We start from the raw sequence: 56,607 nt of genomic DNA on the forward strand, positions 1-56,607 counted from the left end.
GCGGGCGCCTGGTGCCGGTATTGCAGCACGCGGCGCTGCCGTGGTCGCAGCCGGTGTGGGCCGTGTTCTACAAGCAGGGAGGATTGGCGCCGCGGGTGGCGGCGCTGGTGGATTTTCTGGCGCGTGAACTGGGAATGGTACTGGACGCGTGAGCCCTGGCGCGCCGCAACAGAAGCAATCGTTGCGTGAACTTCAACTCGGCGCTACGCTCATAGAGCAGCACGATAAAAATCCGACATCACATCCACCATCCTGAAAGGATAGCGCCATGAGTTCAGAGGTCAAGCCGGTCGAAGAGGGCATGCACACCATCACGCCGCATCTCGTTTGTGCCAATTGCCACGAGGCGATCGAGTTCTACAAGAAGGCTTTCGGCGCCATCGAAGTCATGCGTTCCCCAATGCCCGACGGTAAGGTCGGCCACGCCATGCTGCGCATCGGGGATTCGCAGCTATTCCTGGCCGACGAATTTCCCGATTACGGTTCCTTCGGCCCACTCAGCCTGAAAGGCTCGCCGGTGACGATCCACCTGGCGGTGCCGAACGTCGACGCGCTCTGGGCCAGCGCCACAGCCGCCGGCGCCACCGTGCGCATGGAACTGGCCGACGCGTTCTGGGGAGACCGCTACGGCCAGTTGGTGGACCCCTTCGGTCACGTCTGGTCGATGGCGACCCACATTCGCGACGTTTCTCCGGAGGAAATGGAAGAGGCGATGAAGCGCGAATGCGCGTAAGCGGATAGGTGCAAGGGCAGCCTCAGGGCACTGCCACCTGCAGGTGATCGACCAGAATCAGGCTGCCGATCACGATCAGCACGACGCCGCCGACGATCTCGGCGCGCTTGCCCACCAGCGCGCCCAGGCCCCGTCCCAGCATCACGCCGAGCGTCACCATAACGAAGGTGGCAAAGCCGATCGCGGCGGCTGTGACGAAGATGTTGGCGTCGATGAAGGCGAGGCCGGCGCCGACAATCAAAGCGTCGATACTGGTCGCCATGCCGGTCACGGCCAGGCGCATGAAGGAGTGGCTGTTCGGTTTTTCCTCGTCGAGTTCGGGCTCGCCCCAGCCCTCGCGGATCATGCGCAGGCCGAGCGCGCCCAGCAGTACGAAAGCGATCCAGTGGTCCCAGGCCTGCACATAGGGTGCCGCGGCGTTGCCGAGCGCCCAGCCGAGCAGCGGAGTGAGGCCTTCGATGACGCCGAAGATCAGGCCGGTGCGCAGCGCCTCGCGCAGCTGCGGCCGTTGCAGGGCCGCGCCCTTGCCGACGGCGGCGGCGAACGCGTCGGTGGACATGGCGAAGGCGAGGGAGGCGGTGGCGGCAAAATTCATGGGATGGCGGTATTGTAACCGAGGGCGCATTGAAAAGCTCAGCAACCGGCAGGGGTGGCCAGCCCCGGTCGAATCCGAAAAGGAGAATAATGTGGACAACCACGACGACATCGGCGCACTCGACATCGTGATCGTGCCCCCCACCCACGACCTGGGCGAGGGCTTCAAGGTACGGCGCGCATTGCCGAGCCGGCAGCGGCGCATGGTCGGACCCTTCGTGTTTCTCGACCAGATGGGCCCGCATGTGTTCGACGCCGGCCGTGGCCTCGACGTGCGGCCCCATCCGCACGTCTGCCTCGCCACCGTCACCTATCTGTTCGACGGCGAGATCCTGCACCGCGACAGCCTCGGCAGCGTGCAGGCGATCCGGCCCGGCGAAGTCAACTGGATGACGGCGGGACGCGGCATCGTCCACTCCGAGCGCACCGACAGCGTGCTGCGCCAGGGTCAATCGAACCTGTTCGGCCTGCAATGCTGGGTCGCGTTGCCTTCATACCACGAGGAAACCGATCCTGCCTTTGCCCATATCGAGGCCGGCGCCTTGCCGGTCATCGAAGGCGATGGCATCGAGGCGCGAGTGGTGGCCGGCGGCTTCTGGGGCCGGCGCGCGCCGGTCGCGACGCTGTCAAGCATGTTCTATGTCGACGTCAAGCTGAGGGCCGGCGCACGCATCGCGATGCCGCCGGAGTACCCGGAGCAGGCCATCTACATCGTCGAAGGCCGGCTCGACCTCGGCCGCGACGGCATCTTCGAGCCCGGCCAGCTGGTGGTCGTCAAGCCGGGCGCCGAGGTGGTACTCGGCGCGCCCGGACCGGGGCCGACGCGCATCATGCTGCTCGGCGGCGAACCGATGGAGGGACCGCGCTACTTGTCCTGGAATTTCGTAGCCAGCTCCGAGGAGCGCATCGAGCAGGCCAAACGCGACTGGCAGGCCGGCGCCTTTCCCGAGGTGCCGGGCGAGACCGAATTCATCCCGCTACCCGAAGCGCATGGCAAACCGGTTCGTTATCCATAAAACAGCGTCCGGTCGGCAAGCTTGTTGCAAGCGAGATATTATCCGGGCCTCTTCCAAGCCCAAAGGAGCAGCCGTGCAACAGAACCATCAACCGAACGACGACGGGGGCATGAACGTCGCCGACGTCCAGCGCATCGCCGCCTTCTCCGACGGCGCACAGGGCGGCAACCCGGCCGGGGTCTGGATCGGGGATGCCTTGCCGGATGACGCCAGCATGGCGCGCGTCGCCCGGAACATCGGCTACTCGGAAACCGCCTTCGCCGCGCCGCTGGGCGACGGCTGGCGCGTGCGCTATTTCTCGCCTGAATCGGAAGTGCCATTCTGCGGCCACGCCACCATCGCGCTTGGCGCCGCCCTGGCGGCCAGCCATGGCGACGGTGTGTACAAGCTGGCGCTGAACGAGGCCGCGATCACGGTCGAGGGCCGGCGTAGCGTCGGCGCGGATGGCCAGGGTCTGACCTCGGCCGCGCTGCAGTCGCCGCCGACCCGCAGCCGCGCGGCATCCGGCGCGGTGGTGGAGCGGGCGCTGGCGCTGTTCGGCTACCAGGGCGGGGACCTCGACCCGCGCATTCCTCCAGGCCTGGCGCACGGCGGGGCCGACCATCTGGTGCTGGCCTTGCGCAGCCGGGAACTGCTTGCCGACATGCGCTATGAACTCGACGCGGGGCGGCGCTTCATGCGCGAGCTCGGCATCGTCACCGTCGTGCTGGCCTGGGCTGAGACCGACACGCTGTTCCATACCCGTAACCCGTTTGCCTCCGGCGGCGTGCTCGAGGACCCTGCCACCGGCGCCGGCACGGCGGCGCTGGCCGGCTACCTGCGCGATATCGGCTGGCCGCACGGCGGCGCCATCGACGTCGTGCAGGGCGAGGACATGGGCATGCGCTCGCGCCTGCGAGCCGAGATCGGAGCTGAGCGTGGCGGCTCGATCCGGGTGTCGGGCACGGCGCGGACACTCCCCATGTTTATTTCTGAATCACAAGTTTTGTCAATTTAGAATTAAAGGGTAAAAGTACGCTTGCTCATCAGTTAAGAGTTTTTCCAAAGATTGATAATCATCAGGAACCAAGTTTTCTGTGTTTAAACAATCTAAGGAACCTGTCATGGACCTGAGCCAAGCAAACGTCATCCCGCACGCAAACGCTGTTGAAATTCGCCCGCTTGGTGACGCGCAAGGCGCCAACCGGATTGTCGAGTCGCTGCCATTTACCATCCGCCGCGTCCAGAACCAGGATGAGCTTCTGAAGGCCGTACATATTCGTCACGCTGCCTATGCACGCCACCTTCCGGAGTTCGCGCGCTCCCTGGCATTGCCGGAAGAGGCCGACTACGAAAGCGACACCATCGTGCTGCTTGCCGAGTCCAAGCTCGATGGCACGCCGCTCGGTACGGCCCGCATCCGCACGAATATCCACCATCCGCTGCACATCGAGGAGTCGGTGGTGCTGCCGCAATGGCTGCAAGGACGCAGCCTTGGCGAAGTCGAGCGTCTGGGTGTGAGCCAGGGGCGGATCGGCCATGTGGTCAAGGTTGCGCTGGTCAAGGCATTTTTCGAGTACTTCGAGAAGAATGGTCTTGAATACGCGGTCATTTCGGGCCGCGCTCCGGTCGACCGGCAATACGAGCAGTTGATGTTCACCGATGTGTTCGGAACAAGCGACATGTTGCCCCTGCGCCACATTGGCAATATCCCGCATCGGATCATGGCATTTGAAATCGCCACCGGCGAAGCACGCTGGCGCGCGGCGGAGCATCCACTGCTCAAGTTCTTCCGCCACACCGACCATCCGGACATCGATGTCGGCTCGACGAATGCGCCATGCATGAATGTGCTACGCGCCTCCTCGCCTGCGCCTGCGGCGTCGACCGGCGTTGCCGTGCGCGAGTTGGCCTTTGCCTGAAGTAGATATTGCATGACGGCATCACGTTAAAGCTGTATCCTTGCGATTGATCAGGCCGCGACGTAATGTCGCGGCTTCTGTCAGTCGCTACATACTGCTTATGCCAAAAACTACCGTTCACAAGCACAGTTCTTCTTCGTCGACGGCCAACGGGGTGCTCGAACGTATTCTGCAGGTGTTTGCGTATTACCTGATTCCGATCGGAATCAGCCTGTTCTCCATCGTTGCACTGCTGTTCTGGCACGACCAGTACGAGATGAGCGAGCCGGAGGCGCTGCCCTTGCGCGTCGTGCACGAAGAGGGTGCCGCACCCGTGCCTGCGGATGCCCTGGCACGACTCGCATCGCGTCCAGCTGTCACCAGCTACAACGCCAATCTCGGCAGCCACCCTGTCTGGTTCAGCTTTGCGCCCATGACCGCATCGGTCGAGCACGACGTTATTGAATTCCCCTCGCGACATGCGCTCTCGATCCGTTGTTGGGATGCAACAAGCTTGCGCCTGCTCGGAGAGGCCAGCCGCAGCCATGCCAGTGGTGCGATCACCGCCGTCAAGGCCGGTTTCGCCATGCGCACGGCTGACTTGCCGGCGCAGCTGCTGTGCAGCGGCACGTTCGCGGGCCCGGCACGTTTGAGCGCGGTGCAATGGCCTTCAGAACAGTTCGCATTGTCGGTTGCGCAGTACCACCGCAAGTCCGGTCTGCTCGACGGCGGCATGATCGTGCTCGCGCTGTTTGTCCTGCTGACTGCCCTGATCAACCGCCAGCCGTTGTATGTACTGTTTGCAGGCTGGCTGATCCTCAACCTGCGTGTCGGTGCGCTGTCGGCCGGTTGGGACATCCAGTGGCTGGGACAGACGGTGCCCGCCGGCTGGCTGTTGCTCTCGCGCTCGGTGACGCTGACGCTGTACGGCATCGCTACCCTGACCCTGTACCAGCACCTGCTGCGCGCCAACCTCGACAAATTGCGCTATCCCGCGGCGATGCGCGCCATGCAGTGGCTGTGCCTGCCCATCCTGACGGCTGCCGTAGTGTTGCCCTACCATATCTTTCTGCCGATCGTGTGGATCACCTGTGCCTGCTGCCTGACGCTTATGATGGCGGGCCTCACGCGGGTCATCATCGTGTCGCGCAATCGCGTCGCTACCTGGTTCGCTGCGTCGTTCGCACTGACCATTGTCGCCACGCTGGTCGAGATTGCTTCGGCAGCGCTCGGCATGCGCGAGGTAGTCGGCGTCATCAACAGCGTCACGGCGGCCCTTGCGTCGAGCCTGCTTGCCGCGCTGGCGGTGGCTGAACAGATGCGCGCCGAGACGCAGCAGCGCGAAGAAGCCCAACGCAAGTTCGAGCGCGCCTACGAAGCCATGCCGGTCGGCCTGTTTACGCTCGACCTGGACGGCGCCTTCCTCTCGGCCAATCCGGCGCTGTGCGGCATGTTGGAGTGCGAGGTGATGGAAAGCAGCCGCACGCTGTGGCAGCAGTTTTTCAGTGATGCCTCCTGGCTTCACTTGCGCGAGCAGGTGCACCTGCGCACGACCATCGAACTGGAGGTCGGTAACCGTCGCGGCGAGCGCCGCTTCCTGGTGCGCGCGACGCTGGCGCACGGACGCATTGAAGGCGTACTCGAAGACATCACCGAAAAGACAAAGGCGACCGAGCAGCTGCGCTTCATGGCCAACAACGATCCCTTGACCAAGGTCTTCAACCGGCGCGGCATCGAGAAGATGTTCGAGGGCGCGGCCACCTCACTGGCCGCCGGCAAGCCGATGGCGATCGCGTATATCGACCTCGACCGCTTCAAGCTGATCAACGACCTGTTCGGCCACGGCGCCGGCGACGAGGTGCTCAAGCAGGTGTGCGAGCGCATGGCGATGATACTGGCCAGCGGCCAGCAGATCGGACGCGTCGGCGGCGACGAATTCGTGATCGTCATGCCGGACACGCCCGTGTCACTGGCTTCCCTGATTTGCCGCGGCATCATCGAGCGCATCGGCGGCACGCCATACCGGGTCGGCGACAAGGCCTTCCACGTGCGTGGCTCGATCGGCCTGATCGAAGTGTCGGCCGGCATGCCGATGACCGATGCCATCTCGGCGGCCGACCGCGCCTGCCGTTCGGCCAAGGAAGCCAGCGACGGGCTGGTCGTGTACGAGCGCAATGCGGCCGCCTTCCATGAGCGCGAGGCCGAGCTGAACCTGGTGGCCAGGCTGCAGGGTCCGAATGCGACCGAGGGCCTGTTCCTCGAGATGCAGCCGATCATGTCGCTGAGGAACCCGCACGATTCCCTGAATTTCGAAGTACTGCTGCGCATGCGCGGGGCGGACGGCCGCATCATGCCGGCCGGACCGCTGATCGGCGCGGCCGAGAAGTGCGGGCGGGCCAGCGTCATCGACCGCTGGGTGCTGTCCACGACGCTTGGCTGGATTTCGGAGAACATCGGGCGCCTGCCGAACACGCGTTTCGTGTGCATGAACCTGTCGGGCGCTTCGCTCAACGACGAGCGCTTCCTGCAGGACTCGCTGGACATCCTGGCGCGCCACGTGCACGTGACCAGCCGCCTGTGCATGGAGATTACTGAAAGCGTTGCCTTGCACGACCTCGACAACACGCGCCGCTTTATCGACCAGGTACGCAACTTCGGCGTGAAGGTGGCGCTCGACGACTTCGGCGCCGGTTACACCTCGTTCTCCTACCTGAAGGAATTGCCGGCCGACGTGCTGAAAATCGACGGCAACTTTATCGTCAACATCAATGAGCACCCGGCCAACGTGGCCATCGTCGAAGCCATTGTCAGCCTGGCGGTCAATCTGGGCATGAAGACGATCGCCGAATGGGCGGAGGATGCCGCGACCGTGCAGACGCTGTCCGAGATCGGCGTCGACTATGTGCAGGGCTGGGCCGTGGCACGCTCGCAGCCGCCGGAGCGCATGCTGACGGCGGCTTCGTCGGCGAGCTTCATTTCGGATCCGGCATTGCTGGAACTGCTGCCGAACCTGAGCAAGGGTGTGGCGCTGGATTTACGCGGGATACTGAAGCTGCATTGAATCAGGCAGCTTACTGAATCGATGCCAGCGTCGGGCGCGACGGCCGGACGGCATCGCTCAGCAGCAATTGCGCACGCGCCGCCTTCAGGGTGGCGACATCGCGCGCCAGCGCGCGGTCGCGGTTCGGCATGCGCCCACGCCAGCTTTGCTGGTGTACCAGGGCCGGCAGCGCTTCATGGCGCTGCACGGTCACCGGCTGGGTTTCGCTGCCGGCAACAGACGTGTCGGACGCGCTTTCCTGCTTCGCCGCACTCACCAGGCGCGTGGCGCGTGCGCCGCTTTCGCAGGGCTGGTCAGTGAGCGTGACATGGCCGGCGCCATCGACGCATTTGAGAATGTCGGAACCCGCCAGGGCGACGGGGCCTGCGACAATTGCCGCAATTACAAAACTTAGCTGAGAGGCCAGGTGCTTCATGGCTACCTCCATCAATACAATGGAGCCATTGTCCCGGTCGGGGCCGTCTCCGTATGTTCGGTGGCCCACGGAGCACGATTATTATCAAAAAAACCACGGATGAGCTGACGCATCGGCTTGGCGCCGGGGTCGCCGGCACTCAGGACCTCTGGGCAACGAGCACGATCTCGACCAGGAAGCCGTAGTGCAGGGCGGGCAGCGCCGGCAAATAATGTCCGGCCGGCGCCGGCAGTTCCTTCGATCCGATCAATTCCATCAGGCCACCAGTTCGGCGAAGCGCGACAGGTCGACGTTGCCGCCGCTGATCAGGATGCCGACGCGCTTGCCCGCCGCCGAATCGCCTGCCGCTGGATCGCCGGCCGCCGGATCGCCGGCCGCCGGATACACGCCGCACAAGGCCGCCGCCGCGCCGAGGCAGCCGGTCGGCTCGACGACCATCTTCATCCGTTCGGCAAAAAACTTCATGGTCTCGACCAGCTGGGCATCGCTGACCGTGACGATGTCGTCGACGCGGCGCCGGATCACCTCGAAATTGTGTTCGCCCACGTGGGTCACCATGGCGCCGTCGGCGATCGTCTTCGGCACGCCGATATGCACGATCTCGCCGCGCCGCAGCGACTGCTGGCCGTCGTTGCCGGCTTCCGGCTCGACACCGATGACCTTGCAGTGGGGGGACAGGCCGCTGGCCGCCAGCGCGCTGCCGGCCAGCAGGCCCCCGCCGCCGAGCGGCACCAGCAATACATCCAGGCTGCCCACTTCTTCGAACAATTCTTTCGCCGCCGTGCCCTGGCCGCAGATCACGTCCGGGTGGTCGTAGGGCGGAATCAGGGTCATGCCGCGCTCCTCAGCCAGGCGGCGCGCGATGTCTTCGCGGTTTTCCGTGTAGCGGTCGTAGAACAGCACCTCGCCGCCGTACTCTTTCGTCGCCTGCACCTTCAGGGCAGGGGCGTCCCGCGGCATGATGATGGTCGCGCGAATGCCTGCCAGGCGCGCCGACAGGGCGATCGCCTGTGCGTGGTTCCCCGACGAGAAGGTCAGCACGCCGGCCGCGCGCTGGGCGTCGGTGAAACGCGCGATCGCATTGAAGGCGCCGCGAAATTTAAAGGCGCCCATGCGCTGGTAGTTCTCGCACTTGAAGAACAGTTGGGCCTTGGCGCGGGCGTTCGCGGTGCTGGAGGTCAGGACCGGCGTGCGGTGGCTTGCGCCTGCGAGGCGCGCGGCGGCCTGTTCGACGTCGCTGTAGGAGAGGAGGGCGGTATCGTTCATGGAAGTGAGGTAGAAGGTGGAATCAGGATGCCAGCGGCAGCGCCAGTTGTACCAGCAAGCCGCCGCCGTCGCGGTTACGCACCAGCAGTTCGGCGTTGTGGCGGGTGACGACGCGCTCGACGATCGCGAGACCCAGCCCCGCACCGTTGGCCTGGCCGCGCGCCGCATCCAGGCGCGTAAAGGGTTTCAGCAACTGGCCGATCTGGTCGTCGGGCACTCCCGGACCGCGGTCGCCGATGTCGACGACGGCGCGCCGGCCTTGGGGCGTGCTGCGCACATGGCAGGAGAAATCGAGTTCGGTGAATTCCGCGCCGGGCGTGCGCCCGTAGCGGCGCGCGTTTTCGACGACGTTGTTGATCACGCGGCGCAGGTCGGTCTCGTTGCCGAGCACCTGCACATCTTCCTCCAGATCGGTCGTCACGCGTATGCCGGGCACGCGCCTCGCGTGCTGGGCGCAGTCGGCGAGCAGGTGCGAGACCTGCACCGGTACGAAGCTCGATGCCTCGGTCGGCTTGGCGTAATCGAGGAACTGGCCAATGATCGCGTCCATCTGGGCAATGTCGGACTGCAGGCCTTCCCTGGCGTCGGTCGACAGGTTGGCCATTTCGAGTTCGAGCTGCATGCGCGCCAGCGGCGTGCGCAGATCGTGCGAGATGCCGGCCAGGATCACGGCGCGGTCCTTTTCGACCTGCGCCAGGTCGTCGACCATCTGGTTGAAGCTGCGGTTCGCTTCCAGGATCTCTTTCGGGCCTTTTTCAGGCAGCGGCGTCGGACGTTCGCCCTTGGCGATCGCGCGTGCCGCAGCCGTCAGGCGCGCCAGCGGCAGGTTGATCAGGCTCGAGATGAGCGCGGCGCCCACCAGCGACAGCACGCCCACGACGCCGGCCCAGCCCAGCCATTGGATGCGTGTCAGGCCGGCGATGCGTTCGCGTTCGAGCATCAGCCAGTACTGGTCGTCCTCGATATTAAAACTGATCCAGAAGCCCGCCATGCCGTTCACGCGACTTGAAAAGCGGGTCTGGGAGCCGAGCTTGTCGCGCACGGCGGCGGCGATTTCGGGCATCAGGGGATTGGCCGGTGGCGGATCGACCAGGTCGGTGTCTTCGAGGGTGAAGATGCGCACACCTTCGTTCGACACCAGTTCGAACATCAGTTCGCGCCGCAGTTCCGGCGCCGAGTGGGTCAGCGCCGCTTTCGTCAGCGTCACCACCGACACCACGAGTTCCGCCGTCTGCCTTACCTGGGGACCGCGCTGGAACACGTTGAGCATGCCGATCCAGGAACCCATCGACAGCGCCGTGAGCAGCGACAGCAGGAAGAAGGTGCGCCAGAACAGGCCGCTCTTCATCCAGCCCATGCGCCCGGACTTTGGCGCCGAAAGTAATGCGAACGACACTAGCGCGGCTGTCCTTCAGGGATGAAGACATAGCCCAGGCCCCAGACAGTCTGGATGTAGAGCGGGCTCGATGGATCTGGTTCGATCAGTTTGCGCAGGCGCGAGATCTGGACGTCGAGCGAGCGGTCGAACACTTCGTATTCGCGGCCACGGGCGAGCTCCATCAGCTTTTCGCGCGACAGCGGCTGGCGTGCGTGGCGCGCGAAGACTTTCAGTACCGAGAACTCGCCGGTGGTCAAGGGCACCGTCTCGCCGCTTTTCTTCAGCGTGCGCGTGCCGAGATCGAGCACGAACTGGCCGAATTCGAAGGTCTGCGGGGTTTCCGACGGCGCGCCCGGGATTTCGTCCGGACCCTTGCGGCGCAGGACCGCGCCGATGCGGGCTACCAGTTCGCGCGGATTGAAAGGCTTGGGCAGGTAATCGTCGGCGCCCATTTCGAGTCCGACGATGCGGTCGACGTCTTCGCCTTTGGCGGTGAGCATGATGATCGGTGTCTGGTCGCCGGCGCCGCGCAGGCGGCGGCAGATCGAGAGGCCGTCTTCGCCAGGGAGCATCAGGTCGAGGACCAGCAAGTCGTAGCGCTCGCGCAGCCACAGCTTGTTCATCGCCGGCGCGCTTTCGGCCGTGACGACCTGGAAGCCCTGCTCGGTGAGATAGCGGCGCAGCAGGTCGCGCAGCCGCACGTCGTCGTCGACGACCATGATCTTGGCACTGTGGGCGCCGGTAGCGCCGACATTATTCGAGGTGGAAGCAGAATTCATATGCACTTAGTTTGTCAGATTCATATCGCTATGGTAACTTCTCTTCGCCTGTCATTCAGCATTACAGACAGGTCATTACATTGTGTTACAAACTTTACCCAATTAGGCTTATACCCCCAGGTAGTTCCACATACACTGGGGACCAATGAAGCACAGCTTATCCGTTTATCCTGCACCACGGAAGAGGAACACCATGACAAACGCGCTCGATAGAACCAATGCAGCAGCCCTGGCCAAGGGCCGGCTCGCCCGCCTGGCGCGCCATGGTGTGGTCGTGTGCCTGCTGGCCTGTGCCGGCGTCCAGGCAGCCCAGGCACAATACCATGGCCGCCGCGACGATGCCCAATTGCCGCCGCCACCGTCGGCGCGTGCCGAACGCATGCCGGCACCGAACCCCCAGATCGAACAGCCGCGCGAACAGCGCATGTATGAACAGCAGCGTGAGCAGGGGCGTGCCTACGAGGAGCAGCGCCGCCAGGCTGCCCAGATGCAGGGCGACGGGCAGCGCGAAGGCGGACGCCGCGGTGGCCGCCTGACGCCCGACGAGCGGCGCGACCTGCGCCGCCAGATCAACGAAGCCGGGGCGGACATTTATCCGAACGCGCAGCGCCGCTAAGGCGCGGCTGTTCAACATCGATACGAAGCCGGGCGCGTCCCGGCTTTTTCTTTGGCGCTCCTTGGCACCGTCCTACAAGGTTTGACGCAGGGCAGTATTGACCGGAATCTGAATAATTGTTGTTAACGATTATTTATTTATTCGTGACAACATGATACGCTGGCAGGCTACGAACCTTGACGCGTCGTCTAGGCTTCCGGTCAACTTACCTGGAGTACGACCGTGTCCGATACTGCTGTTGCCATTCCTCCCGCGCCCGCTGCCCGGTTCGACTCGACCGGCCCGGAGCATTGCATACAGCGCCTTCCCGGCGGCATCTATGCCGACCCGGCCGTGCTCGGCACGACCGTGCTGGCCGCCATCGACAGCATTTTCCGCTCCGGCAGCATCCTGTGCGGCGTCGACTATCCGGTCCTGATCAAAGCGCTCTACGATAGCGGACCGGCGCTGCCACAGGGGCCCGATGGCCGGCCCCTGGTGCGCCTGGCGAGGGACATCCTTCCCTTCGACACCGAGCGCCGCAGCCTGTACCGTTCGGTGCGCATCGCCGGCGGCCAGGCCGAGTACTGCTTCGAGCCGGTGTTCCTGCCCGGTCCCGGGGGAGAAGGCGATGTCCCGACTTGTCTCGACCTCGACGAATTCGTGGCCGACATGTGGCTCAAGGGCATCCGCTTCGGTATCGACGTGGCGGCCGTGCGTGCGGGCATCGGCAATCCGAATCTCGGGCGCAGCGTCGTGGCGCGCCGGCTCGACCCGGTTGCGGGCATCGATGCCACCGTGGTCGAGGTGTCCGACGACATCCACCGCAGCGACGCGCCGCGCCAGCTGTCGAACGGCAAGCTAGACCTGATGTGCTTCCAGAACCGTTTTCCGCAGGTGCAGGGCGGGACAAAGCTGCTGCAAAAGCTGCCGAGCCGGGTCGGACAGCCCGGCTTCGAACTGTCGGGCATCCGCATCGAGCCGGCCGCCCCGGCCGACCTCGATTTTTCGACCTATGCGGGCGAAGGCACCAGCCTCGAGAAGAGCGCCGCCGGCGACTATCTGATTGCCGCGCGCGCCGGCTTCCTGAATGTCGACCCGAAGACGCGCAGAATCGCGGTCGGCGACAAGATCATCAGCCATGACGGCGTCAGCGCCAGGACCACCGGCAACCTGCAGCTGACCGGCGACTACGAGGAATTCGGCGACGTCCAGGAAAAGCGCGTCATCGAAGGCAACGGCATCACCGTGCATGGCAATGTGTATGGCGACATCCTCTCGCGCGGCGGCATGGTGCGCCTGAGCGCCACCCTGGTCGGCGGCAGCGTCCACAACAAACGCGGCGACATCCAGGTCGACGGCGTGAGCGCGAATGCGATCATCCAGGCCATGGCCGGCGCCGTGACGCTGGGGCGCGCCGAGAACTGCGTCGTCTCCGGCACGCGCGTGCGTATCGAGCAGGCGCTCAACTGCGAGATCATCGCCGACGAGGTCTCGATCGGCAGCGCCGAAGGCTGCGCGGTCGCCGCACGCCGCATCGCGATCGACAGCAGCGCCCCCTGGCACGGCAGCGAGATGCTGGTGTATGCCCTGGTGGCCGACTGCGGCCGCATCGACGAAGTATTGCAGCAGATCGGCGCGCGCCTGGCGCAGTTCGACGCCGCCATCAGCGGCCACAAGACCGAGCTGGCCCACCTGTGCGCCCAGCCTGCGGTGCGCAAGTACCTCGAGATCGCCGGCCGCGTGCGCAGCGGCGAGACGCTCCTCACCCCAATCCAGGCCGGGCAGTTCAAGCAGATGGGGCAGGCGGTAGCGGGTGAGCTCACCAGGATCGGCGACGTCTCGAATGCGCGCAAGGCCGCCGAGGGCGGGAAGGCCGAGGGGCAGGCGCTGCTGGCGCGATTTACCGCCCAGCGCGGCGAGCGCGTGGCCGGCTGCGAGGTGACGCTGCACCAGATCAAGGGCGACACCCAGGTATGCCTGCTGCCTTTCGATCCTGACGGCGCCTGTTTCTACGACCTTCCTGCGCGCGAGATCAAGACGCGCCTGCGCGGCAATCACGGCACGCCGCTGCACGCCGCCGCGTCGGGCAGCTACGCTTGGCTGAGGAGTGCCGACGCCACGCATGCCTGATCCGATAATAGTGGTGTAAGGAAATATTGACTGCACTCAACGAACGCGGGAGGGCAAAGCCCTAGCATGGTGGCTGTTACCGAAAGGATCCCTCATGCACCAGGATACAACGTCAATCCGCCCGGCGGGCAACCAGTTCCTGAGCTTCAAGCTCGGCGGCCTCGAATACGGGCTCGACTTCAGCAAGGTACAGGAGCTGCGCATCCTCAAGTCGCTCGAGCGCTTCGCCGCTGACGGCGCCATCGTCGAAGGCGTCGCCGTCTCGCGCGGCGTGATCATGCCGATCGTCGACATGCGCGCCGCCTTCTGCGGCCATCCGGTGGCCACTACCCCGACCACCGACGTCATCATCCTCAAGCTCTCGACCTGCGTGATGGGGATGGTGGTCGACGGCGTCACCGACGTGGTGACCCTGACGCCGGAGCAGATTTCGCCGATTCCCGGGGCCGATGGCGGCGCCATCGATTACCTGCTCGGGCTCGGCGTGACCGAGGGACGCAGGTTGATCCTGGTCGATATCGACCGCTTGATGTCGATCGATAAGAAGACGAGCGCACGCCAGGTGGCGTGAACCGCGTCGATGCTTTGGGTGGGCGCGGGCGCCCCACCCAAGCACAGCTTTTAAGCCGCCAGGCCTTCGAGCTGTTCCTGTAACTCCAGCCACTCATTTTCCAGCGTCGCCAGATCCCGCACGCAGAAGGCCTGGTCCGCGACCAGGGTCTTCAACGACTCCTTCTTGTCCGCGTCATAGGCCGACGGATCAAGCAGGCGCGCGTCGATGTCGGCCTTCTTTGCACTCAGCTTCGCCATCTGCTCGTCGACGCGCTTGAGGCGGTTCTCGAGCGGCTTCTTGAGGGCGGCAAGGCGCTGGCGCTCTTCGGCGCCGAGGCGTTTCTGCTCCTTGCGCTCGCCGACCGGCAGCGGGGGCGCAGCAAGGACCACCGGTGCCGCCACTGGGACAGCCGCTTTCGGCACCGGCAGCACGTCGGTGCCTTTACCCAACTTGGTCTTGAACAGCCAATCCTTGTAGTCGTCCAGGTCGCCATCGAAGGGCTGGAGGCGGCCGTTGGCGACGATGATGAATTCGTCGGTCGTCGCGCGCAGCAGGTGGCGATCGTGGGAAACGACGACCAGCGTGCCTTCGAACTGTGCCAGTGCCATGGTGAGCGCCTCGCGCGTCTCCAGATCCAGGTGGTTCGTCGGTTCATCGAGCAGCAGCAAATTAGGACGCTGCCAGACGATCAGGGCCAGCGCCAGGCGCGCCTTTTCGCCGCCGGAGAACGGGCGGATCGGGCTGGTGACCATCGTGCCCGGGAAGTTGAAGCTGCCGAGGAAGTTGCGCAGTTCCTGCTCGCGCACGGTCGGTGCAATCTTCGCCAGGTGCCACAGCGGCGACTCGTCGTGGCGCAGCATCTCGACCTGGTGCTGGGCGAAGTAGCCGATCGACAGGCCCTTGCCGAGCGTGGCGTCGCCCGTGAGCGGCGCCAGTTCGCCCGCGATGGTCTTGATCAGGGTCGATTTGCCGGCGCCGTTCACACCGAGCAAGCCAATCCGTTGGCCGATCTGCAGCGAAAAATTGATGTCGTTGACAATGGTCTTGGCGCCGACCTTGTCGCCATGGCCGTCCAGCAAGGGATAACCGGCGTCCACGTTTTCCATCACCAGGAGCGGGTTCGGGGCCGAGAGCGGCTCGCGGAACTCGAACGAGAATTCGGCGGCCGCGCGCAGCGGCGCGAGTTCTTCCATCTTCGCCAGCGCCTTCATGCGGCTCTGGGCCTGGCGCGCCTTGCTGGCTTTCGCCTTGAAGCGGTCGATGAAGGACTCGAGGTGGGCCCGGGCGCGCTGCTGCTTTTCCATCGCGCTGGCGGCCAGGATCATGGCGGCGGCGCGCTGGCGCTCGAAGGACGAGTAGTTGCCCGAGTAGCGCTTGAGTTTGCGCTCGTCGATGTGCACCACCACGTTGACGATCTCGTCGAGAAAGTCGCGATCGTGCGAGATGATGACCAGGGTGCCCGGATAGCGTTTCAGCCAATCCTCGAGCCAGATGATCGCATCGAGGTCCAGGTGGTTCGTCGGTTCATCGAGCAGCAGCAGGTCGGAGGGGCACATCAGCGCCTGCGCCAGGTTCAGGCGCATGCGCCAGCCACCCGAGAAGCTGGCGACTGGCTGCTGCATCTGGTCGAGCGTGAAGCCCAGGCCCAGCAGCAGCTGTTCGCCGCGTGACTGCACCGTATAGGCGTCGGCGTCCATCAGCGCGCCGTGCACATTGCCCATCTCGATGCCGTTTTCGTTCGTGTACTCGGCCGCTTCCAGCACGTCGAGTTCGGCCTGCAGGCGGCGCAGCGTGACGTCGCCGTCGATCGCGTACTCGAGGGCGGGACGGTCGAGCGCAGGGGTCTCCTGCGCCACATAGGCCATGCGCCATTTGGCGGGGAAGTCGATCTCGCCCTGGTCTGCGTGCAATTCATTGCGCAGCATGGCGAACAGGCTGGATTTGCCGGCGCCGTTGGCGCCAATGAGGCCGATCTTGTCGCCGGGGTTCAGGGTCAGGTCGGCGTTTTCCAGCAGCGGCTTTATGCCGCGCATCAGGCTGACGTTCAGGAAGCGGATCATGCGTGCGTCTTTACTTTAAATTATGCGTTCTGCAGTTGCTCGGCGGTGAGCAGGAACACCGCCTCATCGCCGGCACTCGTGGTGAGCCAGGTCAGGCCCAGGTGGCCGAAGGCGCTTTCCGCGTATTCGGCCTCGTTGCCGATTTCGACGACCAGGATGCCTTCGGGTGTCAGCCGCTCGCAAGCGCCGGCGACGATCTTGCGCACCAGGTCCATGCCGTCCGCGCCGCCATGCAGGGCGATCTGCGGCTCGCGCAGGTATTCCGGCGGCAGGCTGGCCATCGAATTCGCGTTCACATACGGGGGATTGGTGACGATCAGGTCGTACTTCTTGAACGGCACGTTCTCGTACAGGTCCGATTCGATCGGATTGACTCGGCCTTCGAGTTTATATTCGCGGATATTGCGTTCAGCAACGGCCAGCGCATCGGCCGAGATATCGACCGCGTCGACCACCGCGTTCTGGTAGACGTCGGCCATCATGATCGCCAGGCAGCCCGAACCGGTGCACAGCTCGAGCACATTCTCGACGGCGTACGGGTCGGCCACCCAGGGGCTGAAGAAATTCGGGATCAGCTCGGCGATGAAGGAACGGGGAACGAGCACCCGTTCGTCCACATAGAAGGCGTAGGTGCCGAGCCAAGCCTCGTTCGTGATGTAGGCGGCCGGGACGCGCTCGGTGGTGCGGCGCTCGATCACGGACAGCACTTGCAGCACTTCTTCCGGCAACAGCTTGGCGTCGAGGAAAGGCTCGAGGCGGTCGAGCGGAAGCTTCAAGGTGTGCAGGACCAGGTAGGCCGCCTCATCGAACGCTTCGGCGCTGCCATGGCCGAAGAACAGCTTGGCCGCATTGAAGCGGGTGACGGCGTAGCGCAGCAGGTCGCGCGGGGTGCTGAAGTGTGTCGTGGTCATGGCGTGTTCTCGCTCTCTGGTTGTGCGGTTAGCAGATTTTCCAGCGTGCGGCGGTAGATGTTCTTCAGTGGATCGATGAAGCGCAGCTCGACGTGCTCGTCGATTTTGTGGATGCTGGCGTTTGGTGGGCCGAATTCTATCACCTGAGGGCAGATGCGGGCGATGAAGCGTCCATCCGAGGTCCCGCCCGTGGTCGACAGTTCCGTCGCCACGCCGGTCTCGACCTGGATGGCGCTGCAGACCGCGTCCGACAGCGTGCCCTTCGGGGTCAGGAAGGGCAGGCCGGATAGCGTCCAGTCCAGGTCGTACTCCAGGCCATGGTGGTCGAGAATGGCGTGCACGCGCGCTTCCAGCCCCTCGGCCGTGCTCGCGGTCGAGAAGCGGAAGTTGAATTCGAGCGTCATCTGGCCAGGAATGACATTGTTGGCGCCGGCACCGGCATGGATGTTCGAGACCTGCCACGAGGTCGGCGCATAGTATTCGTTGCCCTCGTCCCAGACCTCGGCCGCCAGCTCGGCCAGCGCGGGCGCGGCCTGGTGGATCGGATTGCGCGCCAGATGCGGGTAGGCGATATGGCCCTGGATGCCCTTGATGACGAGGTGGCCCGACAGCGAGCCGCGGCGTCCGTTCTTGATCACGTCACCGAGGATGTGGGCTGACGTCGGTTCGCCCACCAGACAGTAGTCGAGCGTCACGCCGCGTTCTTCCAGCATGTCGCAGACGAGCACGGTGCCGTCCGTCGCCGGCCCTTCCTCGTCGCTCGTGATCAAGAAGGCGATCGAGCCCAGGTGGTCCGGGTGCGCCACGACGAATTCCTCACAGGCAACAACCATCGCTGCGATCGAGGTCTTCATGTCGGCCGCGCCGCGGCCATAGAGTTTACCGTCGCGCACGGTCGGTATGAACGGTTCGGAAGTCCACTGGTGCGCGGGTCCGGTCGGCACGACGTCGGTATGGCCGGCAAAGACGAAGACCGGCGACGCCGTTCCCTTGCGCGCCCACAGGTTGGTGACGCCATTCGATTCGATGGATTCGCACACGAAGCCGAGCGGCGCGAGCAATTCGGCCAGGCGTAGCTGGCAGCCCTTGTCGTGCGGCGTGATCGAGTCGAGGGCGATCAGTTCGGCCGCCAGCTCCTGGGTGCGCGAGGTCTTGATCATGCGGCCCCCATCAGGCGCGCGTAGTCGTCGGGGCTGAAGCCTACCGCCAGCGCGCCGTCGCCCTCTAACACCGGACGCTTGATCACCGAGGTGTTTTCCAGCATCAGCTCAAGTGCGGATGCCTTGTCATTGACTGCCGCCTTGCGCTCGTCCGGCAGCTTGCGCCAGGTCGTGCCTTTGCGGTTGACCAGGATTTCCCAATCCAGTTCTTCGAGCCAGCGCGCGGCCGTCTCGCGGTCCAGGCCCGCTTTTTTGAAGTCGTGGAACGTGACGTCGTGGCCGTTCTCGAGGAGCCAGTCGCGGGCTTTTTTGACGGTGTCGCAGTTGGGAATACCGTAGAGCGTCTTTTTCATGGGCGTAACTTGGGGGCAAATAAGGCGAAGCAACGAAGCTTGCCGGGAGCGCAGTGGTTCGGGGAGGGCGAGAGGATAGCATATGCCGATCCTGCCTGGAGATGTCGCACACGGCAGTTCTGGGTCGGGCCCCGTGCGAGCGGGCCGCGTTGTCCAGATCAGACTGAGCAGGGGAGGTGGTGTCGCGGGTCGGAGGCTCGCCCGCTTCAAGTGTTCAGTGTGAACTCGGTAAACGAGGCTTCCGGCGGCTCGTCATTCTTGCCCGCCCCATCGTCGGCGCCTTTTGCCGGCCCGTTGTTGAGCAGCCAGAGCAAATTTGTCGCCGAGTCGGCATTCGCCAGCGCTTCTTCCTGCGTCACGAGGCCTGCCTGCACCAGCGCCAGCAGCGCATATTCGAACGATTGCGAGCCGGGCGACATGCTCTTGTCCATCGCTTCCTTGATCTGGCTGAGTTCGCCTTTTTCGATCAGGTCGGCGATGTAGCGGGTGTTCAGCATCACCTCGACCGCCGGCTGGCGCGTGCCCCCAAGCGCGGACCTCACCAAACGCTGCGAGACGATCGCGCGCGTGGCGGAGGCAAGGTCTTGCAGCAGGGCGGGGCGGTTTTCGACAGGGTAGAAGCCGATGATGCGGTTCAGGGCGTTATAGCTGTTGTTCGCGTGCAGCGTGGCGACGACCAGGTGGCCGGATTGAGCATAAGCAAGTGCCGCGCCCATGGTGGCCTGGTCGCGGATTTCGCCGATCAGGATCACGTCCGGCGCCTGGCGCAGGCTGTTGCGCAGCGCGAGCTGGAAGTCGAGCGCATCGCTGCCGATCTCGCGCTGGTTGACGATCGATTTCTTGTTCTTGAAAAGGTATTCGATCGGGTCTTCCAGCGTCAGGATGTGGCCGGTGCGTTGTTCGTTGCGGTAGTCGAGCATCGAGGCGATCGTGGTCGACTTGCCGGAACCGGTAGCGCCCACGATCAGCAGCAGGCCGCGCTTGTCCATGACGAGTTCGGACAGTACCGGCGGCAGGCCGAGTTCGCCCAGCGGCGGAATGGTGGCCGGTACGAAGCGGAAGACGGCCGAGACGCTGCCGCGCTGGCGGAAGGCCGAGAGGCGGAAACGGCCCAGGTTGGGCACGGAAATGCCCATGTTCAGTTCGTTGGTGCGGTTCAGTTCGTCAAGCTGCTCGGGGGTGGTAATTTCCGACAGCAGGGAGTCGATGTTGTCGCGGTCGAGCTTGTGCTGGTTGATCGGGATGAGGTTCCCGTTGATCTTGATGTGGACGGGAGAATTGACCGCGAAGAACATGTCCGACGCGTTTTTTTCTTTCATGAGCTGGAACAGGCGGTCCATGGCCATTGGCGGTGTCTCCCGGGGTGGTGCTTGTCATGGTGCGGCAGACCAGGCGAAGCTCGAACGCGTGGACGGCTATGCCGTCCACGCGTTCAACCAGCCGTCGAGCAGCCTCGAAGCCGCTTAAATCCCGCGCAGCAGTTCGTTGATACCCGTCTTCGCGCGCGTCTTGGCATCGACCCGCTTGACGATCACGGCGCAGTACAGGCTGTACTTGCCGTCTGGCGAAGGCAGGCTGCCCGACACCACGACCGAACCGGACGGCACGCGGCCATAGCTCACTTCGCCGGTTTCGCGGTTGTAGATCTTGGTCGACTGGCCGATGTACACGCCCATCGAAATCACCGAGTTCTCTTCGACGATCACGCCTTCGACGATTTCCGAACGCGCGCCGATGAAGCAGTTGTCTTCGATGATGGTCGGATTGGCCTGCATCGGTTCGAGCACGCCGCCGATGCCGACGCCGCCCGACAGGTGGACGTTCTTGCCGATCTGCGCGCAGGAACCGACCGTGGCCCAGGTGTCGACCATCGTGCCTTCATCGACATAAGCGCCGATGTTCACGTAGGACGGCATCAGGACCACGTTCTTGCCGATGAAGGAGCCGCGGCGTGCCACCGCCGGCGGCACCACGCGAAAACCCCCTTTGGCAAAATCTTCGGCCGTGTAGTCGGCGAACTTGGTCGGCACTTTATCGTAGAACTGCATGCCGCCCGCCTCGATCGGAACGTTGTTCTCGAGGCGGAACGACAGCAGCACAGCCTTCTTGATCCACTGATTCACAGTCCACTCGGCGCCTTCTTTCTGCGCCACGCGCAGGGTGCCGGCGTCGAGGCCGGCCAGCACGTGGCTGACTGCCTCGCGCACTTCGGCGCTGGCGCCCGATGGGCTGATGTCCGCGCGTTGTTCCCACGCGGTGTCGATGATGTTCTGGAGTTGTTGGGTCATGGTGGTTGATCTCGTTTCAGGAAGCGGATTGCTGCGACTGGCAGAACTGGACAATGCGATTGGCTGCTTCCAGCCCTTCGTCGACGCCTGCCACCAGCGCCATGCGGATGCGGTTGGTGCCCGGGTTGGTCCCGTGCGCTTCGCGCGCGAGGTAGGATCCAGGCAGGACCGTTACATTATATTCGGCGTACAGCCGGCGTGCGAAGTCGGTGTCCGACAGCCTGGTGCGGCGCACGTCGGCCCACAGGTAGAAGCCGGCGTCCGGTAACTCGACGTCCATCACTTCGCGCAGCAGCGGCGTGATGAGCTTGAATTTTTCCTTGTACAGCGTGCGGTTGTCCTGCACATGGGTCTCGTCGCCCCAGGCCGCGATCGAGGCGGCCTGCACCACGGGCGACATCGCGCCGCCGCAGTAGGTGCGGTACAGCAGGAATTTCTTGAGCACCTGTGGGTCGCCGGCCACGAAGCCGGAACGCATGCCGGGTACGTTCGAGCGCTTCGACAGGCTCGAGAACACGACCAGGTTGGCGTAGGGCCGATCGCCCCTGCTGCGGCCAAGCTGGTGCGCCGCCTCCAGCGCGCCCAGCGGCGGGGTGGAACCAGAATAGATCTCGGAATAGCACTCGTCGGCGGCGATCACGAAGCCGTGGCGGTCGGAGAGGTCGAACAGTTCGCGCCAGTCGTCCAGCGTGAGCACGGCGCCGGTCGGGTTGCCTGGCGAGCAGACGTACAGCAGCTGCACGCGTGCCCAGACATCGTCGGGCACCGCGCTGTAGTCGGGGGCGAAGTTGCGCGCCGGGTCTGAATTGACGAAGTAGGGCGTGGCGCCGGCGAGGTAGGCCGCGCCTTCGTAGATCTGGTAGAACGGATTCGGGCACAGCACCAGGGGATCCGGACGGCCGGCGTCGATGGTCGAGTGGGCGATCGCGAACAAGGCCTCGCGCGAGCCGTTCACGGGCAATACCATCGTCGCCGCATCCAGGCTCGGTATGCCATAGCGGCGCTCGATCCAGCTTGCGATGGCCGTGCGCAGCGGCTCGCCGCCGACCGTGCTCGGATAGTTCGACAGGCCGGCCACCGCATGCATCAGGGCCTTTTCGATGAAAGGCGGCGTCGGGTGCTTCGGTTCGCCGATGCCGAGGCTGATCGGCGCCAGCTCCGCGTTCGCAGTCACACCGGCGAACAGTTCGCGCAGCTTTTCGAAGGGGTAGGGATGGAGTTTGTCGAGATGTGGATTCACGGCGGTCTTGTTGGGCGCAATGCGAAAGCGACCATTATATGCCGATAAATCGGGGCGCACGACGTGAGGCTTGCTCGCGCCATGCGCCTGGATTGACGCCCGACCATTCCTTGAACGCGTGCGTGAACGCGCTCTGCTCCTGGTAACCCAGCAGGAAGGCGATGTCCGTCAGCGACAGTCCGGGCTGGCGCAGGTAGTCGAGTGCCAGCGCGTACCGGGCGCCATCGAGCACTTGCTGGAAGCTCGCTCCCGCATCGGCCAGCTTGCGCTGCAGGGTACGTGGCGCCAGGTCCAGCTCGGCCGCGATAGTGTTCAGGCGCACGCGGTCCTGCGCCAGGTTGCGGATGACCGCCGCCCGTACCTCGGCCACGATGGACGGCGGCGTTTCGACGCGTTGGGTCAGCAAGCGCTCGGCATGCTGCTGCAAGACCGGATACAGCGTGATGTCGGCGTTCGGCAGCGGCAGCGCGAGCAGGGTCGCATTGAAGCGCGCGCTGTTGGCCGGCGCATTCAAGCGCGGCAGTACGCCGAACACGCGCGCATATTCGCTCATGTCCATGCTGCCCGCATGCGTGAACGCCAGCTCGGCCGGCGGCAGCTGGCCACCGGCCAGCCAGCGCCCGAAGGTCTGGATGCCGGCGAAGACGCTGTCGACCAGGTGGCGGCTGGCGCCCGGATAGTGGCTGATCCATTCGTATTCGGCCGCGGCGCCGTGCAGCGCCAGGCGCGAGCGTCCCAGGTCGTGCGCCAGCGCCTCATAGCGCATCGTCTGCTCGAAGGCCTGGCCGAAGTCGCGGCAGGCCAGCAATACCAGGCCGTAGATGCTGTAGGTGCCGAGTTTCACCCCCTCGCCCACGTGCAGGCCGAAGTGCTCGTCGTTCGCCAGTTCGGCGCCGGCGTCGAGCAGGCGCAGGTAGGCGCAGGCGGCCAGCGACTCGGGCAGCGGCGCGAGTGCGCCGTCCGGCAGTCCGGCGGCCTGCGTCAGCACGTCGAGCCTCACGCCGCGCGCCATGGCGGCATCGAGCAGCGGCTGCAGGTAGGAGCCGGTGACCCGGCGCCGGTCTGGCGTGATCGAGCAAGGCTGTGTCATAAAGGAGCAATACGCGGCATGCGATCTCGCTTACTCTGGCATGAATGTCAACACCCAATAGTAAGGGAAAAGCGCATGAGACGGTGGAATGGCTGGGGCGACGAGTCGATCGATGTCGCATTGAACAAGGATGCGCTGGCTTTCCTGGAAGCGCGCATCGGTCCCGGCCAGGCGCCGCCAGAGGCCACCTTCGAGCAAGCCTGTGCCGCGATCGCAGCCGGGGGCCTGTCCCCGCATCGGCTGGTCGAAACCGCAGCGCCGGTACGCGCCCTGCATGCACTGGGCCAGAGCCTGCCCGACTGGCTGCGCCTGCGCCACGGCCGCCTGGGCGCGGTGCCGGACGGCGTCGCTTTCCCCGAAAGCGCCGCCCAGGTACGCGAGCTGCTCGCCTACGCAGCCGCGCATGGCGCATGCGTGATTCCGTACGGCGGCGGCACCAGCGTCGCCGGCCACCTCACCGTGCCCGAGGGCAGGCCGACGCTGTGCGTCGACATGCGCCGCCTGCGCGCCATGACCGCACTCGACCGCGAGTCCCAACTCGCCACTTTTGGCGCCGGCGTCACCGGCCCGGATCTCGAAGCCCAGCTGCGCGCACACGGCTATACCCTCGGCCACTTCCCGCAATCCTTCGACTATTCGACCCTGGGCGGCTGGGTCGTCACGCGCTCGTCCGGTCAGCAGTCGCTGCGCTATGGCCGCATCGAGTCGATGTTCGCCGGCGGGCAGGTCGAGACGCCGGCCGGCACGCTCGCGATTCCGACCTTTCCCGCGTCTGCCGCCGGCATCGACCTGCGCGAGATGGTGCTCGGTTCGGAAGGGCGGCTCGGCATCCTGACCGAAGCCACGGTGCGCGTGACGCGCCTGCCCGAGTACGAAGCCTTCCACGCTGTCTTTTTCCCGACCTGGGAGCAGGCCTCGAGCGCCGTGCGCGAGCTGGCCCAGGCGCGCCTGCCGCTGTCGATGCTGCGCCTGTCCAATCCCATGGAAACGCAGACCATGCTGGCGCTGGCCGGCCACAAGCGCCTGGTCGGCATCCTCGAACAATGGTTGGATATGCGCGGCTGCGACGAAGGCAAGTGCATGCTGCTGGTCGGCGCGACCGGTGCGAAACGGCAGGCGCGCGCCGCCTTGCGCGATGCATTCACGATCGCCCGCGCGAGCAAGGGCGTGCACATGGGGAAGGGCCTGGGCGAACGCTGGCGCCGCAACCGTTTTCGCAATGTCTACATGCGCAATAGCGCCTGGCGCCAGGGCTATGCGATCGACACGGTGGAAACGGCCGTCGACTGGCCGGGCGTCACAAGCGCAATGCAGGCGATCGAATCGGCCGCCGCGCGTGCCTTCGGCGAACACGGGGAACGGGTGCATGCCTACACCCATCTGTCGCACCTGTATCCGCAGGGCGCCAGCGTCTACTCGACGTTCGTATACCGTTTGACGGGCGACTACGACACCGATCTCGCGCGCTGGCGCAGCCTGAAGCAGGCCGTGTCCGATGCAATCGTCGCCAGTGGCGGCACCATCAGCCACCAGCATGGTGTCGGCAGCGACCACGCACCCTGGCTGGCAGCGGAAAAAGGCGAACTCGGGCTCGATGCGATGCGCGCGCTGTTCAAGCGCTTCGATCCGGAGGGCTGCATGAACCCCGGCAAGCTGGTGCTGCCGTGAGCGCGCTCTGGCCCACTGGCTGGCGCGCCGCGCTGCCCGAACTGTGCGCGCGCGAATGGGACATCCTGGTCATCGGCGGCGGCATTACCGGCGCCGGCATCCTGCTGGAAGCCTCGCGCCGGGGCCTGCGCGCCCTGCTGGTCGAGGGGCGCGACTTCGCCTGGGGCACCTCGAGCCGTTCCTCGAAACTGGTGCACGGCGGCCTGCGCTACCTGGCGCAGGGACACCTCAAGCTCACGCGCGAAGCGGTGCGCGAACGCGAGGCCTTGCTGAGGGATGCCCCTGGCCTGGTCGAGCCGCAGGGCTTTGCCTTCGCCGATTATGGCGCCAGCGGCCGCAAGCGCCGCACGATGCTGGCCGGCCTCGCGCTGTACGACCTGTTCGCCGGACGGCGCGAAGCGCATTGGCTGGACGCCTCTGCCTTTGCCCTGCGCGCGCCGAATGCCGCGCGCGACGGCCTGGCGGGGGGCATCGTCTACACCGACGCGAAGACCGACGACGCGCGCCTGGTCCTGCGCACGATCGCGGAAGCGCGCCGCCATGGCGGGGCAGCGGTCAACTACCTGGCCGCGCAAGCCTTGCTGTTTGACGGCGACCGGATCGCGGGGGCATGCCTGCGCGATGGCGTCGCCGGCGGGCAGTTCGAGGTGCGCGCCCGGCTCGTGATCGACGCCTGCGGCGCCTGGGCCGGCATGCTCAGTGCATCCGGCCCGCCCTTGCGCCCGCTGCGCGGCAGCCACCTGATCCTGCCGGCCTGGCGCCTGCCGCTGGCGCAGGCGATCAGCCTGATGCACCCGACCGACGGCCGGCCCGTGTTCGCCTTTCCCTGGGAAGGCGCCACCCTGGTCGGGACCACCGACGTCGACCACAAGGACGGCCTGACCAAGGAAGCGGCAATCACCCGTGCGGAACTCGATTACCTGATGACGGCACTGCAGGCGCAGTTTCCGCAATTGGGTTTACAGGAAGCCGACATCCTCGCGACCTATGCCGGCGTGCGTCCGGTGGTCGACAGCGGAGGGCTTGGCGCACCCTCGAAGGCGGGACGGGAACACGCCATCGCGTCACAGCAAGGCCTGGTCAGCGTCGCCGGCGGCAAACTGACGACCTTCCGCGCGATCGCGCTCGACACGCTGCGCGAGGCGCAAGGCCAGCTGCACGGCTGGAATGACGCGCTGGCGCCATGCCGCATCTACGATCCGGCGCCGCTGCCGCAGTCTGCGCGCCGTCTGCCGGCGTCGATCCTGCGCCGCCTCGCGGGCCGCTATGGCGCGCAGGCCCAGGCGCTGCTCGACGCGGCGCGGGAGGACGAACTCGACACGATCCCCGGCACCGAAACCCTGTGGGCCGAACTGCGCTGGGCTGCGCGCGCCGAAGCGGTGCAGCAGCTGGACGACCTGCTGTTGCGCCGTACCCGCATCGGCCTGCTGCTGCGCGCAGGCGGGCAGGAACACCTGGCGCGCATCCGCGCCATCTGCCAGCCGGAACTGGGCTGGCTCGATGAACGCTGGGAGCAAGAAGCCGCCGGCTACGCGCGGCTGTGGCAGGCCCACTACAGCCTGCCCGAGGCGCAGGCATGACGCCCGAACCGCGCATTCTCGCCATCGACAACGGCACGCAAAGCGTGCGCGCGCTGCTGTTCGACCTGCGCGGCAACATCGTCGCCAAATGCCAGGTGCCGTTGCAAGCGTATTTTTCGACGCATCCCGGCTGGGCCGAGCACGAGCCCGAGGATTACTGGCAGGCCGTGTGCCGCGCTTGCCAGGGCCTGTGGAGCCAGGAAGGTGTCGATCGGAGCGCAGTACGCGCGGTGGCGGTCACGACCCAGCGCGGCACGGTGGTCAACCTGGACCGCGATGGCAAGCCGCTGCGCCCGGCGATCACCTGGCTCGACCAGCGCCGGACAAGGGTCGTGCCGCCGATCGGCGCCTTCTGGCGCACCGCCTTCAAGCTGGCGCGGGTGAACAAGACGATCGATTTCTTTCGCGGCGAGGCCGAGATCAACTGGATCCGCGCGCACCAGCCGGACGTCTGGGACGCCACCGACAAGTTCCTGCTGCTCTCCGGTTACCTGAACTGGCGCCTGTGCGGACGTTTTGTCGATTCGAGCGGCTCGCAAGTGGCCTACCTGCCGTTCGACTACAAGCGCCATACCTGGGCCTCGAAGCGCGACTGGAAATGGCAGGCGCTGGCAGTCGAGCCGCGCATGCTGCCCGCGCTCCAGCCGCCCGGCACCGAGCTGGGCGTGATCGACAGCGGGGCGGCGCAGCAGACCGGCATCCCGGCGGGTACCCCGCTGTTTGCCGCCGCCGCCGACAAGGCCTGCGAAGTGCTGGGCGCCGGTTGCCTGGAGCCGCATGTCGGGTGCCTCAGCTACGGCACCACGGCCACGATCAACACCACCAGCCGGCGCTATGTCGAGGTGACGCCCTTCGTGCCGCCATATCCGTCCGCGGTTCCCGGCGCCTACAGCACCGAAGTACAGGTGTTTCGCGGCTACTGGATGGTCAACTGGTTCAAGGAGCAGTTCGGCCACCACGAGCAGCTGCAGGCGCTGTCCGGCGACCTGGCGCCGGAGCAGCTGTTCGACCAGTTGGCCGAGTCGGTCCCCCCAGGTTCGATGGGCCTGATGCTGCAGCCCTACTGGACGCCGGGTATCCGGGTGCCGGGACGGGAGGCGAAGGGCGCGATCATCGGCTTTGGCGACGTCCACACGCGTGCCCATGTGTACCGCGCGATTCTCGAGGGCCTGGCCTATGCGCTGCGGGAGGGGAAGGAACGCATCGAACAACGCAGTGGCGTGCGCATCACCGAACTGCGGGTATCGGGCGGCGGCTCGCAAAGCGATGCGGCGATGCAGCTCACCGCCGACATCTTCGGTTTGCCCACGGTCCGCCCGCACGTCTACGAAACCTCCGGCCTGGGCGCTGCCATCGACGCCGCTGTCGGCTTGGGGCTGCACCCGGATTTCGCCAGTGCCGTGGGAGCGATGACGCGGACAGGGCGCGTGTTCGAGCCGATCGAAGGCAACCGCGCCATCTACGACCGGCTCTACAAGGGGGTGTACCGCAAGATGTACCGCCAGCTCCAGCCCTTGTACCGCGAGATCGCCGAGATTACCGGCTATCCGAACCAGTATTAGGGCATGGCAGCCGCCCGCCCGGATTACAGCATCGCCGCGATCAGTTTGCCCAGGATCGCGATGCCTTCGCGGATGCGCTCCGGCGGTACGGTCACGAACGAGAGGCGCAGCGTGTTGGTCTCGCCTTCGTTGGCATAGAAGGGCGCGCCCGGTACGAAGGCCACGCGCGAAGCGATCGCGGTGTCGAGCAGCTTCATGGCGTCGATGTTTTTGGGCAGGGTGACCCAGATGAACATGCCGCCTTCCGGCTTGGTCCAGCTCACGCTGGCCGGGAAGTGCTCCGCCATCGCGTCGAGCATGGCCCGGCACTGGTTGCCGTACAGGGTGCGAATCGTCGGGATGTGCTGGTCGAGGAAGCCGTCTTTCACCACCTCATGCACCACCATTTGCGTCAGCTGGGCGGTGTGCAGGTCGGCCGCCTGTTTGGCCAGCTCGAGGCGGCGTACCAGCGGCAGCGGGGCGCACACATAGCCGAGGCGAATGCCGGGCGTGAGCACCTTCGAGAACGAACCCATGTAGATGATGCCGTCCGGGTTCATGGCCACCATCTTCGGCATCGGTGCGCCCGAATACGACAGCGCGCCGTACGGATCGTCCTCGATCAGCGGCAGGCCGAGGCGCGCGCAGGTTTCCACCAGCTCGTGCCGGCGTGCCAGGGACAGCGAGCGGCCGGTCGGGTTCTGGAAGTTCGGCAGCGAATACAGCAGGCGCGCGCCTTTCGCGACGGCGTCGATCGAGGAGGGCACCAGGCCATCGTCGTCAGTGTCGACCGACGCGAACTGCGGGCGGTAGACCGAGAACGCCTGCAGCGCACCGAGATAGCTCGGGGTTTCGACCAGCACGCGGCTGCCTTCGTCGATCAACACTTTACCGATCAAATCGAGCGCCTGCTGCGAGCCCGACACCATCAGGATCTGCTCGGGCAGGATCCTCGTCCCCTCCGTCGATAAGGAATTGGCGATCCATTCGCGCAGCGGCGCGAAGCCATCGGTCGGGCCATATTGCAGCGCGACCTTGCCGGTTTCGCTCAGCACCTTGTCATAGGCCGCCTTCATGCGCTCGACCGGGAAGGTGGCGGGCGAGGGCAGGCCGCCGGCAAAGGAGATGATCTCGGGGCGCTGGGTGATTTTCAGGATTTCGCGGATGAACGAGCTTTGCAGCCCCTGCGCGCGCTCGGAAAACTGCCACTGGATGGGATGGGGATTCTCGATTTTCATGCTGGTCTCACAAGAAAGAACCGCCGGCTCCGTGTCTGGTGCCGGCCATGATGGGCGCGCTCGGCAAGCTGCCCGCGAAGGCCGGGCGGTTCGCCCGGCCCCATGCGCTTTTATGCCACTTCGACGATCATTTCGATTTCGACGCAGGCGCCGCGCGGGATCTGGGCCACGCCGAAGGCGCTTCTGGCGTGCTTGCCGGCGTCGCCGAAGACTTTGCCGAACAGTTCCGAGGCGCCGTTGGTGACCAGGTGCTGCTCGGTGAAGTCCGGGGTCGAGTTCACCAGGCTCATCAGCTTGACGATGCGTTTCACACGCGTCAGGTCGCCGCCGCAGGCATCCTGCAGGGTGCCCATCAGGTCGATCGCGATCGCGCGCGCGGCCGCCTGGCCGTCAGCGGTGGTCTTGTCCTTGCCCAGCTGGCCGACGTTGACCGAACCGTCCGCGTTCTTGGCAATGTGACCCGAGATGAAGACCAGGTTACCGGTCTGTACATACATGACGTAAGCGGCGGCAGGCGCAGCGGCCTGCTGCAGGGTGATGTTCAGTTCGCTGAGTTTGTCGTAGACGGACATGGGAATTCCAATGCGGTGGATGAAGCCGGTATTGTAAAGCTTGAAAGGCGCGCTGGACACCGCCCGCGTAACCGACGCGCCCCGTCGACCCGACGCGGATATTGGATTGCGTTATCAAACTGATATTTGCGGGTGTTATCATTGCGGCTTGCCGCCGCAGCGGCCAGACAGGGAGCCATGTTAATCACGCCGGTTTTTGCACTCAAATTATTCCTCGTGCCGCTGTTGATCTTGCTCGTGACCCTCGCCGGCCGGCGCTGGGGACCGGCCGTGGCGGGCTGGCTGTCCGCCTTTCCGATCGTCGCCGGTCCGATCCTGTCTGCCCTCACCCTCGAGCAGGGCGCGGCGTTTGCCGCGCGCGCGGCCGAAGGCACGCTGCTGGCAGTCGTCGCGATTCTCGTCTTCAGCCTGGCCTATGCCTGGGCTTCGTCGCGCTGTGGCATTGCCAATTCGATGGCGCGCTCGCTGCTGGCCATGTTCCCGGTGATGAGCACGGTGCTGGTCGGATTTGCGCATGTCGGCTCCGGCCGGGACAGTGCGGTGGCCCTCTTGCGTGGCATGGTCGTTGGCTATTTTGGGTTCGCCGTGTTCTGTGCCGTGCTGGCGATGCAGTTGCGGGAGGGCGCTGTCGGCACGGCCTTCGCCCTTGCCCTGTGCTGCGCGCTGGTTGTGCATCTGGTGGCGCGGCGCATGCTGGCGCCTCCTGTGCGGTTCCCCAGCGCGCACACCTCTTGAAAACCGTGACGCTATCCCAATATTGCAACAATCCGTTCAACCCGTAACATCACGAGGAACAACATGGCTGTCGCCGAAAAAGAAACCCTTGGCTTTCAAGCTGAAGTAAAGCAGCTGCTGCAATTGATGATCCACTCCTTGTATTCGAACAAGGAAATCTTCCTGCGCGAACTGATTTCGAATGCCTCCGATGCATCCGACAAGTTGCGCTTCGAAGCGATCAACAACGACGCCTTGTACGGCAATGACCATGAACTGAAAATCAAGGTCACGCTCGACAAGGATGCGAAGACGATCACGATTTCCGACAACGGCATCGGCATGAGCCGCGAGGAAGTGATCTCGCACCTGGGCACGATCGCCAAATCGGGCACCAAGGAATTCTTCTCGCGCCTGTCGGGCGACCAGCAGCAGGACGCGGCCCTGATCGGCCAGTTCGGCGTCGGTTTCTATTCGGGCTTCATCGTCGCCGACCGCATCACGGTCGAGACCCGCCGCGCCGGTGCCGACGCCGCTGAGGGCGTGCGCTGGGAATCGACCGGCGAAGGCGACTACAGCGTCGAGCCGATCGAGAAGATCGGGCGCGGCACCGACGTCATCCTGCACCTGCGCGACGGCGAGGAAGAGCTGCTCTCGAACTGGAAGATCAAATCGATCATCCGCAAGTATTCGGACCACATCTCGCTGCCGATCCTGATGCAGAAGGAAGAGTGGGACGAAGAGGCGAAGGCCACCGTCGCGCGTGACGAATTCGAGACCGTTAACCAGGCCAGCGCGCTGTGGGCCCGCAACAAGTCGGAAGTCACGAAAGAGCAGTACGACGAGTTCTACAAGCACGTCTCGCACGACTTCCAGGAGCCGCTGGCCTACACGCATAACCGCGTCGAAGGGCGCAGCGAATATACCCAGCTGCTGTACGTGCCGGGCCACGCGCCCTTCGACCTGTGGGACCGCAACAAGCGCGGCGGCATCAAGCTGTACGTCAAGCGCGTCTTCATCATGGACGATGCCGAGCAGCTGATGCCGACCTACCTGCGCTTTATTAAAGGCGTGATCGATTCGGCCGACCTGCCGCTGAACGTCTCGCGCGAGATCTTGCAGGAGTCGCGCGACGTCAAGGTGATCCGCGAAGGCTCGACCAAGCGCGTGCTGGGCATGCTGGAAGAAATGGCGAATGCCGACGAACAGGAGACGAAGGACAAGTACGTCACCTTCTGGAAGGAATTCGGCCAGGTCCTGAAGGAGGGCATCGGCGAGGACGCGACCAACAAGGACCGCGTCGCCAAGCTGCTGCGTTTTGCATCGACCCAGAACGAGCTTGACGAACAGACGGTGTCGTTCGCCGACTACATCGGGCGCATGAAGGAAGGCCAGGACAAAATTTATTACGTCACGGCCGACAACTTCAACGCCGCGAAGAACAGTCCACACCTCGAGATCTTCCGCAAGAAGGGCGTCGAAGTGCTGCTCCTGACGGATCGTGTCGACGAGTGGATGCTCTCGTTCCTGACGGAGTTCGAGGGCAAGGAGTTGACCTCGGTGGCCAAGGGCGGCCTGGATCTCGGCAAACTCGAAGACGAAGCCGAGAAAAAGGAACACGAAGAGACCGAGACCCAGTACAAGGATCTGGTCGAGCAGATGAAGGGCGCCCTGGCGGACAAGGCCAAGGACGTGCGCGTGACCCACCGCCTGACCGATTCGCCGGCCTGCCTGGTGGCCGACGAGCACGAGCTGTCGGCCAATCTGGTGCGCATGCTGAAGGCCGCCGGCCAGAGCGCACCGGAGAGCAAGCCGATCCTCGAGATCAACCCGAACCACCCGCTGGTGACGCGCCTGAAGTACGAAGACGCGACGCAAGCGCGCTTTGCCGACTGGTCGCATATCCTGTTCGACCAGGCGCTGCTGGCCGAAGGCGGCAGCCTGGCCGATCCGGCCAGTTTCGTGAAGCGCCTGAACGAGATGCTGCTGGCCGGCGCCAAGTAAGCGTCGTCGTCAACGACAAACCGGGCCTGCGGGCCCGGTTTTTTTACGTCGTTTTTTACACGCTCAACGTGTGGTGGCTGCCCGCCCTCCGAGCGGCAGTCGGGCCGCGAGTCGCACAAACACCGCCTCGAACCAATGCTTGCGATGCTCGGTCACCTGTCCGATCAGCCAGGTCGCCGCGCCGATCAGGGCTACCAGCGCCGCGACATCGGCCACATTCGACTGGCGGTGCGGATACACGGTCAGCCACACCCGCATCACCAGCGCGTGCACGAGGTAGAGCGTGAACGTGTACGAGGCCAGCCAGCGCAGCGCTCGCTCGAAGCGCAGCAGCGCCCCAAAGCCCGCGCCCTGTGCGCACAGGAAGTTGAGTACGACCAGGATGCACACGACGTAGTCGGCCAGGAAGCGGTCGGCGCTTTTCAGGGGCAGGCCGGGGAAGGGCCAGCCGGCCTGGGCCAGCGCGCGCAGCGTGGTATCGAGATCGCTCGCCTTGAATGCCGCCAGCAGGGCGAGCGACACGACCCAGCCGGCAAAGGCGAGCGGGCGCGCAATCGTGTGTGATTTTTGCCAGTGGTAGCTTGCGACCCCGGCCAGCCACACCGGCAGCAGCAGCCACAGCTTCGGGCCGACGAACAGCAGCAGCGAGCCGACGGTGAGCACGCGCTTCGGGCCGCGCAAATAGAAGGCCGCGCCGAACAGAACGTAATACCAGACCTCAAAGCCGAGCGACCAGTAGGGCGCGAGCAGCGGCGGCGGCTCGGAGATGGTCCAGAGTTCGCCCATGAACAACAGGTGCAGCGGCAGGTAGAGCCAGGGTTTTGCCAACTGATAGAAGTGTTGCAGCGTTGCATGGCCTGTGAGCACGAGGACGGCGGCGGCGGCAAAGCCCAGCAGCACCACGGGCAGGGCGACCGAATAGATGCGCGTGCAGCGCGCCACGCAATAGTCGCGCAGGCCCGTGTTCTTCCGCGCGGTCGTGTAGGCGATCACGAAACCGGACAGCACGAAGAACACGATGACCGATTCGCGCCCGAGGTCGAGCCACCAGTGGTGTGAGCTGGCCGCGATGGCGCCATACGACAGGAAATGGCTGACCACGACCAGCACCGCCGCGAGGAAGCGGCAGCAGTCGAGGTAGAGCGAGAAAGAACGGGAAAGGGAAGAAGCGGGGGCTGCCATGATCATGCCTTACGGCAAACTATAAAAAGAACAAGGGCAATTGCTATTTGCGTAGTTGTTCAAGGAATTCCAGTAGCAGGCGCTCGCCCTCGGGCCAGTCGCCGTAGCCGGAATCGGCATTCACGTGACCGGCATCGCCGATCTCGACATGGCGGCTGCCCCAGGTTTCGGCAAAGGCCCGCGCCCGTTCGCGCGTGACGTATTCGTCGTTCGTGCTTGCGAGTACCAGGCTGGGAAATGGCAGGCGTGCCATGGGTACCGGCGCGAAGCCGTTGCTGTCGATCGGGTAGGAGGGAGCGTCGACATCGCTCGGCGCCACCAGGAAGGCGCCGGCCGCGCGCAGGGGCGAGCCGGATGCTGCCCAGTGCGCCGCCAGCATGCAGCCCAGGCTGTGGGCGACCAGCACCGGCGCGCCATTGCAGGTGGCGACCGCCGCATCGAGCTCGTTCACCCATTCGTCGCGGCTCGGGTTGTTCCAGTCGCGGTGCTCGACCCGGCGCCACTCGGGATGGCGCGCCTCCCAGTGCGACTGCCAGTGCTGCGGCCCCGAATTCCACAAGCCGGATAAAATCAGTACGTCGCCATCCATGCCGCCTCCTTGTCGTTCAGGCCATTCTACGCGTAACGCTTGACGCGTCGATTACAGTGCCGTGCGTAGCGCGAACAGTTCCGGAAACAGCACCACGTCGAGCATCTTGCGCAGGTAGCTCACGCCCGCCGTGCCGCCGGATCCTGGCTTGAAGCCGATGATGCGCTCGACCGTCGTCACGTGGCGGAAGCGCCAGAAACGGAAGGCCGTCTCGAGGTCGACCAGCTTCTCGGCAAGCTCATACAAGCCCCAGTGTTGTTCAGGATCCTGGTACACGGCGAGCCAGGCCGCCTGTACCGAGTCGTCGTGGGCGGTCGGCTCGATCGGTGAGCGGGCCATGCGCTCGGGCGCGATCGGAAAACCGCGACGCGCCAGCAGCTGCACCGCTTCGTCGTAGATCGAGGGCGTCTGCAGGGCGGCGGCCAGCAGGGCATGGGCCGGCGGATTCTGTTCGTGCACGGCCAGCAGGGCCGCGTTCTTGTTTCCGAGGATGAATTCGAGCTCGCGATACTGGTGCGACTGGAAGCCCGACGAGGCGCCCAGCCAGGGCCGGATCGCCGTGTATTCGGAAGGCGTCATCGTCGCCAGTACGTCCCAGGCGTGCACCAGTTGGTCCATGATGCGGGCCACGCGCGCCAGCATCTTGAAGGCCGGATCGAGTTCGCCGGCGCGCAGCTGCACGCGCACGGCGCGCAGCTCGTGCAGCATCAGCTTGACCCAGAGTTCGCTGGTCTGGTGCTGGATGATGAACAGCATTTCGTTGTGGTTCGGCGAGAGCGGGTGCTGGGCCGACAGGATCTGGTTCAGGCCGAGGTAGTCGCCATAGCTCATCGACTCCTTGAAGTCCATCTTCGCGCCATGCCAGTCGGCCGGCTTGTCTTGCTCGTCGTTCATGTGCGCCTCAGGTGACTGCGCCGCGTTCGGCGGTCACGTCATAGTCTTCGCGATCGAGAATGTCTTTCAGGATCGCGACCGCGTCCCACACGTCGACATGGCGCGTGTACAGGGGCGTGAAGCCGAAGCGCATGATCTCCGGCTCGCGGTAGTCGCCGATCACGCCGCGCGCGATCAGGGCCGCCATCACCGCGTAGCCGTGCGGATGGGTAAAACTCACCTGGCTGCCGCGGCGCGCGTGTTCGCGCGGCGTGACCAGCTTGACCGGGTGGTTCGCGCAGGTCGCTTCGACCAGTTCGATGAAGAGGTCGGTCAAACCGAGCGACTTGGTGCGGATCGCCGCCATGTTCGTCTCTTCAAAGATCTCCAGGCCGCATTCGACGAGAGCCAGCGACACCACCGGCTGGGTGCCGCACAGCGCGCGGCCGATGCCGTCAGACGGTGCGAAGCCGTGCGCCATCGCGAACGGTTTGGCGTGGCTCCACCAGCCGGTGAGCGGATGCGCGAACTGCGCCTGATGGCGCTGCGGCACCCAGATGAAGGCCGGGGAGCCGGGGCCGCCATTGAGGTATTTGTAGGTACAACCGACGGCAAAATCGGCTTCGGCGGCAGTCAGGTCGAGCGGTACGGCGCCGGCCGAATGGGCCAGGTCCCAGACGATCAAGGCACCGGCACCGTGCGCGTGGCGGGTGAGGTCGGCCATGTCGTGCTGGTAGCCGGTGCGGTAATTCACGTGGGTCAGCATGACGACGGCGCAGTTCCCGTCGATTGCCGCCGGCAGTTCATCCACGGAATCGACCAGACGCACGCTGTAGCCGCGCTCGAGCCACTCGGCGAGACCCTCGGCCATATAGATATCGGTCGGGAAGTTGCTGCGCTCGGTGACGATGACGCGGCGCGCCGCATATGGCCCCTCGGCCTGGATGCGCACGGCGGCGGCCAGCGCCTTAAACAGGTTCAAGGATGTGGTGTCGGTGACGGCGACTTCGCCAGCGCCTGCGCCAATCAGCGGCGCCAGGCGTTCGCCCAGGCGTTTGGGCATGTCGAACCAGCCGGCCGTGTTCCAGCTCTTGATCAGGTCGCGGCCCCATTCGCGCGCCACCACCGCTTGCGCGCGCTCGAGGGCTGCGCGCGGGCGGGCACCCAGCGAGTTGCCGTCGAGGTAGATGAGATCCGGCGGCAGGTCGAAGCGCTCGCGCAGCGGCGCCAGCGGGTCCTGGGCGTCGCGCCCGATGCAATCGGCACGGGTAATTGAAAGTTCGCTCATAGGGATGGAAGAGTCAGGTGGTAGTCGCACGCGCCGGCGGCCCGTTCGGGCGGGAGTGTAGCAAGAAAAGCGCTCCTGACGACACCCATCCGATGACGCTTTGTTATCTTTTCAGGCGGGTGGGGCCGGGGTAACGACCTTCTCGCACTTTTTTCACATTATTTTGCTCGCAACCCTAAAGTTCCGGGAGACCTTGCCGTAATGGAGACAGAGGCAGCAAAACGGTGACGAAAAATGTTCAGAAATATTCCGGAATCACCCTAAAGTTCCTCGCGATGCTGCCGTTAAAGGTGCATCAGGCAGAAAAGGCACTGAAAAATAATTCAGAACAGCCCTAAAGTTCCGGTTTTAGTTGACGTAAACCAACACATGAACAAATCGCCGCGCTGCCGAGTCAGTTGAGCCGGCGCAGTTCGGAACACCGCTTCAGCCTCCTGCTTCATAGGAGCGCATCCTCCATTGGCCCGGGTTTGTCAGACAAACTCCTACGGGCGCACCCGTGTTTACCGGACGCAAAATACAGTGTCCGTCTGATTCCCCAAATGTTTCTCTACAGTCAGAATCTATCTCACTGGCAACACACATAGCGCCAGGCTCAACGTAAGACGGAGAATAAAATGACTGCAAACGACATGATGGCTGAAATTCGCGACGCCAACCTGAGCTACCTGATGCTGGCCCAGCAAATGATCCGTGCCGACAAGGTCACCGCTATTTTCCGTCTCGGCGTCTCGGCTGATATCGCCGACCTGATCGAAGGCATGAGCAACGCCCAGATCCTGAAGCTTGCCGGCGGCAACATGATGCTGGCCCGTTTCCGCTTCGACGACACCGCCATCCTGTCGATGCTCACCAGCCACACCAAGGACCGCGCCCTGGCGCAGTCGCACGCTGCCATCCTGATGGCTGGCCAGCCGGTCGAAGAAATTGCTTGATTCAGAGCAGCGTCAAATTTCTGTTGAGACACATTGTAAAATCCCGCTGAGCTGGGGTCGATGGTGTAGGATAGCCATGAACCAATCCGGAGCCGTGGGATGAGTAAAAAAAGCGTCGTATCTGAAGCGCAGGAAATCCAGCTCGCCATCGAGCTGATCACATTAGGCGCCCGCCTGCAACTGCTCGAAAGCGAAGTCTCGCTGTCCCGCGAGCGCCTCATCAAGTTGTACAAGGAACTCAAGGGCATGTCGCCGCCCAAGGGCATGCTGCCGTTCTCGACCGACTGGTTCCTGACCTGGCAGCCGAACATACATTCCTCGCTGTTCATCAACATTTATAACTTCCTGGTCGAACACGCCGGTGCTTCGGGTGTCCAGGCGGTGATGAAGGCCTATAAACTCTACCTCGAACAGATGCCGGCCGCGCCGGGCGAAGAGCCGCTGCTCTCGCTGACGCGTGCCTGGACCCTGGTGCGTTTCTTCCAGAGCAATATGCTGGCGCTGGCCCCCTGCGGCAAGTGCAAAGGAAGATTCGTCGTCAATACCTTCGACCTGAACCGCGATTACCTGTGCGGCCTGTGCCACATGCCTTCGCGCGCCGGCAAGACCCGGAAAGCCAAGGATGCCGCAGCCCTCGACGCCCTTGAGGCCGCCGAAGCCGCCGCCCGCCAGGATGCCGAGGGCGCGGCCTAAGTCTGCGCCGTGATTCCCCGCCTGTTGCGCGCACCTTCCGTGCGCGCCTTGCTGTGCCAATGCGCGGCCTTTCCTCTGACCTTGCTGGCCGTGTACCTGTTCGCACGCGCAGGCATGCGGCCGTCCTACCTGGCTGCCGCCGTCCTGCAGGGTGTCTTCTCGGCGCTATTTACCTGGCGCTGGCGCCTGGCCCCGTGGTGGGTGGCGATTTGTCTCTTGTTTCCGCTGGGGGTGTACGGGGCGAGCGGTTTGCACCTGCCGCCCTGGCTGTTCCTGGCCGTATTCCTGTTCATGCTGCTGTTGTACTGGTCGACCTTCCGCACCCAGGTGCCGTATTACCCTTCCGGCAAGACGGCATGGGCAGCCGTGTTCGAACAGCTGCCACAGGATCGGCCAATCAAGGTGATCGATATCGGCAGCGGCCTGGGCGGCCTGGTGCTCGACCTGGCGCGGCGCCGCCGCGACATCGAGGCCACCGGCATCGAACTGGCGCCGCTGCCCTGGCTGGCCAGTTACCTGAGAGCGCGCTTGACCGGCAGCCGCGCCCGTTTCATGCGCGGCGATTATGAGTTGCTCGACTTCGGCAGCTACGACGCCGTCTTTGCCTACCTCTCGCCGGCGGCGATGACGGCGCTGTGGCACAAGGCGCAGCGCGAGATGCGTCCGGGCAGCATGCTGATGAGTTATGAATTTGCCATTCCAGCTGCGTCGCCGCCTATATCGCTGTATCTGCAAGATACTGGTCGAACTCTCTACATTTGGCACTTTTAGGCCACAGATCGGGCCTTTTTACTTGCCCGTAGACCATTCTCAAGCTATTGTTCCAGCTGCAGTAGTTCCCCACGTAAATATTTTTTCTGAGATACATTGTCTCGGATTCCCGGTCTGTCCTGGCCCCCTTGTTGGCTGCCTTCTGGAGCACCTTTTTGTTAGTTATCATTGGTTACATCATTGTTTGCGCGTCGGTGTTCGGCGGCTTCGTCCTGGCCGGCGGGCATGCGGCCATCCTGTTCCAGCCGATCGAACTGTTGATGATCGGCGGCGCGGCCGTCGGCGCATTCTTTGTCGGTAACAACAACAAATCGATCAAGGCGACCATGAAGGCGCTGCCGGGCCTGTTCAAGGGCTCGCCTTACACGCGCGAGATGTACATGGAACTGATGTCGCTGCTGTTCGACGTCCTTTCCAAGGTGCGCAAGGAGGGCCTGATGTCGATCGAGGGCGACATCGAGTCGCCCGAAGCGAGCCCGCTGTTCACGAAGTATCCGCTGGTGCTGGCCGACCACCACATCATCGAATTCATGGCCGATTACCTGCGCCTGATGGTGTCGGGCAACATGGACGCCTTCCAGATCGAGAACCTGATGGACAACGAGATCGAGACCCATCACCACGAAGGCGCGGTGCCTGCGCACGTGATCGCCAAGCTCGGTGACGGCCTGCCTGCTTTCGGTATCGTGGCCGCCGTCATGGGCGTGGTGCACACGATGGAGTCGGTCGGTATTCCGCCGGCCGAACTGGGCATCCTGATCGCGAAAGCGCTGGTCGGCACCTTCCTCGGCATCTTGCTGGCCTACGGTTTCGTGGCGCCGCTGTCGAGCCTGGCGGAACAGAAGCTCGACGAGTCGAGCAAGATGTTCCAGTGCGTGAAGGTGACCCTGCTGGCCAGCCTGAACGGCTATGCGCCGGCACTGGCTGTCGAATTCGGCCGCAAGGTGCTGTACTCGACCGAGCGCCCGACGTTTGCCGAGCTCGAAGAGCACATCAAGAAATCGAAGAGCAAGTAACATGGCCGACGAAGGAATGCGCCCGATTATCGTCAAGCGGATCAAGAAGACCGCGGCGGGGCACCATGGCGGCGCCTGGAAGATCGCCTATGCCGACTTCGTGACGGCGATGATGGCCTTTTTCTTGCTGATGTGGCTGCTCGGCTCGACCTCGAAGGGCGACCTCGAAGGGATCGCCGAACATTTCAAGAATCCCCTGAAGGTGGCGATGGAAGGCGGCTCCGGCTCGGGCGACAGCTCGTCCGTGATCAAGGGCGGCGGTACCGACCTCACACGCCGTAACGGCCAGGTGAAGAAGGGCGATATCGACGCCGACAAGAAGACCTATGACCTGAACGCCGCCAAGGCGGCGCTGGAGAAGGCCGAAGGCGAGCGCCTGAAGTCCTTGAAGGCGAAAATCGAGGCTGTCATCGAAGCCAATCCCTTACTGAAGAAATACCAGAACCAGCTGCTGCTCGACATCACCAGCGAAGGCCTGCGCATCCAGATCGTGGACGAGCAGAACCGCCCGATGTTCGCGCTGGCGAAAGCGACGCTGCAGCCTTACACCAACGACATCCTGCACGTGCTGGGCATGGTGCTGAACGACGTACCGAACCGCATCGGCCTGTCGGGCCATACGGATTCGACCCCGTACTTCAGCGATGCCGGCTACAGTAACTGGGAACTGTCCGCGGACCGCGCCAACGCCTCGCGCCGCGCGATGGTGGTGGGGGGGCTGAGCGACGAGAAGATCCTGCGCGTGGTCGGCCTGGCCGCGGCGGCGCCGCTCGATCGCGCCGATCCTTTCAACCCGATCAACCGCCGCATCAGCATCATCGTGATGAACAAGCGTACCGAAGACGCCGTCATGCGCGACGCCGCCACGCTCGACGTGCCGGCGGAAAATGGCAAAGCGGCCGCGCAGGCCGTCGTGACCGCTATTCAATAAGCGCTGGGGAAACCACCGCGCGAACCGCGCAGGAGAACAACATGGCAAGAAAAAAAATACTGGGTTCGCACGTGAAGCGCCTGCTGTCGGGTGTGTCGGCGCATGGAAGCCGCCACCTGAACGAAGTCGAGACCGACCTGCTGCAAACCGAACTGCTGCTGGTAGAAGCCGTCGACAAGCTCACCGCCAGCTTTATGGCGATCCACAGCGCGGTCGGCGCGCGCCAGGAGGCGATCGACCGCCTCCTGGCGGGCGGCACCCCAACGCTTGAAGACAGCGAAAAGCTGGCGGCGATGTCGGGCGAAATCGGCACCCACGTGAACTCGGCGATCACCAGCATGCAGTTCCAGGACATGACGAGCCAGCTGATCGAGCGTACCCTGAAGCGCGTGACGGGACTGCGCGAGTTCCTCGGCACGCTCGACGAACACGGCGCGCATATCCGCCCCGAAACAGGCAGCGACGAAATTGTCGAGCGCCTGGGCAAGGTCAGCATGGCGCTGGCGATCCAGTCGCTCGAGCTGCGCAGCGTGTTGCGCAAGTCGGTCGAACAACAGCATCTCGAAAGCGGCGACATCGAACTGTTCTGACAGTGTTCAGACAATTCGCCGCCCTTACAAACCAAGAAAACAGCAGGAGCACAACATGGCTAAAACAATTCTCGCGGTCGACGATTCGAGCTCGCTGCGCCAGATGGTGGCGTTCAGCCTGAAGGCCGCCGGCTATCAGGTGGTGGAAGCGGTCGATGGCCAGGATGGCCTCGACAAAGCCAGGAACCAGGTCGTCGACCTGGTGCTGACCGACCAGAACATGCCGCGCATGGACGGCCTGTCGCTGATCAAACACTTGCGCGGCTTGCCCGAATACCAGAAGGTGCCGATCCTGATGCTGACCACCGAATCGTCGGACGAGATGAAATCGAAAGGCCGTGCGGCCGGTGCGAATGGCTGGCTGGTCAAGCCCTTCGACCCGCAGCGCCTGATCGAAGTCGTCAAGAAAGTGATCGGCTAAGGCATGCCGCAGCGCCGCATGCACGTGCTTCTTTGCAGGATTTCTCCATGACGATCGACATCAGCCAGTTTTACCAGGTCTTTTTCGACGAAGCCGAGGAACTGCTCGCCGAAATGGAACGGCTGCTGCTGGGCGTCGATATCGCCGCCCCGGACAGCGAAGACCTGAACGCAATTTTCCGCACCGCGCACTCCGTCAAGGGGGGCGCCTCGACCTTCGGCATCACCGACATGAGCGAGGTCACGCACGTGCTGGAGTCCTTGCTCGACCGCATCCGCAAGGGCGAGATGGCACTCACGTCGCAGCACGTCGATGCCTTCCTGGCCGCCAAGGACACGCTCAAGATGCAGTTGGGCGGCCACCGCAGCGGCGCTTACGTCGACCAGGACTCGGTCGCCAACGTGCGCATGATGCTGCACGACCTGTCCGAAGGCCTGGTGCCGGCCGCGTCGATCGTTGCGCCTTCCTTCCTGCACGCCGAACCGAAAGCGCAGACGGGCGAGGGTGCGCGCCGCTACAAGATCGAACTCCCCGATACCCCCCAGCGCGACGTGAACGCCCTGGTCGACGAACTGGGCCTGATGGGCCGGGTCTCGGTCACGCCGCTCGAGGGCGGGCGCAGCGCACTGATCATCACGACCCACGAGAGCCTGGACGACATCGTCGCCATCTGCTCGTTCGTGCTCGATCCTGACGACCTGAAGATTTTCGAAGCGCCGCCATTGACGCCTGAACAGCGCGCTATCGAGGCGGCCGAGCGCGCGCGCATCGAGGCAGAGCAGGGCTACGGTTTCTTCGATCCGGCCGACGACGCGCCTGGCCTCGTCGCCGAACCCTCGGACGACGAGCGCGGCTATGGCTTCTTCCAGCCGATCGAACAGATCCGCGCCCTGGCCGGTATCGATGCGCCTGCCATGAAGGCCGAGGCAGTGCCCGACATCGTGGAAGCGGTCGAAAAGAAGGCAGGCAAAAAAGACGAAAAGGGCGCCGAGTCGTCCTCGATCCGGGTCTCGGTCGAAAAGGTCGATCAACTGATCAACCTGATCGGCGAACTGGTCATCACGCAGGCGATGATCGAGCAGCGCTCCAGCGGGCTCGATCCGATGCTGCACGAGCGCCTGCTGGCGTCCGTCGGCCAGCTCACGCGCAACACGCGCGAGCTGCAAGAAGCGGTGATGTCGATCCGCATGATGCCGATGGACTTCGTGTTCTCGCGCTTCCCGCGCATGGTGCGCGACCTGGCGGGTAAGCTCGGCAAGAAGGTCGACTTCATCACCCATGGCGCTGCTACCGAGCTCGACAAGGGCCTGATCGAGCGCATCGTCGACCCCTTGACCCACTTGGTAAGGAACAGCATCGACCACGGCATCGAAATGCCGGCCGCGCGCGCAGCTGCCGGCAAGTCCGAAGCAGGCCGTTTGTTCCTGTCGGCCGGCCACCAGGGCGGCAACATCGTGATTGAAGTGGCGGACGATGGCGCCGGTCTGAACCGCGAGCGGATCCTCGCCAAAGCGGCGCAGAACGGTCTGGCCGTGTCCGAGTCGATGCCGGACTCCGAAGTCTGGCAACTGATCTTCGCGCCGGGCTTTTCCACGGCCGATGTCGTCACCGATGTCTCGGGCCGCGGCGTGGGGATGGATGTTGTCAAACGTAATATCACTTCGATGGGCGGCTCGGTCGATATCCGCTCCGCCCGTGGTTTTGGCACCACGATTTCGATCTCATTACCGCTGACACTGGCGATTTTGGACGGAATGACTGTACGTTGCGGTGAGGAAATATATATCCTTCCATTAGGTTACGTGGTCGAGTCGCTGCAACCGCGCCGCGAAGACGTGCGCGACATCGCCGGCCGCGGCCAGGTGCTCAAGGTGCGCGGCGAATACCTGCCGCTCATCGCCCTGCACGACGTATTCGGCATCGCTTCGCGCGCCATCGACCCGGTTGACGGCATCGTCGTCATCCTGGAATCCGAAGGCAAGCGCGCGGCACTGCTGATCGACGACCTGGTCGGGCAGCAGCATGTGGTCGTGAAAAACCTGGAAGCGAATTACCGTAAGGTGGCCGGCATTTCCGGGGCCACGATCCTCGGCGACGGCGGCGTCTCCCTGATCCTCGACGTGGCGGCGCTGGTGCGCTCGTCGCGCCAGCTGGCCGACGAGGCGCTGGCCTCTTAACTGATTAATAACTAGGAAACCACCATGTCCATCACCCAGAACATTTCCCAAGCCACCGACGGCGCCGGCAACGAATACCTCGCCTTCACGCTCGGCTCGGAGGAGTACGGTATCGACATCCTGAAGGTGCAGGAAATCCGCGGCTACGAAGCCGTGACCCGCATCGCGAACGCGCCGGATTTCATCAAAGGCGTGATCAACCTGCGCGGGATCATCATCCCCGTGGTCGACATGCGCATCAAGTTCAAGCTCGGCACCCCGACCTACGACCAGTTCACGGTCGTGATCATCCTGAACATCGCCGGCCGCGTGATGGGCATGGTGGTCGACAGCGTCTCGGACGTGACCACGCTGACCCCGGACCAGGTGAAACCGGCCCCGGACATGGGCAGCGCTTTTTCGACCGACTACCTGATCGGCCTCGGTACGGTGGACGAGCGCATGCTGATCCTGGTCGACATCGACCGCCTGATGTCCTCGGCCGAGATGGGCCTCATCGATAACAAACTAGCTGCTTAAGACGAACCAAGACGTACGGCACCGAGCAACGTAATCGCTGGCTTATCAAGCCGGCAGAACAGACAGGTAAGGCAAAGTGCCGTTACACACATCCGACACAGTCAAGGAATTTGACTTCACGCGCGCCGACTTCGAGCGCGTGCGCGCCCTGATCTACCGCCGCGCCGGCATCTCGCTGGCCGACAGCAAGCAGGAAATGGTCTACAGCCGCCTGGCGCGGCGCCTGCGCGCGACCGGCATCGTCTCCTTCGGCAAATACCTCGACGACCTGGAAGCGGGCCGCCTTGGCGACGAGTTCGAATCGTTCACGAACGCGCTGACGACCAACCTGACCTCGTTCTTCCGCGAAGCCCACCACTTTCCGCTGCTGGCCGACCATGTCAACGCCTTGCGCGGACGCGAGCACGCACCTTTGACCATCTGGTGCTCGGCCAGTTCGACCGGGGAAGAGCCGTATTCGATCGCGATGACGCTGTGCGAAGCGTTCGATTCGCTCACGCCGCCGGTGCAGATCATTGCCACCGACATCGACACGAATGTGCTGGCCACGGCCAGCGAAGGCATGTACGGCCTGGAACGCGTGGAAAAGATGGCGCCCGAACGCCTGAAGCGCTTCTTCTTGCGCGGCAAGGGCAGTCACGAAGGGATGGTGCGCGTACGCCCGGAACTGCGCCAGCTCGTCACCTTCCGCCCACTGAACCTGCTCGCCGATTCCTGGCCCCTGAACGGCCAGTTCGATGCGATCTTTTGCCGCAATGTGATGATCTATTTTGACAAGGAAACGCAGCGCAAGATCCTGGCGCGCTTCGTGCCCCTGATGAAGCCGCATGCGCTGCTGTTCGCCGGCCACTCCGAAAACTTCCTCTACGTTTCCGACTCGCTGCGCCTGCGCGGCAAGACCGTCTACGAACTCAACGACCGCCGTGCCTGACGCATCACCGGAAACACCATGAACAACCAGTTCGCCACCAACGTCTATTACGACCGCACGTTCGACTGCGAAGCGGCGAAGATCCTGCCGGGCGAGTACTACTACACCGGCAAGAACATGCTGATCGTGACCGTGCTCGGTTCCTGCGTCTCGGCCTGCATCCGCGACCGCATCACGGGCCTGGGCGGGATGAACCACTTCATGCTGCCCGATGGCGGCGGCGACGCCGGCAGCCCGGTATCGGCCTCGATGCGCTATGGCACCTTTGCCATGGAAATCCTGATCAACGACTTGCTGAAAGCCGGCGCGCGCCGCGAGAACCTGGAGGCGAAGGTCTTCGGCGGCGGCGCCGTGCTGCGCGGCTTTACCGCCATGAACGTGGGCCAGCGCAACGCCGAGTTCGTGATGCAGTTCCTGAAAACGGAACGCATCCCGGTGCTGGCCGAAGACCTGAACGACATCCACCCGCGCAAGGTGTACTTCTTCCCGAAGACCGGGAAGGTGCTGGTGAAAAAGCTGATGCAAACCCAGAACGATACCGTGGCCAAACGCGAACTCGACTACGCCAAGCGTCTCAAAGTCGAGCCCGTCGGCGGCGCGATCGACTTGTTCTGACCTGTACTGACCCGCAAAGGAAGAACAATGAAAACCAAGGTCCTGATCGTCGACGACTCGGCCCTGATCCGCAGTGTCATGAGCGAGATCGTCAATTCGCAAGCCGACATGGAAGTCGTGGGCACCGCCCCCGATCCACTCGTCGCGCGCGAACTGATCAAGAAAACCAATCCAGACGTGCTGACCCTCGACGTCGAGATGCCGAAGATGGACGGCCTCGATTTCTTAGAGAAGCTGATGCGCCTTCGTCCGATGCCGGTATTGATGGTGTCGTCCCTGACCGAGCGCGGTTCGGAAATCACGATGCGCGCACTGGAACTCGGTGCGGTCGACTTCGTGACCAAGCCGAAGATCTCGATCGGCAGCGGCATGCGCGAGTACACCGAACTCATTACCGACAAAATCCGCGCCGCCGCGCGCGCCCGCGTCAAGCGCACGGTCGCGACCGTCACGCCGACCATGGCGCTGCCGTCGATGCGCAGTCCTTTGATCTCGTCGGAAAAACTGATCATCATCGGCGCCTCGACGGGCGGCACCGAAGCGATCCGCGAATTCCTGATGCAGATGCCGTCCGATTGCCCGGGCATCCTGATCGCCCAGCACATGCCGGAAGGTTTTACCACCTCCTTCGCGCGGCGCCTCGATTCGCTGTGCAAGATCAGGGTGGTCGAGTCCGCCGGCAACGAACGCGTGCTGCCCGGCCACGCGTATATCGCGCCGGGGCATTCGCATCTCCTCCTGAGCCGCTCGGGCGCGAACTACATGACCCGGATCGAACAGACCGACCCGGTCAACCGCCATCGTCCCTCGGTCGACGTGCTGTTTCGATCGGCGGCACTTGCCGCCGGCAAGAACGCGGTCGGCGTGATCCTGACGGGCATGGGCAAAGACGGCGCTGCTGGTATGCTTGAAATGAAAAACGCCGGTGCGCAGAATTTCGCCCAGGATGAAGCCTCGTGCGTCGTCTTCGGCATGCCGCGCGAAGCGATCGCCATTGGCGCCACCCACGAAGTGGCGCCGCTGACGGCCTTGCCGGGCCTCGTGCTCGGTCATCTGGCGGTACATGGCGGCAGAGCGTTGCGCGTTTGACCCGGATCGCGCCTTTTCTCTCTGTTTTATCGCTGTACGGCAACAAAAATGCTATTCTTGAGCTTGCTTGCTGCAACGACTCAAGCCACACTAACCATTAGTAAAAGAAACAACGGAGTAATTCATGGCTGATCCAAAGATGCGTTTCCTGGTTGTTGACGATTTCTCGACGATGCGCCGCATCGTCCGGAACTTGTTGAAAGAACTGGGCTACGCCAACGTCGATGAAGCGGAAGACGGCGTGATGGCGCTGGCCAAGCTGCGCAGCGAACAGTTCGACTTCGTGGTGTCCGACTGGAACATGCCCAACATGGACGGTCTGACCATGCTGCAAAACATCCGTGCCGATCCCGCCCTGGCCAAGCTGCCGGTGCTGATGGTGACTGCGGAAGCGAAGAAAGAAAACATCATCGCGGCGGCCCAGGCCGGCGCAAGCGGCTACGTGGTGAAGCCATTCACCGCTGCCACGCTCGACGAGAAACTGAACAAGATCTTCGAGAAAATGGAAAAGGCCTGACATGGTTGAGCCGATCGCCGAAGGGGTTTCGAACGACGAAGTCCTGGTCCGTGTAGGTCACATGACGCGCGCGCTGCATGACAGCCTGCGCGGCCTGGGCCTCGACAAGCTGGTCGAAAAGGCCGCAAGTGACATTCCGGATGCGCGCGACAGACTCGATTACGTGGCGCGCCTCTCCGAGCAGGCGGCCAGGCGCGTGCTCGACGCAACCGATACGGCCAGCCCGCTGCAGGATGCGGTCGAAAGCCGCAGCGCCGACGTGCGCACCTCCTGGCAGGCACTGCTCGACACTGACGGTGCCGGCGAAGCGGACTGGCGCGCACTGGCTGCGCGCACCGTGGCGACCATGGCCGAGAATGAACGCGCCGCGACCGCCACCCGTGCCGAGCTGATGAACATCATGCTGGCCCAGGACTTCCAGGACCTGACCGGCCAGGTAATCGGCAAGATCACATCGATCGCGCAAGACCTGGAAAAGCAGCTGGTGCAAGTGCTGATCGATTTCGCGCCGAGCGAAATCCGCCGCGATCTCGACAGCGGCCTGCTGAACGGGCCGCAAATCAAGCCTGAGGGCAACACTGAAGTGGTGGCCGACCAGGGCCAGGTCGACGACCTGCTCGACAGTCTGGGTTTCTGAGCGCCACTTAGCGTACCGGCGGCCGCGCGCCGTCAACCGTTTTATCGCGACCACTTCATGCATCACACCAATTATATTGTTCGCGAACCGCTGCTCGACCCGGCGCAGCGCGTCATCGGCTACGAATTACTGTGGCAGCAGGGCGGGCAGGCCACGCCGGATGCCGACCTCGAGGGGCTGGTCGCTTTCGTAGCCGAACACGTCAACCATGAAGAGCACGGCTGGCTGCTGCGCGACAAGCAACTCTTCCTCGACGCCGTCCCGGCGATGCTCTCGACCGACGCACTGTTCAACCTGCCGCCCGAGCGCACTGTCCTCAGTTTGCAAGCGCGCCACCTGATGGATCTGGACGCCCGCGCCGCCGTGCAGGCGGTGCGCGCCGGCGGCGTCGGCATTTCGCTGCGCGGCCTGGACGTCAAGCACATCACCCCCGCGCTCGTCCCCTACGCCTCGCATGTCGAGATGCGCTTTTCCGGCATCAACGTGGCCGAGCAGGCGCGCACCTATGCAGCCGCGAAACAATCATCGCTGCGCATGCTCGGCCGTCCGGTCACCAACTGGGTCGATTACGACGCCTGCGCCATGCTCGGCCTGGATGCCTTCGTCGGTAAACTCCACCTGACCCCGCGTCCGGGCAACCCGGTGAAGGGCCTGAACCCGGCCCAGACCATCATCCTGCAACTGATGCAGATGGTGCAGAACAACGACGACATTCCCAAGCTGGAAAGCGTGCTGAAGCGCGACCCCGCGCTCACCTATAAACTGCTGCGCAACATCAACTCGGCCGGTTTCGGGGCGGGCCGCGAAGTGCAGTCGATCCGCCAGGCGATCAGCCTGATGGGCTACGCCCCGCTGTACCGCTGGCTGACCATGCTGCTGGCGAGCGCCAGCGCAAGCGGTTACTCGCCGGTGCTGATGGAAACGGCCGTCGTGCGCGGGCGCCTGACCGAACTGCTGGGTTTGCACGCGCTGCCCAAAGGCGAGGGCGAGAATCTGTTCGTCGCCGGCATGTTCTCCCTGCTCGACCGCCTGCTCGGCTTGCCGATGAAGGAAGTGCTCGAGACCATCCCCCTGCCGCCAGAGGTCGTGCGCGCGCTGATCTCGCGTGAAGGCATGTACGGACCCTACCTGGCATTGGCCGAGGCCTGCGAGCTCAGTTCGAACCTGGTGGGGGCACTGGCCGGGTCGCTCGACCTGAGTCCATTGGAAGTCAACAAGGCGCACCTGTCGGCGCTGGCCTGGGCGCAGGCGGTGACGCAGTAAGCCGGTCCATATGTTGACGTGGGGCTGTTGCCTGTTCTGTTATCGGTGTTTTTAATCCGCGTGGGCACAAGTGCCCACGCGGATGGAACCAATAACGCCCTACGCAACAGCGCCACGTGCGCCCGCCTACCGCCCCCGATGCGACGTCACCAGCCGCTCCAGATGCTGGTGCATCTGCATCTCGATATTACTGATGCTGCACCCGACCTGCACCTGCTCGCCCAGCAGGAAGCTGCGGAAGGGGCGCAGCAGGCGGATTTCCAGGTCGGCGACGATCGCCAGCGCCGGCCCCAGTTGAAGGCGCACTCTTTTCAGCTTGCGGCCCAGGTACAGTTGCGCCGCCTGCTCGGGCGTGGCGCGCAGGCCGACGCCGCCGATCGAGTAGTCGCATAGCGGCAGCTCGAATTGCTTGTTCATCAGTGTGAAGGTGGCAGCAAAGCTGCCGTTCACCGGCGTATCCAGGCGCGGCGCGGCGCGACGGTTCAGGACCAGGCAGATCTCCGGGAACACGGCAGGCACCAGGTTCGGCTGGCCGGGCGAGGCGGGCCAATTGCTTTCGAGCTCGAACTGCAGCTTGGCGTTACCCCCCAGCGCCGCCACAAACGTGGCCGTGCCGGCAGGAATCGTCCCGTCGCCCACCACATCGAGCGTGAACTGCGGCTCTTCCGGATGCACCGAGTCGATCCGCGCCAGCAGCGGTTCAGTCAGGTCTGCCCCATAGATCGTCAGCGCTTCGCCCGACTCGGCCAGGCGGGTCAAGGTTTCGCCGATGTCGTACGGATCGCGCATTTCATGCGGCGAAGCATTCGGCTTGATACGTTCGAGCACGTCGGCGGAACGGGGTAGACCCTTGCGGGGGAGTGTGGGGGTGTCGGTCACTGGCAATCCTGGCGTCGAAGTCGTGGCATGCATCCGGAATCGATCCAGGATGCATGCTTGTTGCCTAGTAGTATAAACGGCGGAGGCTACTGTTGCAAAACGTCAATAACTATTTGCAAAATTGCAGGTGCGACGTGGTGGTTTTTCCTCAGATTTCGAGATTGTCGATCAGGCGCGTGGTCCCGAGTTTCGCGGCGGCCAGCACGACCAGCGGTGTACCCTGGGCCAGGTCGCCCGCTGAAGGCGGCTGCAAATCGATGCGCTTGCGTACCGAGATATAGTCCGGCTTCCAGCCGCGCGTCGCCAGCTGGGCCATTGCTTCGCGTTCCACCGAGAAGATGTCGAGGTGGCCGCCGCGGAGCTCGTTCGCCACGAAATTCAGGCCCTGGTACAGGGCCGGCGCTTCAGCCCGTTCATCGGGCGACAGGTACATGTTGCGCGAGGACAGGGCCAGGCCGTCTTCGGCGCGGAAGGTTTCGGCGCCGATGATTTCGGTCGGCATCGCGAACTGGCGCGCCATGTTACGCACGATCATCAGCTGCTGGTAATCCTTCTTGCCGAACACGGCCACGCGCGGCTGGACGCAGGAAAACAGCTTGGTCACCACCGTGCACACGCCGCCAAAGAAGCCGGGGCGGAACTCGCCTTCCAGCGTGTTGCCGAGGGTGTCGGGCGGCTGCACGCGGTATTCCTGCGGTTCCGGATACAGGTCTTTCTCGGTCGGCGCGAACAGCACGTAGACGCCTTCCTTTTCCAGCTTCGCAACGTCGGCCTGGAAGGTGCGCGGGTATTTGTCGAAGTCTTCGTTCGGACCGAACTGCAGGCGGTTCACGAAGATGGAGGCCACCACCGGGTCGCCATGCTTGCGCGCCAGGCGCATCAGCGACAGGTGGCCTTCGTGCAGGTTGCCCATCGTCGGGACGAAAGCGGTGCGCAGTTGACCGCGCATCTGGTCGCGCAGTTCCTCGATGGTCGTGATGATTTTCATGGGATTAAATGGGTAAGGTTGTGTGCGCGTGCGTCATCGCGATGACTACGCCGGCGAGTATGCCAGGCGCACGTAAATCGGCGCGAAGGGTTCGGCCTGGGTAATTTCGACCAGGGTTTCCTTTGCCAGTTCGAGCAGGGCGACGAAGTGCACGACGATGATCGGCACCGACTCCTGCCCCAGGAACAATTCGCCAAACTCGACGAAGCGCTGCGATTGCAGCGTGCGCAGGATGGCCGACATGTGCTCGCGCACCGACAGTTCCTGGCGCCCGATCCGGTGGTGCTGGGTCAGTTTCGCGCGGCGCAGCACGTCCAGCCAGGCGCGCTGCAAGTCGTGCGGGTCGACCTGGGGCCAGACGGGCTCCAGGCTTTGCTCGACCGGCAGCGAGGGACGTTGGAAATCGCGCCCTTCCTGCGGGATCGCGCCCAGGTTGATGGCGGCGATCTTGATCTGCTCATACTCCAGCAGGCGCCGCACCAGTTCGGCGCGCGGGTCGCCCACGTCGTCGACCAGCTCATGCTCGCGCTTGGGCAGCAACATGCGCGACTTGATTTCGATGAGCATCGCCGCCATCAACAAATACTCGGCAGCCAGTTCCAGGTTGCTCTTGCGGATCTCTTCAACATATACCAGGTATTGCAGGGTGACCTGCGCCATCGGGATGTCGAGGATGTTGAAGTTTTGCTTGCGGATCAGGTAGAGCAGCAGGTCGAGCGGGCCTTCGAAGGCGTCGAGGAAGATCTCGAGGGCGTCGGGCGGAATATACAAGTCGTTCGGCATGCGCAGCATCGGCTCGCCGTACAGGCGCGCGATCGCTGCCGCTGCGACATCGTCGAGAGGATGAGCGGGTGCGTCGGCCTGCGCATCAAGCGCGGCCTGCTCCGGCAGCATGCTCCTTGGCCTTTAGAACTTGTTCTGGTAAGGATACGGGTTCTGGCGCAGGCGCGATTGTTTGACGCGCGCTTCTTCGTCGAGCGAAATCGGCAGCTTGTCCCACAGCAGGGAGCGGCCTTCTTGCTGGCGCTCTTCCATGCCTGGCGTCTTCGACTTCAGCTCCTCGATGAACTTGGTGTGATCGGATACGTAACCGGTAAATTTAGGCATTGTTTTGACAGATAAAAATGAGAGCCGGGACGGCGAGGCAGATTGTTCTGCCCACGCGTCCCGGCGTCAAGGGTTACGGGTGCAGCGCGTTGAGCTGGCGTGCAATGATGTCGTGGTTCAGCCACACCACCGGGGCTATCTTTTCCGAAGCACCATGGAACATCAGCGGACCGGCGCCTTCCAGCACCAGCGACGACAGGTGGTCGGTGATCAGGGCCTTCCGGTCCTTGTGCAGGTCGGTGATGGCTTCCGAGGTGCCGATCATCACGTCGGCGAGAAGCGGGGTGTTGTCCATCGGCCAGGCTTCGAAATTGCGGAACGCGGCGCTGGTCGCGTCGTTGTTGTACTGTTCGATCTTGTCGAGCAGCGACTGCAGCGAGGTGCCTTCGCCCAGCAGGTCCTGGCAGATCTGCCATTGCTGGTCGGCCCAGGCGCCGCCGCCTTCTTTTTTCAGGGCAGTGAGCAGCGGGAACAGCGACAGCTCGACGCCAACGAAAATGTCCGACGAGTTGGTACGGATTTCCGGGCAGTTGAAGACGGTAGCCAGCACGCCTGCCTTCCAGGCCGCTTGTGCGATGCTTTCCAGGCGCATCTTGGCGTAGCCCTGGGTGTAGTTGGTGTAGGTCTGCCATTGGTAGCGACCGTCGATCAGGATCTCGGTGCCGTGGTAGCCGTAGGCCGTGTAGCGCACTTCGCCGCCGGCTTTTGCCACGCGTTCGCGGATCGGCGCGGAGGCATCGATCAGGTACTTCAGCGTGTTGGCCGTGACTTCATCGAAGTTCATCAGGATCAATTTGCCCAGGTCGCTCTCCAACAGGGCGCGCGAGGACTCGAAGCGTTCACCGCGGCCCTTGTAGATGCGGTTGGCAATGGCCAGGAAGGCCTTGATCTTCGGAATGCCGCCGGCCATCGTATGGGCGAAGAAGACGTTCGCGCCTTCCGGAATCAGCTTGTCGATCTCGCCCATGACCTGGGCGGCGTTGGTGGTGAAGCGGCGCACGCCGGCTTCGCGGCAGCGCTCGATCTTGTCCCAGTCCAGCTTGTCTTCCTGCCAGGTTTTCAGCTTGACACCCGCCAGCATCTCGGTCGGGTTCTGCTCGCCTTCCGGCGCGTCCATGTCGAAGCCCGCCATCAGCGGCACGTTGATGATGCGCCCACCCAGCTTTTCTTCGGCTTCGGTATGTTCCTCCGCGCTCAGGGCGCGCAAGGCGCCGGTCTCGTCGCGGCGGCCGACGGTGATGCCGACGATCGTCATGCCCGCCTTGCGCGCCTCGTCGATGAGGCCATTCACGTAGCCGCGGCCGAACAGCTCGCCGAACAGGACGAAGACGTCGCCCTTGCGAAACACGTTGGCTTGTGGGATGTGGCGGAGGGGAGTCAGTTCGGTCATTGTATTAGCTACCTCTCAAAAGAGTGTGTAGGGACGTCGTTGTCCGACGAGTCCCAGGCGCATGTTTCTTGAAGAAAACGGCATTATAACGCCGCGGTGCGCCCCGGGAAGCGCCTCTTCCGGGGCGTTTGATGTTGCAGCCGGCTCAGCGGATGCGCATGCCCGGGGTCGCGCCCGGCATCGGGTCGAGCAGGTACAGGCCCGGGTTGGCCTTCTCGTCGGCACTCGATGCGCACAGGACCATGCCTTCCGAGATACCGAATTTCATCTTGCGCGGCGCCAGGTTAGCCACCATCACCGTCAGTTTGCCGACCAGGTCTTCCGGCTTGTAGGCCGACTTGATGCCCGAGAACACGTTACGGTGACGGCCTTCGCCGACGTCGAGCGTCAGGCGCAGCAGTTTGCCGGCGCCTTCGACGTGTTCGCAGTTGACGATGCGGGCCACGCGCAGGTCGATCTTCGTGAAGTCGTCGATCGAGATCTCGGGGGCGAGTTCTTCGATGTCGGCCGCTGCGGCATCGGCAGCTTCGGCCGGAGCCAGGGCAGCAACTGCCAGTCCGGCGCTGGACAGGACGGCGGCTGGCGCCGCGCCCGGCGTGGCGACGCCCGGCGTAGCGACGCCCGGCTTGTCGAACAGGTTCTCGACCATCTTGGCGTCGACGCGCTGCATCAGGTGGTTGTAAGTGCCGATGGTTCGGCCCAGCATGCTGTGGTAGACGGCATCGCCTTGCGTGTCGGCCCAGCTCAGCGCGGCGTCGCCCAGGAACTCGGACACCCGCGCCGCCACTTGCGGCAGCACCGGCGACAGCATGACGGTGAGCTGGCGGAACAGGATCAGGGCAACCGTGCAGACCTCGTGCAGTTCGGCCAGTTTCGTCTCGTCCTTGGCCAGGATCCACGGCTTGTTCTCGTCGACGAACTGGTTGGTGACGTCCGCGATCTCCATGATCTCGCGCAGCGCACGGCCGTATTCGCGCGCTTCGAAACTCGCGGCGATCGATGCCTGGCGCTCGGCGCCGTCGACGCTCAAGGCTTTGCTGATCCACGCGCGGGCGTTATCCGACAGTTCAGAGGCCAGCTTGCCGTCGAATTTCTTGGCAATAAAACCGGCACAGCGGCTGGCGATGTTCACGTACTTGCCGATCAGGTCGCTATTCACGCGGGCGACAAAATCTTCGCCATTGAAATCCAGGTCCTCGACTTTCGCATTCAATTTGAACGCCAGGTAATAGCGCAGCCATTCCGGGTTCATGCCCAGTTCCAGGTAGCGCAGCGGCGAAATGCCGGTGCCGCGCGACTTCGACATCTTTTCGTTATTCACCGTCAGGTGGCCGTGGACGGCGACTTTCAGCTTGTCGATGATCGGGTGACCCGAGAAGTTCAGCATCGCCGGCCAGAACAGCAGGTGGAAGGAGACAATGTCCTTGCCGATGAAATGGACTTGCTCGGCCTGCGGATCGTTCAGGAAAGCCTCGAAGTCGAGCCCCTGCTTCTCGAAATAGTTCTTCAGCGACGCCAGGTAGCCGACCGGCGCGTCCAGCCACACATAAAAGAATTTGCCCGGCGCATCAGGAATCGGGATGCCGAAATAGGGCGCGTCACGAGAAATGTCCCAGTCGGCCAGCTTTTCGCCGGATTCGCCCAGCCATTCGGAGACTTTATTCACCATTTCCGGCTGCAGTCGGCCCGGGGTGTTCAGCCATTCCTTCAGGAAGTGGTAGCAGCGCGGGTCGGACAGCTTGAAGAAATACTGTTCCGACGGTTTCAGGATCGGGGTCGAACCGGTGAAGACCGAGAACGGATTGATCAGTTCGGTCGGCTGGTAAGCGGCGCCGCAGACTTCGCAGTTGTCGCCGTACTGGTCCTTGGCGTGGCAGGTCGGGCACTCGCCCTTGATGTTGCGGTCGGCCAGGAACATGCCCTTGACCGGGTCGTAGAAACGGTCGACTGTCTTGGTGACGATCAGGCCGGCGTCGCGCAGTTTTCGGTAGATGCCTTGCGAGAGTTCGACGTTTTCCGGCGAATCGGTCGAATACCAGTTATCGAACGCGATGTGGAAGCCGTCCAGGTACTGGGCGCGGCCGGCGGCGATTTTCGCGACGAATTCCTGCGGGGTGATTCCTTCCTTCTCGGCGGCGATCATGATCGGCGTGCCGTGGGTGTCGTCGGCGCAGACGAAATGGACCTGGCGACGCGCATCGTCGTCGCGCTGCATTCGCTGGAAGCGGACCCAGATGTCGGCCTGGATGTATTCCATCATGTGGCCGATGTGGAAGGCGGCATTCGCGTAGGGCAGGGCGGTAGTGACGAACAGCTTGCGGGTCATGGTCGAAACGCTATTGTGAGGATGAAAAAAAACATTTTACCAGCGGATGGCCCTGAGC

General features: G+C 64.0%; 54 protein-coding genes (1 of these 54 only partly in view). 29 read left to right on the forward strand and 25 right to left on the reverse strand.

The features are described 5' to 3' along the window. Positions 1-152, forward strand: partial view of a LysR family transcriptional regulator gene (locus ACHAC9_RS06720; RefSeq protein WP_435758410.1) — the final stretch only. Its footprint begins 745 nt before the window's first position; 152 of the gene's 897 nt are visible here — the last part of the coding sequence; its start codon lies beyond the left edge, outside the window; it ends in the stop codon at positions 150-152. A 116-nt stretch (positions 153-268) separates the two neighbouring features. Next, positions 269-733, forward strand: a complete 465-nt coding sequence (locus ACHAC9_RS06725) for a VOC family protein (protein WP_435758412.1) — start codon at positions 269-271, stop codon at positions 731-733. Positions 734-755: 22 nt separating this feature from the next. On the opposite strand, the gene mntP is transcribed toward ACHAC9_RS06725, so the two are convergent. After that, the gene (mntP, locus tag ACHAC9_RS06730) at positions 756-1,328 is read right to left on the reverse strand and encodes a manganese efflux pump MntP (protein WP_435758413.1); all 573 of its coding nucleotides are present in this window, start codon (positions 1,326-1,328) and stop codon (positions 756-758) included. Between the two features lie 91 nt (positions 1,329-1,419). Here mntP and ACHAC9_RS06735 point away from each other — a divergent pair, with 91 nt between their 5' ends. From ACHAC9_RS06735 to ACHAC9_RS06750, 4 genes are all read left to right on the forward strand, one after another. After that, positions 1,420-2,343: a pirin family protein gene (locus tag ACHAC9_RS06735; protein ID WP_435758415.1), complete on the forward strand. Its 924-nt coding sequence runs from the start codon at positions 1,420-1,422 to the stop codon at positions 2,341-2,343. Positions 2,344-2,452: 109 nt separating this feature from the next. Continuing rightward, positions 2,453-3,340, forward strand: coding sequence for a PhzF family phenazine biosynthesis protein (locus tag ACHAC9_RS06740; protein WP_435758807.1), 888 nt, complete (start codon positions 2,453-2,455; stop codon positions 3,338-3,340). A gap of 106 nt (positions 3,341-3,446) precedes the next feature. Beyond that, positions 3,447-4,244, forward strand: coding sequence for a hypothetical protein (locus tag ACHAC9_RS06745; protein WP_435758417.1), 798 nt, complete (start codon positions 3,447-3,449; stop codon positions 4,242-4,244). Between the two features lie 154 nt (positions 4,245-4,398). Continuing rightward, positions 4,399-7,284, forward strand: a complete 2,886-nt coding sequence (locus tag ACHAC9_RS06750) for an EAL domain-containing protein (RefSeq protein WP_435758419.1) — start codon at positions 4,399-4,401, stop codon at positions 7,282-7,284. 10 nt (positions 7,285-7,294) lie between these two features. Here the strand turns inward: ACHAC9_RS06750 and ACHAC9_RS06755 are convergent, their stop codons facing one another. From ACHAC9_RS06755 to ompR, 4 genes are all read right to left on the reverse strand, one after another. Continuing rightward, entirely contained in the window at positions 7,295-7,699 is a 405-nt protein-coding gene (locus ACHAC9_RS06755; RefSeq protein WP_435758421.1) for a DUF4124 domain-containing protein, read from the reverse strand. A gap of 255 nt (positions 7,700-7,954) precedes the next feature. Then, positions 7,955-8,965 carry a threo-3-hydroxy-L-aspartate ammonia-lyase gene (locus ACHAC9_RS06760; protein WP_435758423.1) on the reverse strand — a complete coding sequence of 337 codons (1,011 nt, stop codon included), beginning with the start codon at positions 8,963-8,965 and terminating at the stop codon, positions 7,955-7,957. Between the two features lie 22 nt (positions 8,966-8,987). Continuing rightward, the gene (locus tag ACHAC9_RS06765; protein WP_435758809.1) at positions 8,988-10,322 is read right to left on the reverse strand and encodes an ATP-binding protein; all 1,335 of its coding nucleotides are present in this window, start codon (positions 10,320-10,322) and stop codon (positions 8,988-8,990) included. A gap of 38 nt (positions 10,323-10,360) precedes the next feature. Next, positions 10,361-11,122, reverse strand: a complete 762-nt coding sequence (gene ompR, locus ACHAC9_RS06770; RefSeq protein WP_435758426.1) for an osmolarity response regulator transcription factor OmpR — start codon at positions 11,120-11,122, stop codon at positions 10,361-10,363. Positions 11,123-11,315: 193 nt separating this feature from the next. Here ompR and ACHAC9_RS06775 point away from each other — a divergent pair, with 193 nt between their 5' ends. The 3 genes from ACHAC9_RS06775 (at position 11,316) to ACHAC9_RS06785 (ending at position 14,421) form a co-directional block, all read left to right on the forward strand. Beyond that, positions 11,316-11,738, forward strand: a complete 423-nt coding sequence (locus ACHAC9_RS06775; protein ID WP_435758428.1) for a hypothetical protein — start codon at positions 11,316-11,318, stop codon at positions 11,736-11,738. Between the two features lie 222 nt (positions 11,739-11,960). Beyond that, positions 11,961-13,850, forward strand: coding sequence for a flagellar assembly protein A (locus ACHAC9_RS06780; RefSeq protein ID WP_435758430.1), 1,890 nt, complete (start codon positions 11,961-11,963; stop codon positions 13,848-13,850). Positions 13,851-13,944: 94 nt separating this feature from the next. Next, positions 13,945-14,421, forward strand: coding sequence for a chemotaxis protein CheW (locus ACHAC9_RS06785; RefSeq protein WP_435758432.1), 477 nt, complete (start codon positions 13,945-13,947; stop codon positions 14,419-14,421). 50 nt (positions 14,422-14,471) lie between these two features. On the opposite strand, the gene ACHAC9_RS06790 is transcribed toward ACHAC9_RS06785, so the two are convergent. The 8 genes from ACHAC9_RS06790 to ACHAC9_RS06825 form a co-directional block, all read right to left on the reverse strand. Continuing rightward, positions 14,472-16,463, reverse strand: coding sequence for an ATP-binding cassette domain-containing protein (locus tag ACHAC9_RS06790; protein WP_435758433.1), 1,992 nt, complete (start codon positions 16,461-16,463; stop codon positions 14,472-14,474). Between the two features lie 20 nt (positions 16,464-16,483). Beyond that, on the reverse strand, positions 16,484-17,374 hold the full coding sequence (gene prmB / locus ACHAC9_RS06795) for a 50S ribosomal protein L3 N(5)-glutamine methyltransferase (RefSeq protein WP_435758436.1): 891 nt from the start codon (positions 17,372-17,374) through the stop codon (positions 16,484-16,486). Continuing rightward, positions 17,371-18,534, reverse strand: coding sequence for a succinyl-diaminopimelate desuccinylase (gene dapE, locus ACHAC9_RS06800; protein WP_435758438.1), 1,164 nt, complete (start codon positions 18,532-18,534; stop codon positions 17,371-17,373). Before dapE ends, prmB begins: the two co-directional genes overlap by 4 nt. After that, positions 18,531-18,887 (reverse strand): ArsC family reductase, encoded by a 357-nt coding sequence (locus ACHAC9_RS06805; RefSeq protein WP_435758440.1) that lies wholly within the window; start codon positions 18,885-18,887, stop codon positions 18,531-18,533. The genes dapE and ACHAC9_RS06805 overlap by 4 nt, the downstream gene beginning before the upstream one ends. 206 nt (positions 18,888-19,093) lie before the next feature. Beyond that, positions 19,094-20,233 (reverse strand): PilT/PilU family type 4a pilus ATPase, encoded by a 1,140-nt coding sequence (locus ACHAC9_RS06810; protein WP_435758442.1) that lies wholly within the window; start codon positions 20,231-20,233, stop codon positions 19,094-19,096. A gap of 117 nt (positions 20,234-20,350) precedes the next feature. Then, positions 20,351-21,175, reverse strand: a complete 825-nt coding sequence (gene dapD / locus ACHAC9_RS06815) for a 2,3,4,5-tetrahydropyridine-2,6-dicarboxylate N-succinyltransferase (RefSeq protein WP_435758444.1) — start codon at positions 21,173-21,175, stop codon at positions 20,351-20,353. Positions 21,176-21,191: 16 nt separating this feature from the next. Then, positions 21,192-22,415, reverse strand: coding sequence for a succinyldiaminopimelate transaminase (gene dapC / locus ACHAC9_RS06820; protein ID WP_435758446.1), 1,224 nt, complete (start codon positions 22,413-22,415; stop codon positions 21,192-21,194). A 34-nt stretch (positions 22,416-22,449) separates the two neighbouring features. Next, on the reverse strand, positions 22,450-23,505 hold the full coding sequence (locus tag ACHAC9_RS06825; RefSeq protein WP_435758448.1) for an AraC family transcriptional regulator: 1,056 nt from the start codon (positions 23,503-23,505) through the stop codon (positions 22,450-22,452). Between the two features lie 75 nt (positions 23,506-23,580). Here ACHAC9_RS06825 and ACHAC9_RS06830 point away from each other — a divergent pair, with 75 nt between their 5' ends. From ACHAC9_RS06830 to ACHAC9_RS06840, 3 genes are read left to right on the forward strand one after another with little or no spacing between them, the layout of a single operon-like run. Beyond that, positions 23,581-25,173 carry an FAD-binding oxidoreductase gene (locus ACHAC9_RS06830; RefSeq protein WP_435758450.1) on the forward strand — a complete coding sequence of 531 codons (1,593 nt, stop codon included), beginning with the start codon at positions 23,581-23,583 and terminating at the stop codon, positions 25,171-25,173. Next, positions 25,170-26,753, forward strand: coding sequence for a glycerol-3-phosphate dehydrogenase/oxidase (locus tag ACHAC9_RS06835; RefSeq protein ID WP_435758452.1), 1,584 nt, complete (start codon positions 25,170-25,172; stop codon positions 26,751-26,753). Before ACHAC9_RS06830 ends, ACHAC9_RS06835 begins: the two co-directional genes overlap by 4 nt. Then, complete coding sequence (locus tag ACHAC9_RS06840) at positions 26,750-28,315, forward strand: FGGY-family carbohydrate kinase (RefSeq protein ID WP_435758454.1); 1,566 nt, start codon at positions 26,750-26,752, stop codon at positions 28,313-28,315. Before ACHAC9_RS06835 ends, ACHAC9_RS06840 begins: the two co-directional genes overlap by 4 nt. A gap of 23 nt (positions 28,316-28,338) precedes the next feature. Here ACHAC9_RS06840 and ACHAC9_RS06845 read toward each other — a convergent pair whose 3' ends face one another. Next, entirely contained in the window at positions 28,339-29,532 is a 1,194-nt protein-coding gene (locus ACHAC9_RS06845; protein ID WP_435758456.1) for a PLP-dependent aminotransferase family protein, read from the reverse strand. A gap of 110 nt (positions 29,533-29,642) precedes the next feature. Next, positions 29,643-30,104, reverse strand: coding sequence for a RidA family protein (locus ACHAC9_RS06850; RefSeq protein WP_435758458.1), 462 nt, complete (start codon positions 30,102-30,104; stop codon positions 29,643-29,645). A gap of 177 nt (positions 30,105-30,281) precedes the next feature. On the opposite strand from ACHAC9_RS06850, the gene ACHAC9_RS06855 reads away from it, so the two are divergent. Together ACHAC9_RS06855 and htpG are read left to right on the forward strand one after the other, a co-directional pair. Further along, on the forward strand, positions 30,282-30,839 hold the full coding sequence (locus ACHAC9_RS06855) for a hypothetical protein (protein WP_435758460.1): 558 nt from the start codon (positions 30,282-30,284) through the stop codon (positions 30,837-30,839). A gap of 63 nt (positions 30,840-30,902) precedes the next feature. Then, entirely contained in the window at positions 30,903-32,822 is a 1,920-nt protein-coding gene (gene htpG, locus ACHAC9_RS06860) for a molecular chaperone HtpG (RefSeq protein ID WP_435758462.1), read from the forward strand. Between the two features lie 63 nt (positions 32,823-32,885). On the opposite strand, the gene ACHAC9_RS06865 is transcribed toward htpG, so the two are convergent. Genes ACHAC9_RS06865 through kynU form a run of 4 tightly spaced genes read right to left on the reverse strand, consistent with a single transcriptional unit; the run spans position 32,886 to position 36,754 of the window. Then, positions 32,886-34,004, reverse strand: a complete 1,119-nt coding sequence (locus ACHAC9_RS06865; protein ID WP_435758464.1) for an acyltransferase family protein — start codon at positions 34,002-34,004, stop codon at positions 32,886-32,888. A gap of 43 nt (positions 34,005-34,047) precedes the next feature. Next, positions 34,048-34,593: an RBBP9/YdeN family alpha/beta hydrolase gene (locus tag ACHAC9_RS06870; protein ID WP_435758466.1), complete on the reverse strand. Its 546-nt coding sequence runs from the start codon at positions 34,591-34,593 to the stop codon at positions 34,048-34,050. Between the two features lie 51 nt (positions 34,594-34,644). Continuing rightward, positions 34,645-35,487 carry a tryptophan 2,3-dioxygenase gene (gene kynA, locus ACHAC9_RS06875; RefSeq protein WP_435758468.1) on the reverse strand — a complete coding sequence of 281 codons (843 nt, stop codon included), beginning with the start codon at positions 35,485-35,487 and terminating at the stop codon, positions 34,645-34,647. A gap of 7 nt (positions 35,488-35,494) precedes the next feature. Next, complete coding sequence (gene kynU, locus ACHAC9_RS06880; RefSeq protein WP_435758470.1) at positions 35,495-36,754, reverse strand: kynureninase; 1,260 nt, start codon at positions 36,752-36,754, stop codon at positions 35,495-35,497. Positions 36,755-37,371: 617 nt separating this feature from the next. Here kynU and flhD point away from each other — a divergent pair. The 15 genes from flhD (at position 37,372) to ACHAC9_RS06955 (ending at position 49,859) form a co-directional block, all read left to right on the forward strand. Next, positions 37,372-37,689: a flagellar transcriptional regulator FlhD gene (flhD, locus tag ACHAC9_RS06885; protein ID WP_435758472.1), complete on the forward strand. Its 318-nt coding sequence runs from the start codon at positions 37,372-37,374 to the stop codon at positions 37,687-37,689. 99 nt (positions 37,690-37,788) lie between these two features. Then, positions 37,789-38,382 carry a flagellar transcriptional regulator FlhC gene (gene flhC, locus ACHAC9_RS06890; RefSeq protein WP_435758474.1) on the forward strand — a complete coding sequence of 198 codons (594 nt, stop codon included), beginning with the start codon at positions 37,789-37,791 and terminating at the stop codon, positions 38,380-38,382. Between the two features lie 9 nt (positions 38,383-38,391). After that, a complete protein-coding gene (locus tag ACHAC9_RS06895; protein WP_435758476.1) occupies positions 38,392-39,153 on the forward strand; it encodes a class I SAM-dependent methyltransferase in 762 nt (253 codons plus the stop codon). Between the two features lie 155 nt (positions 39,154-39,308). After that, a complete protein-coding gene (motA, locus tag ACHAC9_RS06900; RefSeq protein WP_435758478.1) occupies positions 39,309-40,169 on the forward strand; it encodes a flagellar motor stator protein MotA in 861 nt (286 codons plus the stop codon). Position 40,170: 1 nt separating this feature from the next. Further along, positions 40,171-41,100 carry a flagellar motor protein MotB gene (gene motB, locus ACHAC9_RS06905; protein WP_435758480.1) on the forward strand — a complete coding sequence of 310 codons (930 nt, stop codon included), beginning with the start codon at positions 40,171-40,173 and terminating at the stop codon, positions 41,098-41,100. Between the two features lie 41 nt (positions 41,101-41,141). Continuing rightward, positions 41,142-41,690 carry a chemotaxis protein gene (locus ACHAC9_RS06910; RefSeq protein WP_435758482.1) on the forward strand — a complete coding sequence of 183 codons (549 nt, stop codon included), beginning with the start codon at positions 41,142-41,144 and terminating at the stop codon, positions 41,688-41,690. 55 nt (positions 41,691-41,745) lie between these two features. Further along, positions 41,746-42,111, forward strand: coding sequence for a response regulator (locus ACHAC9_RS06915; protein WP_056333823.1), 366 nt, complete (start codon positions 41,746-41,748; stop codon positions 42,109-42,111). A gap of 47 nt (positions 42,112-42,158) precedes the next feature. After that, positions 42,159-44,288 (forward strand): chemotaxis protein CheA, encoded by a 2,130-nt coding sequence (cheA, locus tag ACHAC9_RS06920; protein ID WP_435758484.1) that lies wholly within the window; start codon positions 42,159-42,161, stop codon positions 44,286-44,288. 24 nt (positions 44,289-44,312) lie between these two features. Then, positions 44,313-44,807, forward strand: coding sequence for a chemotaxis protein CheW (locus ACHAC9_RS06925; RefSeq protein ID WP_435758489.1), 495 nt, complete (start codon positions 44,313-44,315; stop codon positions 44,805-44,807). 76 nt (positions 44,808-44,883) lie between these two features. Beyond that, positions 44,884-45,738: a CheR family methyltransferase gene (locus ACHAC9_RS06930; protein ID WP_435758491.1), complete on the forward strand. Its 855-nt coding sequence runs from the start codon at positions 44,884-44,886 to the stop codon at positions 45,736-45,738. Between the two features lie 18 nt (positions 45,739-45,756). Next, positions 45,757-46,353, forward strand: a complete 597-nt coding sequence (cheD, locus tag ACHAC9_RS06935; RefSeq protein ID WP_435758493.1) for a chemoreceptor glutamine deamidase CheD — start codon at positions 45,757-45,759, stop codon at positions 46,351-46,353. A gap of 27 nt (positions 46,354-46,380) precedes the next feature. Next, entirely contained in the window at positions 46,381-47,442 is a 1,062-nt protein-coding gene (locus ACHAC9_RS06940; RefSeq protein ID WP_435758495.1) for a protein-glutamate methylesterase/protein-glutamine glutaminase, read from the forward strand. A gap of 124 nt (positions 47,443-47,566) precedes the next feature. After that, on the forward strand, positions 47,567-47,959 hold the full coding sequence (gene cheY, locus ACHAC9_RS06945) for a chemotaxis response regulator CheY (protein WP_192052371.1): 393 nt from the start codon (positions 47,567-47,569) through the stop codon (positions 47,957-47,959). A 1-nt stretch (position 47,960) separates the two neighbouring features. After that, positions 47,961-48,596, forward strand: coding sequence for a protein phosphatase CheZ (gene cheZ, locus ACHAC9_RS06950; protein WP_435758497.1), 636 nt, complete (start codon positions 47,961-47,963; stop codon positions 48,594-48,596). A gap of 57 nt (positions 48,597-48,653) precedes the next feature. After that, positions 48,654-49,859, forward strand: a complete 1,206-nt coding sequence (locus ACHAC9_RS06955; protein ID WP_435758499.1) for an EAL and HDOD domain-containing protein — start codon at positions 48,654-48,656, stop codon at positions 49,857-49,859. A 126-nt stretch (positions 49,860-49,985) separates the two neighbouring features. On the opposite strand, the gene ACHAC9_RS06960 is transcribed toward ACHAC9_RS06955, so the two are convergent. The 6 genes from ACHAC9_RS06960 to metG form a co-directional block, all read right to left on the reverse strand. Continuing rightward, positions 49,986-50,738 (reverse strand): PilZ domain-containing protein, encoded by a 753-nt coding sequence (locus ACHAC9_RS06960; protein WP_435758501.1) that lies wholly within the window; start codon positions 50,736-50,738, stop codon positions 49,986-49,988. A 148-nt stretch (positions 50,739-50,886) separates the two neighbouring features. After that, positions 50,887-51,726 carry a pantoate--beta-alanine ligase gene (gene panC, locus ACHAC9_RS06965; protein WP_435758503.1) on the reverse strand — a complete coding sequence of 280 codons (840 nt, stop codon included), beginning with the start codon at positions 51,724-51,726 and terminating at the stop codon, positions 50,887-50,889. 45 nt (positions 51,727-51,771) lie between these two features. Continuing rightward, a complete protein-coding gene (locus ACHAC9_RS06970) occupies positions 51,772-52,620 on the reverse strand; it encodes a segregation and condensation protein A (protein ID WP_435758505.1) in 849 nt (282 codons plus the stop codon). A gap of 12 nt (positions 52,621-52,632) precedes the next feature. Next, on the reverse strand, positions 52,633-52,833 hold the full coding sequence (locus ACHAC9_RS06975; RefSeq protein WP_435758507.1) for a DUF3460 family protein: 201 nt from the start codon (positions 52,831-52,833) through the stop codon (positions 52,633-52,635). A 73-nt stretch (positions 52,834-52,906) separates the two neighbouring features. After that, entirely contained in the window at positions 52,907-54,223 is a 1,317-nt protein-coding gene (locus ACHAC9_RS06980) for an enoyl ACP reductase FabMG family protein (protein WP_435758509.1), read from the reverse strand. Between the two features lie 145 nt (positions 54,224-54,368). Continuing rightward, a complete protein-coding gene (metG, locus tag ACHAC9_RS06985) occupies positions 54,369-56,549 on the reverse strand; it encodes a methionine--tRNA ligase (RefSeq protein ID WP_435758511.1) in 2,181 nt (726 codons plus the stop codon). Positions 56,550-56,607 lie beyond the last annotated feature (58 nt).

It is taken from the genome of Massilia sp. CMS3.1 (assembly GCF_051262535.1).
In the GTDB taxonomy this organism is placed as follows: Bacteria; Pseudomonadota; Gammaproteobacteria; order Burkholderiales; family Burkholderiaceae_D; genus Telluria.

Coding starts and splice junctions, on each gene's coding strand:
- ACHAC9_RS06765 (WP_435758809.1), bottom strand. CDS start 10,322: ATGGGCTGGATGAAGAGCGGCCTGTTCTGGCGCACCTTCTTCCTGCTG.
- dapE (WP_435758438.1), bottom strand. CDS start 18,534: ATGATCAAGACCTCGCGCACCCAGGAGCTGGCGGCCGAACTGATCGCC.
- cheA (WP_435758484.1), top strand. CDS start 42,159: ATGACGATCGACATCAGCCAGTTTTACCAGGTCTTTTTCGACGAAGCC.
- mntP (WP_435758413.1), bottom strand. CDS start 1,328: ATGAATTTTGCCGCCACCGCCTCCCTCGCCTTCGCCATGTCCACCGAC.
- ACHAC9_RS06855 (WP_435758460.1), top strand. CDS start 30,282: ATGTTAATCACGCCGGTTTTTGCACTCAAATTATTCCTCGTGCCGCTG.
- prmB (WP_435758436.1), bottom strand. CDS start 17,374: ATGACCACGACACACTTCAGCACCCCGCGCGACCTGCTGCGCTACGCC.
- ACHAC9_RS06840 (WP_435758454.1), top strand. CDS start 26,750: ATGACGCCCGAACCGCGCATTCTCGCCATCGACAACGGCACGCAAAGC.
- motB (WP_435758480.1), top strand. CDS start 40,171: ATGGCCGACGAAGGAATGCGCCCGATTATCGTCAAGCGGATCAAGAAG.
- cheZ (WP_435758497.1), top strand. CDS start 47,961: ATGGTTGAGCCGATCGCCGAAGGGGTTTCGAACGACGAAGTCCTGGTC.
- ACHAC9_RS06745 (WP_435758417.1), top strand. CDS start 3,447: ATGGACCTGAGCCAAGCAAACGTCATCCCGCACGCAAACGCTGTTGAA.
- ACHAC9_RS06870 (WP_435758466.1), bottom strand. CDS start 34,593: ATGGATGGCGACGTACTGATTTTATCCGGCTTGTGGAATTCGGGGCCG.
- ACHAC9_RS06910 (WP_435758482.1), top strand. CDS start 41,142: ATGGCAAGAAAAAAAATACTGGGTTCGCACGTGAAGCGCCTGCTGTCG.
- ACHAC9_RS06755 (WP_435758421.1), bottom strand. CDS start 7,699: ATGAAGCACCTGGCCTCTCAGCTAAGTTTTGTAATTGCGGCAATTGTC.
- ACHAC9_RS06865 (WP_435758464.1), bottom strand. CDS start 34,004: ATGGCAGCCCCCGCTTCTTCCCTTTCCCGTTCTTTCTCGCTCTACCTC.
- metG (WP_435758511.1), bottom strand. CDS start 56,549: ATGACCCGCAAGCTGTTCGTCACTACCGCCCTGCCCTACGCGAATGCC.
- ACHAC9_RS06805 (WP_435758440.1), bottom strand. CDS start 18,887: ATGAAAAAGACGCTCTACGGTATTCCCAACTGCGACACCGTCAAAAAA.
- ACHAC9_RS06830 (WP_435758450.1), top strand. CDS start 23,581: ATGAGACGGTGGAATGGCTGGGGCGACGAGTCGATCGATGTCGCATTG.
- ACHAC9_RS06810 (WP_435758442.1), bottom strand. CDS start 20,233: ATGGCCATGGACCGCCTGTTCCAGCTCATGAAAGAAAAAAACGCGTCG.
- htpG (WP_435758462.1), top strand. CDS start 30,903: ATGGCTGTCGCCGAAAAAGAAACCCTTGGCTTTCAAGCTGAAGTAAAG.
- kynA (WP_435758468.1), bottom strand. CDS start 35,487: ATGAACGACGAGCAAGACAAGCCGGCCGACTGGCATGGCGCGAAGATG.
- flhD (WP_435758472.1), top strand. CDS start 37,372: ATGACTGCAAACGACATGATGGCTGAAATTCGCGACGCCAACCTGAGC.
- ACHAC9_RS06845 (WP_435758456.1), bottom strand. CDS start 29,532: ATGAAAATCGAGAATCCCCATCCCATCCAGTGGCAGTTTTCCGAGCGC.
- ACHAC9_RS06925 (WP_435758489.1), top strand. CDS start 44,313: ATGTCCATCACCCAGAACATTTCCCAAGCCACCGACGGCGCCGGCAAC.
- ACHAC9_RS06760 (WP_435758423.1), bottom strand. CDS start 8,965: ATGAACGATACCGCCCTCCTCTCCTACAGCGACGTCGAACAGGCCGCC.
- ACHAC9_RS06785 (WP_435758432.1), top strand. CDS start 13,945: ATGCACCAGGATACAACGTCAATCCGCCCGGCGGGCAACCAGTTCCTG.
- kynU (WP_435758470.1), bottom strand. CDS start 36,754: ATGAGCGAACTTTCAATTACCCGTGCCGATTGCATCGGGCGCGACGCC.
- panC (WP_435758503.1), bottom strand. CDS start 51,726: ATGAAAATCATCACGACCATCGAGGAACTGCGCGACCAGATGCGCGGT.
- ACHAC9_RS06740 (WP_435758807.1), top strand. CDS start 2,453: ATGAACGTCGCCGACGTCCAGCGCATCGCCGCCTTCTCCGACGGCGCA.
- ompR (WP_435758426.1), bottom strand. CDS start 11,122: ATGAATTCTGCTTCCACCTCGAATAATGTCGGCGCTACCGGCGCCCAC.
- ACHAC9_RS06775 (WP_435758428.1), top strand. CDS start 11,316: ATGACAAACGCGCTCGATAGAACCAATGCAGCAGCCCTGGCCAAGGGC.
- ACHAC9_RS06850 (WP_435758458.1), bottom strand. CDS start 30,104: ATGTCCGTCTACGACAAACTCAGCGAACTGAACATCACCCTGCAGCAG.
- ACHAC9_RS06790 (WP_435758433.1), bottom strand. CDS start 16,463: ATGATCCGCTTCCTGAACGTCAGCCTGATGCGCGGCATAAAGCCGCTG.
- ACHAC9_RS06970 (WP_435758505.1), bottom strand. CDS start 52,620: ATGCTGCCGGAGCAGGCCGCGCTTGATGCGCAGGCCGACGCACCCGCT.
- cheD (WP_435758493.1), top strand. CDS start 45,757: ATGAACAACCAGTTCGCCACCAACGTCTATTACGACCGCACGTTCGAC.
- ACHAC9_RS06940 (WP_435758495.1), top strand. CDS start 46,381: ATGAAAACCAAGGTCCTGATCGTCGACGACTCGGCCCTGATCCGCAGT.
- ACHAC9_RS06955 (WP_435758499.1), top strand. CDS start 48,654: ATGCATCACACCAATTATATTGTTCGCGAACCGCTGCTCGACCCGGCG.
- ACHAC9_RS06980 (WP_435758509.1), bottom strand. CDS start 54,223: ATGACCGAACTGACTCCCCTCCGCCACATCCCACAAGCCAACGTGTTT.
- ACHAC9_RS06975 (WP_435758507.1), bottom strand. CDS start 52,833: ATGCCTAAATTTACCGGTTACGTATCCGATCACACCAAGTTCATCGAG.
- ACHAC9_RS06915 (WP_056333823.1), top strand. CDS start 41,746: ATGGCTAAAACAATTCTCGCGGTCGACGATTCGAGCTCGCTGCGCCAG.
- dapD (WP_435758444.1), bottom strand. CDS start 21,175: ATGACCCAACAACTCCAGAACATCATCGACACCGCGTGGGAACAACGC.
- ACHAC9_RS06725 (WP_435758412.1), top strand. CDS start 269: ATGAGTTCAGAGGTCAAGCCGGTCGAAGAGGGCATGCACACCATCACG.
- ACHAC9_RS06825 (WP_435758448.1), bottom strand. CDS start 23,505: ATGACACAGCCTTGCTCGATCACGCCAGACCGGCGCCGGGTCACCGGC.
- flhC (WP_435758474.1), top strand. CDS start 37,789: ATGAGTAAAAAAAGCGTCGTATCTGAAGCGCAGGAAATCCAGCTCGCC.
- cheY (WP_192052371.1), top strand. CDS start 47,567: ATGGCTGATCCAAAGATGCGTTTCCTGGTTGTTGACGATTTCTCGACG.